Below are 55,064 nucleotides of genomic sequence, written 5' to 3' on the forward strand. Positions count from 1 at the left end.
GCTTTGGCTGTCGATCCTGCTTGCTGGCGCGGCCTGCGTTCTCACTTCGCCCGCCGATGCCGGCGTCACGGTGCTGCTCAAGACCAGAACCTATGCGGTCTCCGGGGAAACCGGCGCAGACCTGATCGGCGCGATGGGCCGCACCGGCCCGATGCAGGGTTTCATGACCCGCTCGGTCGCGCAGACGACTTATGCGGTGGATTGGAATCTCGTTACGCAAACGGCGGGCCGTGCCTGCCGCATCGTCCAGGCCGAGCCGACCTTGCGCCTTACCTATACTTATCCTGAGGCCGGCGACTTGACGCCGGCGCTGGCGAAGCGATGGAAGGTCTTCTTGGCGGGAACGCGCCGGCACGAACGCGGGCATGGCAGGATCGCCATCGATATGGTCGCCGATGCCGCCGGGAAGGTCGCAGGCATGAGCCTGTCCGACGATCCGTTCTGCCGCCGCCTGCGCGCCGCCGCGCATCGCCGCATCGACGCGATCAAGGCCGAATACGAGTTGAAACAGCAGGCTTACGACAGGAAGGAACACGGGCCTGGCGGCCACGTCGAAAAGCTGGTCGAAGCCCTGATCGCGGAGCCCTGAACTGCTTCAGCCGCCGAGGGCGGCCATCTCCGGATCGGCCGAGACGGTGGCGCTGCTGGCCTCGTTCTCCGGCTTGGGCGCTTGCGGTCGCAGCGAGAACTCCACCAGGATCGGCAGATGGTCGGAGCCGGCCGGCGCCATCTTGTGCGCCGAATGGATGACGACGTCGCCCTTCGAGAACACCTGGTCGATCGGCAGGCCGGCGAAACGCAGCGCGTCCGGCAGCCGCCGCCACATCCAGGTCGGCCCGACCGAAGGCATGATGGTCAGTCCGCCGTGCTCGGCGATGCGATGGACGGCGCCGCTCCACGGCGCGGCATTGCAGTCGCCGGCCATGATGGCGGTGGCGCCCAGCTTTCCCAGCGGCCCGGAGATCGACCTGATCTGCCACGTCTGCTGGCGCGGCCATGGCCAGCCCATATGGATCGCGGCGACGTCGATCGGGCGGCCGCCGAGATCGACCGTCGCCGTCGCCAGCGTCCCCGCCGTGTGGCAGGCCGCTTCGGTGCCTTCGGCGAGGGGTCGCCGCGACAGGATGGCCGAACCGAAGACGCTGCCGCAATAGATGCTGAAAGGATAGGCATGGGCAAGCGATTGCAGCTTGTCCTGCCACATGGGGGAGGCTTCCTCGAAGGTGATGATGTCGGGACGCGTGCTGCCGATCAGCGAAAGCACCTTTTCCGGCGTCGGATTGTTGAAGCGCAGGTTCATCTGCAGCAGCCGGTAGGTCGGCTGGTCGCCGCTGTGCGGCTGGAAAGCCGCCTGCACCGAACCAAGGCTCAGCCACGCCGACATGCCCGGCACTGTCCATAGGCAGGCGATGGCGAACAGGAGCGCGGAGGCGGCCAGCAGCCGATAACGCGTCGCCAGCAATACGATTGCCAGCAGAGCCGCGGCGAGGGCGAAATGGACCCGGAAGTGTGCGAAGGCGTCGAGCCAGGGCGACCATGCACCGGCAAGACCGAAGGCCAGCATCAGGGCGAGGCCCAGCATGGCGGCGCAGGCAAGCGAGACTGGCGATCGCAGGATTTGGAGGATCGGGTTCATGGCGTGTCGTTGTGCGGACAAATACGGCCCATTGATGGTAGGAGGGCTTTTACAACGGATAGAGGCAAAGGACCATCGCGGCGATGCGGAACGGACGTCAACTGCGCTTGATCGCGTCTCTCTCCTTTCTGCTCGGTGCCATGGCGGCAGCGCATGCAGGGGGAACGATCTCGGAGAAGATCGTGACCTATCCGATCAGCGGCAGCAGCGGCGTCGACCTCTATATGTCGATCGGCGAGCGCGGGCCGAAGGTCGGGCCGACGCGGGCGATTGCCCACACCACCTTCGATCTCAAATGGTCGCGCAAATACGAGCCGCGCGGCAATGCCTGCGTACTTGCCGCCGCCAGACCCTGGCTCACCATCACCTACACCGTGCCCAAGCCCTCCGGAAAACTGGCGCCGGCCGTCAAAGCCCGCTGGGACAGGTTCGCCGCCGGCGTTCTCGCGCATGAGAAGGTGCATGGTGAAAGCATCAGGGAGATGGTCAGGACCATCGAAGGCTTTTCGGTCGGCTTCACCGCGCAGAACGATCCGACCTGCAGGAAGATCAGGCAGGAACTAACCGCACGTCTGGCGGCGGCCTCCGCGATACAGCGCCAGCAGGGGCGCGACTTCGACCGGGAAGAGTTCCGGGAAGGTGGCAACATGCACCGCCTGATCCTCGGTCTGGTGAACGGGCAGTAGCGTGCCGTGCTAGCGGTCGATCGCCTTGCGCCCGACCGGACCTGCCTACTGGAAAGCCGTCTCCGAGAAACTGCGTAGCTTGCGCGAGTGCAGGTTCTCCATCGGCATCTCCGCCAGTTTCTCCATAGCCTTGATGCCGATGGTGAGGTGCTGCGCCACCTGCCGCTTGTAGAATTCGCTGGCCATGCCCGGCAGCTTCAACTCGCCATGCAGCGGCTTGTCGGAAACGCACAGCAGCGTGCCGTAGGGCACGCGGAAGCGGAAACCGTTGGCGGCGATGGTGGCCGATTCCATGTCGAGCGCGATGGCGCGCGATTGCGAAAGCCGCTGCACCGGGCCTCGCTGGTCGCGCAGTTCCCAGTTGCGGTTGTCGATGGTGGCGACCGTGCCGGTGCGCATGATGCGCTTGAGGTCGTAGCCCGAAAGCCCAGTCACTTCGGCAACCGCCTCCTGCAGCGCCACCTGGATCTCGGCCAGCGGCGGGATCGGCACCCACACCGGCAGGTCGTCGTCCAGCACGTGGTCCTCGCGCACATAGGCATGGGCCAGCACGTAGTCGCCCAGCGCCTGCGTGTTGCGCAGCCCGGCGCAGTGGCCGAGCATCACCCAGGCATGCGGTCTCAGCACCGCGACATGGTCGGTGATCGTCTTGGCGTTGGACGGTCCGACACCGATATTGACCATGGTGATGCCGCCGTGGTTCGGCTTCTTGAGGTGATACGCCGGCATCTGCGGCAGGCGCGGCGGCGCGGCGCCCGCCGAGGGGTCGCTGTCGCCGGCCAGAGTGACGAGGTTGCCCGGTTCGACGAACGCGGCGTAGCCGCCGCCTCCGTCCGCCATCAGGGCGCGGGCGCGGGCGCAGAACTCGTCGATGTAGAACTGGTAGTTGGTGAACAGCACGAAATTCTGGAAATGCTGCGGGCTGGTCGCCGTGTAATGCGCCATCCTATGCAGCGAATAGTCGATGCGCTGCGCGGTGAACGGCGCCAGCGGCCGCGCTTCGCCCAGAGCCACTTCGAACGTGCCGTTGGCGATCTGGTCGTCCGTGCCATCGAGATCCGGCACGTCGAACAGGTCGCGGATCGGCCGCTTGATGCGCTCGGCCGCGGCGGCGTCGACATAGGTGCCTTCGAGAAAGGCGAAGTGGAGCGGGATCGGGGTTTCCGATTCCGACACCGTCACCATAACGCCGTGATTGCGCATGATGAGCCGCAACTGTTCCGTCAGATAGGCTTCGAACAGGTCGGGGCGCGTGATCGTGGTGGAGAAGTGGCCAGGGGTCGGCATATGGCCGTAGGCCTGCCGTGAATCGACCTGGGTGAACGAGGTCGTGGTGACGCCGACTTCGGGATAGAAGGCGCGGTAGCGCCTGTTGAGGTCGCCGCCAGCCGCAAGCGCCGCGAACGAGTCGCGCAGGAAGCGCGTGTTGCGGTCATAGAGGAACTGAAGCGCCTTGACCGCTTCATGGGCGTCGTCGAAGCTTTGCCGGTGATACGGCTCCGGCATGACGACGGATTCGATGGCCTGGGGATAGATTCGCTTTTCCATGACCCATTATAAGGGCGGATTGCGACACTTGGGAGGGGGCGTCAGCCGCTGGCGCCATCCATTTGTCGTCAGCCGCGCCGCAGGCTCATCAGAAGCACGAAGCCCGCGCCCGTCTTCTGCAGGGCGGGTGCCTCGATGGTGGCGCCGCCGCCGGAATTGATGCTGGGAACCGCAAGCACGGGAGCGGCCAGCAGCAAAAGCATGACGGCGGTACGCGGGAGCAGGCGCAGGATCGTTCTCAGATCGGCGTGGATGCGGGTCATCGTCGTCGCTTCTTTCCGGCGCTCAATTGCGCCCGAGGGCGGAGCAAAAGACGCCGCAGCCGCGGCCGTCGTCCCAGCGGTGGGAAGCGTGGCTGGTCTCCGCCACCAGGATGGCGAAGGTCATGCCGAACAGCATCATCAGCAGGCATACGATGGTGAAACGGCGGGCGAGCATTTCGGCGTCTCCATGTTCATGACGCCAAAATGCCGGAATTCGCCTGAACTGCCCCTGAGGCCGCCGTTCATGCAGGGTTCAAAATGATTGACGGCAGTTTAATCGAATGCCGTGCGTCGTCCGCGAAGGCTCCGCAATTGGGGCGCATCAGGCAGGCGACCGGCGTACACTTCTACTGCCGCGCCGGCCGGGGACGGGGATTGTCTCTCAGAGTTTCGTCCAGGTCTGGCTCTTGCAGAACAGGCCGCCCAGCACGCAACCGCTCATCTTCAGGGAAGTGCCTGAAAGCGTGGCTTTCCCGGAATAGGTCTTGTCCGTCTCGGGATCGGTGATCGAGCCTGCATATTTGTTGCTGCCGGACGGCTTGAGCGAGCCGATCGTCTTTCCGGCGAACTTCCCGGACTTCAGTGTGATCGTGAAACTTCCGCCGCCGGAAATTGCCGCCGTCGAGCCTGACGCGGTCTTCCAGTTGCCCTCGATCGGATCGGCCAACGCGGGGCCGGCCATGAATGCGATGGCCGCGAGGGCCAGGCCTGTCGTGCGAAGCATGTCGTGTCCTCCCTTGGCGGCGTCGCGGCAGGTGCGACGTTTACGCAAACGTAAGCTAGCGCACAGTCGACCGATGGGAAAGCCGGTGCCGCAGAAGAAATCGCGTTGGTCCCTGCGGACCTTGGAGCGGTTCTGGAAGGGCACAAGACCGCAAGCGGTGAAGGGGCCGCCTGTTTCCTTGGTTACCGGATCGTTGAGCTTCGACACCGGCATTTTCTTCGAATTTTAGGCGAAACGCTGCAATCGCGGGATTTCTATCCTTAACGCTTGGTGCCGTTTACCTCCTGTTTCAGCTTTGTTTTCTCCAAATTAAGCAAGCCATTTAACGCGCAATTCAAGCGTCGCCGGCATTCTCGAAAGCATCGCAAGAGCAGCCCGCCAGGGGACAATGACGGGGCTCTCGGGAGACAACAGGGACCTGAACAGGGGATTGCAAAATGGCACGTTTCGAGATGCTTGAAGCTGGTGTCGGCGCCATGGGCGCCACCGCGCAGGCCGACATTCTCTTCGAACTGGGCATGATGTACGCGACCGGTCGCGACTGCGAGATCGATGTCATCGCCGCCCACAAATGGTTCAACATCGCCGCGATCAAAGGCTCGCTGCGGGCGGCAGAACTTCGCTCGGAACTTTCGGTGACGATGTCGAAGGTCGAGATCGCCAAGGCGCTGCGCGAAGCACGCGAGTGGATGACGGTTCATTAAAGAGCGCGTGCCGCAGGGCGAAGGCGCTTTCCGGATACTCCCGGAGGGGGAAAAGGGCTGGAATCAACCGGCCGGGGTTGCGCGTCTCAGGCGCAATCAGGGCAGACAAGGCTCTGCCCAAAGACCAGACGCGGCAGCCGTGCAACGGCCAGCCGCGCGGCGACAGGGAAGGCGGGAACCTGCTTGAAGCCGGGGGGCATCGGGCAGGTTCCTCCGCGAAAGCCGCGACCGGCCGAAATGAGCCGGCGCGGCTTTCGTCTTTCTGCCGGTTGCTGTAGCTTGCAGGACCAATGGCGTGCTATCGATGCGCCAAGACAATGCGGCAAGGCGATGGAATCTTGCCGCGTGGGTGGAACAGCGCCGCAGACGGCGGCGCAAGCATTGGGGAGGCTTGTTCATGAAAATTGCGAAATACCTGGCGGGTGCCGCGCTTCTCGGCATGATGGCCTGGGGCCAGGCGGCTCGGGCCGACGACATCACGTTCGCCGTCGCGGGGCCGATGACGGGCCAGCTCGCGACCATCGGCGACCAGTTCAAGCAAGGCGCGCAGGCCGCCGCGGACGCCATCAACGCCAAGGGCGGCGTCATGGGCAAGCAGGTCAAGCTCGACATCGAGGACGATCAGTGCGATCCGAAGCAGGCCGTGTCGATCGCCAACCGCATCCTCGGTAACGGCGTCATGTTCATCGACGGCCACGCCTGTTCCGGTTCGAGCATTCCGGCCTCCGCCGTCTATGCCGAAGGCGGCGCGCTGATGATGAGCCCGGCCTCGTCCAACCCCGTCATGACCGACGACGCCGCGGCCAAGGGCTGGACCACGATCATGCGTCTTTACACGCGCGACGATCAGCAGGGCGCCTTCATCGGCCCGTGGATTGCCAAGAAATATGCCGGCAAGAACGTCGTCATTCTCGATGACAAGAGCGCCTACGGCCAGGGCGTCGCCGACGCCGTCCGCAAGACGATGAACGAGAACGGCCTCAAGGAAGTCCTCAACGAAAGCATCAATGCAGGCGAAAAGGACTATTCGGCGCTTGTCACCAAGCTGAAGGAAATGAAGGCCGACGTGGTCTATTTCGGCGGCTACCACCCCGAGGCCGGCCTGATCCTGCGCCAGGCCGCCGAGCAGGGCTTCAAGTTCCAGCTCATCATGCCCGACTCCATCGCCTCGCCGGAATTCTGGCAGGTCGCCGGGCCGGCGGGCGAGGGGACGATGTTCGTGTTCCCGTCCGACCCGCAGGCCAAGCCGGAGGCCAAGGAGGCGGTGGAGAAGATCAAGGCCGGCGGATTCCAGCCGGAAGGCTTCACGCTGTTCTCCTATGCGGTGATCCAGGCCTTCGCGCAGGGCATCGAGCGCGCGAATAGCGAAGACCCGGCAAAGGTGGCCGAGGCGCTGAAGAACGGCGAGCCGATCCACACGGTGGTTGGCGACGTCGTCTTCGACGAGAAGGGCGATATGAAGAACGCCAGCTACGACATCAACCAGTGGCACGACGGCAAATACGCACCGATCCAGCCCTGATCGTTATGCGATAGATCGGGAAATGAAACAGGCCGGGGTGAACCCGGCCTTTTTAATCGTAGCAACCCGGTTTGTCGGTTTGGCTTGTCTCGTCAGCGGTGGGACTACGCCACCGACTTGGCGACCATGTCCGGATGACGGCCGATGACGCGAACGTAAGCGACGGCAAAATCCGGCGCGGTGGCGCGCGCCTGTTCCCAGTCCCGCAACGTGCCGACCGGAACCCGGAAGCGACGGGCGAATTCGGACTGGGACAAACCGAGGCCGGTTCGCGTCTTGCGGATCAGGCGAGCGCGCTGGGCCCGGTCAAGGGCCTCAATCGTTACATCGAAATCTTCAACGTCGGTCGGGTCAGACGTCAGCGCGATATGTTCGTTCTTCACCTTTATTGCTCCTTCTGACCGAGATGAAGCGAGGCAATTGACCTCGCCAGACGAAAACGCCGGTGAACAGCTTTTCTTCTACGATCCCGACCACCTTGAACCGCTCTTCGCCATCGATTTCGCGGATCGACGGGATAACGAGATGGTTGCCGTCTTCGAAAATCCGATCACCGAAGGCCAGCGGCACTTTATGCTTGCGAAGGTTGGCCGCGTCCTTGGCAGGATCGAACCTGTCTTTCATCAGGCGGTGATATACGGGATTTCCGTACAATTCGCAAGATCATGCCGCGTTTGCGGCCTCGCGCCCATCGTGCTGAAAGCTCTGATTCCCGTCCTCAGGCCTGTTCGGAAAACCGCACCAGCACCGCGCCATCGGTGACCTGGGCGCCTTCGTCTGCGATGTCGGCGATCAGGCCGTCATGCGGTGCCGCGATGACGTGCTCCATCTTCATGGCTTCCAGAACGAGAAGTGGCTGGCCTTTCGTTACGGCCTCGCCCTTGGCGGCCCTCACCAGCTTGACCAGGCCCGGCATCGGCGCCCGCAGCGAACCCGTGCCGGTGCTGGCGTCTTCGGCCTGCGCAAGCGGGTCGGGCACAGCGAAGGTGTGGCTCACGGCTCCGCTGAAGACGGTGACATGGCCCGGCCAACGCGCGAGCCGGGGATGATCTGGCGGGGAGACCGTCTCGCCTCCGGGCAGCGTGACCACGGCATGGCCATCTTTGAAGCCGATGCTTGCCGTGGTCTCCTGGTCGCCTGAGCGAAGCGATATCCGCTTTTGCGCGGCGTGGAAATGCGCATATCCCGCGAGCGCTGACCACGGATCGTCCGCCGACGGCCTGTCGTCGACACCAGCCGCGGACAGCACCGCCGTCGCGACAATTCCTGCATCCGGCGCCAGCGCATCGGTCAGGCTTTCCTGCTTTCTTCCGATCAGGTCGGTATCGACATCGCCGGCGGCGAATTCGGGATCGGCTGCAAGCGCATCGAGGAAGGCGGTGTTGACCGTCGAGCCAGCGACCTCGGTCCCGGCCAGCAGCGCGCGCAGCCCCGCCAGCGCCGACGCCCGGTCGTGCCCATGTACCACCAGCTTGGCGATCATCGGATCGTACCAGGGCGAAATCGCGTCGCCCTGGCGCACGCCAGTCTCGATACGCATGTCCGTTTCCGGCGGCGCGGTCTCGGGAAAGCGCACGTGATGGAGCGTGCCGATCGCCGGCAGGAAGCCTTTTGCCGGATCTTCGGCGTAAAGGCGGGCCTCGAAGGCATGGCCGTCTAGCTTGATGTCGTCCTGTATAGCCGGCAATTTCTCGCCGGCCGCAACCCGCAACTGCCATTCCACGAGATCGACACCGGTGATCATCTCCGTCACCGGATGCTCGACCTGCAGTCGCGTGTTCATTTCCATGAACCAGAAGCGGTCAGGGCGCAGCCCCGCCGAGGCGTCGACGATGAACTCGATCGTGCCGGCGCCGGAATAGGCGATGGTCTGCGCAGCGGTCACGGCCGCGTCGGTCATGGCTTGGCGCATCTCGGTCGTCATGCCGGGAGCGGGCGCTTCCTCGATCACCTTCTGATGGCGGCGCTGCGCCGAGCAGTCCCGCTCGAACAGGTGCACGGCGTTGCCGAAATTGTCGCCGAACACCTGGACCTCGATGTGGCGGGGCTTCTCGACATATTTCTCCACCAGCACGCGATCGTCGCCGAAGGCGGCCTTGGCTTCGCGCCGCGCGGCCGACAGCGCTTCGGCGAAATCGTCGGGATGATCGACGCGGCGCATGCCCTTGCCGCCGCCGCCGGCGCGCGCCTTGATAAGCACCGGATAGCCGATCTCGCGCGCCTTGGAGGCGAGCACGACGATCTCTTGGGCCTCGCCGTGGTATCCCGGCACGACCGGTACACCGGCTTTTTCCATGAGGCGCTTAGCTGCGTCCTTCAGGCCCATGGCGCGAATGGAGGCGGCGGACGGGCCGATGAAGGTCAGCCCGGCGGCTACGACCCGGTCGACGAAATCCGGATTTTCCGACAGGAAGCCATAACCAGGGTGGATGGCCTCGGCACCGCGCATCCGCGCGGCCTCGATGATGTTCTCCGCAACCAGATAGCTCTCGCCCACTGGCGACGGACCGATGCGCACCGCCTCGTCCGCCATCTCGACATGCAGGGCACGCGCGTCGGCGTCGGAATAGACCGCCACCGTGCGCACGCCCATCCTTCGCGCGGTACGGATGATACGACAGGCGATCTCGCCGCGATTGGCGATGAGGATTTTCGAGAACATGGAAGCCTTTTATCTCCCCTCGGTCGGGGGAGAAAGGCCTCACTGCATCTGCGGTTTCTTCAACAGGGCGTCGCGGTCGGCGGATTTCACCCGCAGCCATGCCTCGCGGCCGTCGCGCACCACGCGCAGCGGCAGTTCGACGCCGGCCGGCCCGCTCGACCACAATGTGCGGTAGAAATCAGCAAGCCCGCGCACTTCCTGGTCGCGAATGTCGGAGATCACGTCACCCGGTTGCAGGCCCGCTTTTTCGGCCGGGCCGTTGTCGGCGACGCTCATGACGACCACCTTGCCGTTGTGTTCGGCCGAGAACGCACCGAGCCAGGGGCGCGGCTGCTTTTTCACCGCGCCGCGCTTGATCAGGTCGTCGAAGATCGGTTCGATGAGGTCGATCGGCACCACCATGTTGATATCGGCGACGTCGCCGCCGCTCGCCATCTGGAGCCTGAGCGACCCGATGCCGAGCAGTGTGCCCTGCGCGTCGACCAGTGCGGCACCGCCCCAGGACGGATGCGCCGGACTGGTAAAAATGGCATCGTCCAGCAGGTACTCCCAGTAGCCGGCGAATTCCTGCCGCGCGGCGATCTTGCCCTCGACCGCGTGACCGCCGCCGTCGATCAGCATGATCGGATCGCCGACCCGCGCCGCTTGGGAATCGCCGAAGGGCAGGGCCGGCAGCCCCAGGTCGCCCAGTGCTTGAACGAGGCCGAAGCCCGTCTCCTGGTCGTAGGCCAGCGGATGCGCGGCGACCACACGCCCGTCGTGCCGGGTCAGCCAGACTTCCTCGGCTTCGGTGATGAGATAGCCGATGGTCAGTACCAGCCCGCTCTCACGGATGACGACGCCGGATCCTTCCCGCTCCGTTCCCAGAGCGGAGGCGGTGAAGGCGTCGTCCGGCACGATGGCCCGCAGCGAAACGAGTGAATGACGGATGGGGGCGATGGGCATTCTGTCGTGCTCCCGATGACAGATCCGGCGGGAGGCGCCGGAAAAATGGATTCGCTTCTATAGGTATGCCGGATGGGACAGGGTGCAAGGTTTGGGGAAACCGGTCATTCCGCGAACAGTTCCGCATGCGTGCCGGCACGAACGAAAATGACCTGTCCCGACCTGCCTTCGTCGTCGATCTTGTAGGCGAGAAGAAAGTCGCCCCCGACATGGCACTCGCGATGGCCGGCCCAGTCGCCTTTCAGCGGGTGATCGCTCCATTCCGGTCCAAGCGGCCCGTCATTGGCGATCAACAGCAGCATGACCTGCTTCAAACGGTTCATGTCGTGCCGTCCGGCGCGCGAAAGCCGCTCCCAATCCTTGAGAAATTGCCTGGTGTAGTCCGAGCGGCGCGGTTGCGCCGCGCGCTTACTTTCCCGCGGCCTTTTCAAGGTCGGCCATCACATTGTCGGCGGACCCAAATCGCGCCTTGCCTTTTGCTGCAATCTCGTCCGCTTCCGCCATTGCCGTCCGGGTGGCCGCGTTCGGCACCTTGAGTTCCAGCGGAAAAGCCTGGTCGGCGACGACGCGCTTGAGAAAGAGCCGGACGGCGTCGGACATGGACAGCCCCATCGCTTCAAGCGCGATGGCAGCCTGTTCCTTGGTGTCCTCGTCGACACGGACATGGAGCATGGAGGTACGTGCGTTCATGACGCATGATATGTATCGCAAACGAGAGACAGTCAAGAAAGGTCTCCTGGATATCGGTTGTTCTCTTTCACGAAATCAACGAAGGCCCTGAGCGGTGCGGGGACCAGCCGGCGGCCGGGATAGTAGAGGAACGGACCGGAGAAGCGCGGCCACCAGTCTTCCAGCACCGGCTCCAGGTCGCCGCGCTCGAAAAAGGGGAGCAGCCAGTCCTCGAACAGTGTCACGATACCGATCCCGCCCACGGCGGCGTCCACGGAAAGCTCGGCCGCGCCGCCCAGTCCCACGATCAGCGGGCCGGTCGGATCGACCGTCACCGTCTCGCCGTCGCGCTCGAACTCCCATGTCGCCAGCGCCCCGGAAGGAAAGCGGCCGCGCAGGCAGGCGTGCGAGAGCAGGTCGCGCGGGTGCAGCGGGCGGCCGTGGCGGTCGAGATAGGCTGGCGCGGCAGCGACCGCGAAGCGTTGCGTGCGCGGGCCGATCGGCACGGCGATCATGTCCTGCTCCAGCCGTTCGTCGTAGCGGATACCGGCGTCGCAGCCGGCGGCGAGAAGATCGACGAAGCTTTCCTCCGCCACCACCTCCAGCCGGATGTCGGGATAGGCTTCGAGAAAGGGCGGCACGATCGAGGGCAGCACCAGCCGGGCGACGCTGATCGGCACGTTGAGCTTCAGCGTGCCCGCAGGCCGGTCACGGAAGGTGTTGACGACGTCGAGCGCGGATTCGACCTCGGACAGCGCCGGCGTCAGCCTTTCCAGCAGGCGCCGGCCGGCCTCGGTCGGCATGACGGAGCGGGTCGTGCGGTTGAGCAGCCGCACTCCGAGCTGCGATTCCAGCCGGCGTACCGCATCGCTCAGCGCCGACGCGCTGCGGCCGCTCCGGCGTGCGGCGTCGCGAAAGCCGCCGGCTCGCGCCACCGCGACGAAAGCATTCAGGTCGGCAAGATCCGCATTCATTGTCCTGATTTCCGCACAACCTGTTCAGATTGTGCATTCTTATCGAACGCCAGCGCAAGCGCTATTTGTCGGCCATCCGCTGAAGGAGGCATTCATGACCAACATTGAAAAGTCCGGCACCTACAGACTTGGCGATCGAACCGTGAGGAGGCTCGGCTACGGCGCCATGCAGCTTGCGGGACCGGGCGTGTTCGGCCCGCCGAAGAACCACGACGAGGCGCTCGCCGTCTTGCGCGAGGCGGTGGAAAGCGGCGTCGATCATATCGACACCAGCGATTTCTACGGCCCGCACGTCACCAACCGGATCATCCGCGAAGCGCTGCATCCCTATCCCGGCAATCTCGCCATCGTCACCAAGATCGGCGCCCGCCGCAACGATCAGGCGGAATGGCTGCCCGCCTATGCGCCGGCGGAACTGCGCAGCGCGGTCGAAGACAACCTTCGCAATCTCGGCCTCGACGCGATGGAGGTCGTCAACCTGCGCATCATGTTCGACACGCATGGTCCCGCTGAAGGCTCGATCGAAGAGCCGCTTTCCGTGGTTGCCGACCTGCAGCGGGAAGGTCTCGTGCGCCATATCGGCTTGAGCAACGTCACGCCGGCGCAGATCGCCGAGGCGCGGGCGATGGTCGACATCGTCTGCGTCCAGAACCAGTACAATATCGCTCATCGCAACGACGACGCCCTGATCGATGAACTCGCCCGCGACGGCATCGCCTACGTGCCGTTCTTCCCGCTCGGCGGCTTCAGCCCGTTGCAATCGGAGACGCTGAACGGCGTCGCGGCGAGGCTCGGCGCGACGCCCATGCAGGTTGCGCTCGCGTGGCTGCTGCGGCGCTCGCCCAATATCCTGCTCATTCCCGGAACGTCGTCGCGCGCGCATCTGCGCGAGAATCTCGCCGCGGCGGAACTGGAATTGCCGGCGGATGCCGTCGCCGAGCTCGACGCGATTGGCACCAAAGGCGGTTGACCGGATCGATGGGGTGCTCGGCCCGGCGCTCAGTGCAGCGTCGGGCCTTGGTCCGACGAAAGCGCCTGTGCCTGATGCCGGTGACCCCATATCTCGTAGCCGACGACCGTGACCATCGGGGCGAGCATGAGGACGACGAGGCATATCGCCATGTCCACCTCCGCCATTGCCGCGGCGACGGCTGTCAGCACCACCGCCAGCGTTCCCATGAGCAGCCATTTGTGAAGCGGGTCGAAACCGCGCACCAGATAGGCGTAGAGCGCGTAGATCGCGAGGAGGAAAACTCCGACGGGAACGGCGACGGCAAGCACCGCCGCCAATTCGCCGATATGCGCTTTGTGCTCGATGAAATAGGCCGCGACGTGCAGTCCGGCGCCGATGGCGACGATGGCGGCCACAACCACCATCTGGCCGTAACCCCACACGAAGCACCGTTCGCGATGGGCGTGCAGCACCTGCGCCGAGGGCAGCATGTAATAGACCCACCAGATGCCGAAGGTGAGGCCCATGCCGGCGACGCCCACAAGGCCGGCGTCCACCGTCCAGCCCTGTTCGTCGACGACTGCGGACAGCGACGCCACCGTGCCGACGACGCCTTCGCCGAGCGCGATGATGGCGAACAGGCTGTTGCGCTCCACGATGTGGTGCGCATGCCAGGGGGTGCCGCCGTCCTTGTTTTCAGCAAGCACCGGCCCGGCCAGCTCGATCAGGCCCAGGACGACGACCAGCACGATGGTGGTTCCCAGCGGCCAGTCGAACAGGATCTGCATGATCCAGCCGACCTGCGCGATCGAGATGGCGATGGCATAGGTCAGGCAGGCGCGCCGGCGCTGCTTGTCCTGCCTTGCCGCGCGCAGCCATTGGAACACCATGGCCACGCGCATGACCACATATCCCAGCACCATGATCGAATTATCGACATGCCCGCCATGGTCGAGCGAGGCGAACATGCGCGGCAGCCCGATCGCCAGCACCAGCACGCCGATCATCTGCATCATGGTCGCGAGGCGGAAGACCCAGTCGTCGGTGTCGTAGGCCGATGCGAACCATGAGAAGTTGATCCACGCCCAGCAGATCGCGAAGCTGGCGAAGGCGAAGCCGATCAGCGCGGCGCCGACATGGCCTTCCGCCAGAAGGTGCGCGAACTGCGAGGCCGCCACCCCGAAGGCGGTGACGAAGGTGAGGTCGAACAGAAGCTCCAGCGGCGTCGCCGTGCGATGCGCCTCATGCGGATCGCGCCCGCGCATCGGCCTGATGTGATGGTGGAGCGGCTCGGCGCCGGGCGGTGTCTCGTTCATTGCGTCCTCCGTCGATCAACCGCAGATAGCATCAACCGTCGATTCGCGTCGATAGGGCGTCGGCGGGCCGCGCCCGACGATCCGTAGCCGTCTCATCGAATTGTAATATTCCTGTCATCTGCGGTCTCTACTGCCGTGCAAGCGGGTCGGCGAGGGGCGCCGGCCTTTCTTTCAATGCCGGATCGGCCGGCCACCAGCAGAAATCCGTTCGATGCTTTCTCCAGACAAGCCGTTGCAGGCCAGCGCCATCGCCGTTGAGGCGCTGGAGCAGCGCTACGGCGAAACGCCGGTGCTGCGAGGCATAGACCTGTCGCTGGAGCGCGGCAGGACGCTGGCGCTGCTCGGACCGTCCGGCTGCGGCAAGACCACGCTGCTGCGGCTGTTGGCGGGCTTGCTGGCGCCCACCTGTGGCGCCGTCAGCATCGACGGCCGCAAAGTGGCGGATGCCGCGACCGGCGCGTTCGTTCCGCCGGAACGGCGGGCGCTTGGCATGGTCTTCCAGGATTACGCGCTCTGGCCGCACATGAGCGTGGCGGCCAATGTCGGCTTTCCGCTCGAGATGCGCCGGGTCTCGAAGCCGGAGCGAAACCGCATGGTCATGGAGGCACTGGCCCGGGTGGGATTGGACGGCATGGCCGAGCGCAGGCCGGCTGACCTTTCAGGCGGGCAACAGCAGCGCGTCGCCATCGCCCGCGCCATCGTCGCCGCGCCCCGCATCGTCCTGTTCGACGAGCCGCTGTCCAATCTCGACCGCGAGTTGCGCGAGCTGTTGGTCGGCGAGATCGCGCAACTCGTCTCCGGTCTCGGCCTGACGGCGATCTACGTCACGCATGACCACGGCGAGGCCTTCACCCTCGCCGACGAGGTGGCGGTGATGCGCAAGGGCGAAATCGCGCAGCTCGCATCGCCGGAGACGCTTGTGGATAGGCCCGCTTCCTCGGAAGTGGCGGAATTCCTCAAGCTCGGTGCGGTTGCCGACGCGGTGTTCGCGGATGGCGCATGGCGGCTGGAGAAGACCGGCATTTCGATACCGGCACCGCCCGATGCGCCTTGTCCTGCCGGGAAAGCGAAAATCCTGCTTTCCCGCAAGGCCCTGCGGCCGTCCGGCGACAGCGAGGCGGTGATGGAAGGCGTCATCGTGCAATCGCTGTTCCGCGGCGAGGGCTATGCGCTGACCGTAGCGCTGGGGCAGCCGGGAGATGGCATCACCGTCCAGGTTGCAAGCGATACGCGCGCCCATGCGGGCGAACGAATTGGGCTCGCCCTGGAGCCCAGCCATCTCCGCTGGTTTCCGGCGGAGCCGATCAATCACGTCCAATCAGAGGGATAGGGATATGTCCATTGCCTTGAAATCGGTCCTCGCCGCGACGCTGCTCGCAGCGGGAAGTCTTTTCGCCTCCTCGGCGCTCGCCGACGTCACCGTCTACACCGCCGGGCCACAGAAACTCATCGACAAACTGTCGGCCGGCTTCACCGAAAAGACCGGTGTCAAGGTCAACGTGTTTCAGGCCACCACCGGCAAGGTCATGGCCCGCATCGAGGCCGAGGCGTCCAACCCGGTCGTCGACGTCGTCATTTCGGCTTCGTGGGACACGGCCAGCGATTTCGCCAAGCGCGGCTGGCTGGTTCCCTATACCAGCCCAAACGCCGCCAAGGTGCCGGATTTCCTCAAGACCGATACGGCCGTCGCACAGGGCGTTTCCGGCCTCGGCATCGTCTGGAACACCAAAAGCGGCACGCCGAAGCCGGCCGATTGGGCTGATCTGGCCAAGCCCGAATTCAAGGACCTTGTCAACATCCCCGATCCCGCGAAGTCCGGCTCGTCCTTCGAACTGACGGCGGCGCTAGCCGCGCAGGACGACTGGAAGCTGTTCAAGGAACTGAAGGCCAACGGCGCGGTCATCGCCGGCGCCAACGCCGACGCGCTGAACCCGGTGCTTCAGGGCGCCAAGGCCGCCGTGTTCGGCGCGGTCGACTACATTGCGCTGAACGCGAAGAAAAAGGGCGAGACGATCGACGTGATTTTCCCCGAGTCCGGCACGGTCGTCGCGCCGCGTCCGATCATGATCATGAAATGGTCGAAGAACCAGGACGACGCCAAAAAATTCGTGGACTACATGCTGTCCGATGAAGGGCAGAAGATGGTGGCCGACCAGATGCTGATGCCGGCCCGCACCGACGTTCCCGCCAACCGCCCGCTGATCGGCGATCTCAAGCTGCTGAAATACGACACCGCAGAAGTGTACGGCAAGCGCAAGGAGATCCTCGGCCAGATGGCCGATATCTTCAAGTAAGCGAAATGACGGCGTCCGGCTTGGGCGGCGCGCGGCCGGCGGTGTGGACCGCCGGCGCCGGGCTCGTGCTGCTCGTCGCCGTTCCCTTTCTCTTCATCGTCCTGCAAGCGCTCTTTCCGGGGCTCGGTTCGGGTTCGTTCGCAACACCCTTCGCGCCATTGGTCGAGACGCTGGCCAGCCGCGATCTCGTCGGCATGACCGTCAACACCGTGCTGCTCGGTCTGGCGGTCGTCGCGCTCGCGGCGGTTCTTGCCGTTCCCCTCGGTGTCGCACGGGCGCTGTTCCGCATTCCCTTCGCGCCTGTCTGGGACGTGCTCTTCCTCGTCCCCTTCATGATCCCGCCCTATATCGCGACGCTGGGCTGGATCATGACGCTGCAGCCGAACGGCTATCTCCAGCAGCTTGCCGGTTTCAACCTGTCGTCCTTCCTGTTTTCGCTCGGCGGCATGACGCTGGTGATGGCGCTCAATACTTTCCCGGTGGTCTATTTCTCCGTCTCGCGCACCGTCGAGGCGGTGGGCGCGCGCTATTCCGACGTGGCGCGGGTGTTCGGCGCCTCGCCAGTGCGTGCTTTCTGGCGCGTCACCCTGCCGCTGGCGACGCCCGGCTTGGCGGCGAGCCTGCTGCTCGTCTTCGCGATGGCGATCGAGGAATACGGCACGCCTGCCGCGCTCGGACGGCGTGCCGGCTTCGAGGTGCTGGTGAGCGGCATCGACCTCAGGATTTCCGACTGGCCGATCGACCTGCCGGGCGCGGCCGTCATCTCGCTCCTGCTCGTGCTTCTGTCCTTCCTCGCCTTCCTCGTGCAGCGGCGGGTGCTGGCCGGGCGTTCCTTCGAGACCACCGGCGGCCGCCCGTCAGCCAGGGACAAGCGCCCGCTCGGCCGCCTTACCGTGCCGGTGCTGGCGCTGTTCGCGGCAGTCGCGAGTCTGGCCACCGGCGTTCCCTTGTTCGCCGTGCTGGCAACGGCGATGCAGAAGACCATTTCGGGCGGCCTGGTTGCCGGCAATCTCGGCTTGCAGAATTTCGCCGCGATCCTCAATGATTCCGCCGGCGGCCTCAGGGCGCTCGGCACCAGCCTGTCGCTCGGAGTGGCGACCGCGCTGATCGCGGGCCTGCTCGGCGCGCTGGTTTCCTATGTCGTCGTCAAGACCGGAACGCGCGGCCGGCGCACCATCGACGTGCTCGCCATGCTGCCGAACGCACTGCCGGGCATCGTCGTGGCGGTGGGGCTGATCCTGGCCTGGAACCAGCCTTTCCTGCCGGTGACGCCCTACAACACCACGCTCATCCTGCTGCTCGCCTATTGCTGCATCCTGCTGCCGCATCCGGTGCGCTACACCAACGCAGCGCTTCTCCAGATCGGCGACAGCCTGGAAGCCGCTGCGCGGGTCTGCGGCGCGTCCGGCATCACGGCGTTGCGCCGCATCCTCCTGCCGCTGATCGCGCCGAGCGTGATCTCCTCCATGCTGCTTGTATTTGCCGTTGCCTCGCGCGAGCTGGTCGCCTCCATCCTCGTCGCGCCGGTCGGCGTGCAGACGGTGGCGACCTTCATCTGGCGGCAGTTCGACCAGGGCTCGATCGGCCTCGGCATGGCGATGGCCTTCATCGCCATCGTACTGACCACGCTCCTGCCGCTACTGGTGCTGGGCGCGATGCGGCGCAGTCCGATGGGGTAGGGGTGGATAGCGCTGTTGGCCCTTGCTACTGCTTGAAGCAGTTGTCGCGGTGCCATTTTAGGAACTGGGGGTGAGGGCGCTGCGCTGCGCGTTCAGGCACGATCGCGAGCCCGCTGCGATTGACCATCGCCCGCACTCCTTCCTGGTCGTTGACCTGCCGCGACACCAGTATGGTCAGATCATCGGCAAGGCTGATCATGCCTCGGTCGAACATCCAGTGCGCAGTGCCAGACAGTGCGATCCCGTTACGCAAGCTGTCTGGTCCGTTGGCCTCGACTGGACGAATATGGGCGGCTTCAACTTCGGCGCGTCCACCGCCATTGATCAGCTTGAGTCCGGTGATCGCGCAGCGCTGGTCGTAGGCATTGAGCACGAGGCTTCGGAACACGCGGTCGCGCATGACGCGCGAGACGAGGCGCTCGACCCGGACACGTTCCTGCTCATAGACGAAAGGCGCCTGCTCGTCCTCAAATCCGTTGGAAGCGGCATCGCCGATGCGCGGGAGCAAGGCTTCGTGCTCGTCCAATCCGGCTTCGACAATCCGGCGGAAGTCGGCTGGCGAAAGCGGCCGAACCGCTGATTGCGCGCGCCCTGAAATTCGACCTTCGTCGTTCAAAAGGCCGCTTTCGATAGGGCCAGCAAGGCCCGTAAACGGAACGGGATCAGCAAATTCGAGATAAGTTCCGGCCTCGACGATAGCCCGATACATGCCAGCCGTGCCCGGATCTGGAATGACTTGCTGGATTTTTGCCACCGCAAAGTAGCCGCGTGTTTGCGGCACCTTGCTTGGTTCGAGATAGACGATCCAGTCTCCAATGCAGGCCTGAACCCGCCCGAGATATTGCGGCGGAAATTGATAGCTTTCAGCCGGAATGTCGCTGTAGATCGAATCTGAGCGATGGATGAAAACCCCGAAAGTCATTCGACTTCCCTCACATCCGGAACACCCCGAACCTTGTCTCCGCTATCCCCGCATTCAGCGCCGCGCTCAGCGACAGCGCCAGCACCTCGCGGCTTTTGGCTGGATCGATGATGCCGTCGTCCCACAGCCGCGCCGAGGAATAGAGCGGATGGCCCTCGTGTTCGTATTTCTCCAGCGTCGGGCGTTTGAATTCGGCCTCTTCCTCCGCGCTCCAGCGGCCGCCCTTGCGCTCGATGCCGTCGCGCTTGACCAGCGCCAGAACCATCGCCGCCTGCTCGCCGCCCATCACCGAGATACGTGCGTTCGGCCACATCCACAGGAAGCGGGGCGAATAGGCGCGGCCGCACATGCCGTAATTGCCGGCGCCGAACGAGCCGCCGATGATCATCGTCACCTTCGGCACCTGCGCGGTCGCCACCGCCGTCACCAGCTTGGCGCCGTCCTTGGCGATGCCGCCCGCCTCGTATTTCCTGCCGACCATGAAGCCGGTGATGTTCTGCAGGAAGACCAGCGGGATTTTGCGCTGGCAGCACAGTTCGATGAAGTGCGCGCCCTTCAACGCCGACTCTGAAAACAGCACGCCGTTGTTGGCGATGATGCCGACCGGCATGCCGTAGAGATGGGCGAAGCCGGTGACCAGCGTGGTGCCGTAATTAGCCTTGAATTCGTCCAGTTCCGAACCGTCGACGATGCGGGCGATCACCTCGCGCACGTCGTAGGGCTGGCGCAGGTCCGTCGGTACGATGCCGTAGATCTCGTCCGCCGCGTAAAGCGGTTGACTCGGTTTCTGCAGGGCAGGGCTTACCGCCTTGTTCCGATTCAGGTTCTTGACGATGCGCCGAACGATCGCCAATGCGTGCGCATCGTCCACCGCCAGATGGTCCGCCACGCCGCTTTCGCGGGTGTGGAGGTCGGCGCCACCCAGTTCCTCCGCCGTCACGACCTCACCGGTCGCCGCCTTCACCAGCGGCGGACCGCCGAGGAAGATGGTGGCCTGCTTCCTCACCATGATGGATTCGTCGGCCATCGCCGGCACATAGGCGCCGCCAGCCGTGCAGGAGCCCATCACGCAGGCGATCTGCGGAATGCCCGCCGCGCTCATGTTCGCCTGGTTGTAGAAGATGCGCCCGAAATGCTCGCGGTCCGGGAACACTTCGTCCTGGTTCGGCAAATTGGCGCCGCCTGAATCGACCAGGTAGATGCAGGGCAGGTTGTTCTGGGCCGCGATTTCCTGCGCGCGCAGATGCTTCTTCACGGTCAGCGGATAATAGGTGCCGCCCTTCACCGTGGCGTCGTTGACGACGACCATCACCTCCTGGCCCTCGATCCGACCGATCCCGGCGATCATGCCTGCCGAGGCGATGTCGCCGCCATACATGTCCCAGGCCGCGAACTGGCCGATCTCCAGGAAGGGCGAGCCGGTGTCGAGCAGTTGCGCCAGCCGCTCGCGGGGAAGCAGCTTGCCGCGCGAGACATGCCGCTGGCGCGCTTCCTCCGAACCGCCCCGCTGGATGGTCTCGGCCTTCTCGGAAATGTCGGCGACGAGATCGCGCATCCTTTGCGCATTGGCGCGGAAGGTTTCGGAGGCGGCGGAGACGGAGGAGGCGAGGGCGGGCATGAAATCTCCGAAATCAGCGGATCAGTTCGACCTTACAGGGCAGGTCGAGTTCGGCCCAGATGCGGTCTGCGGTGACGGCGGTACCCTTCAATCTGATGGCCGTGGCGAGACAGGCACGGTCGCCCAGCGAAAGGACGCCTTTCTTCGCCTGCTTGAACAGATTGCCTGACAGAATTGCCAGATCGGCATCGAAATCGACGATTTCGATATGGCCCTGTCGAATATAGGTTGTCGCAATTTCAGGTGGCACGGCCTTTTCAATGCACTTCGTTATGATCTCGGCGAGATTGACGCTGCTCAGCCTAGCGCCCGGAGCCAGTCCGGCCGCGACATCGCTCCCGCGCTCGTCAAGCACGATCGCCATGATCGCGGATGAATCGAGAATGAGAGGTGTCATTCGAGTGGCGGCAGACCGTGCGCTTTGCGCCAGGTGTTTGCTTCTTCAAGTTCACGCCGTGCTTCTTCTCGCCGGTCGGCGATCAATTCGTCCACGACGCTTTCGTCGGGGTGCTCCGCCTTCCACTTGCGCGCGAAAGCCCGCACCTGCTTCAGCGCCACCTCGGGCGAGACGAGGTGAAACTCGCCGTCCACGACCTCGGCCGTCACCATATCTCCCGGCCTGACCATCATCGCTGCGCGCATTTCGGCGGGGATGACGATACGTCCAGCGGAGTCGATCTTCAGCCGCATGTGGCCGACCGAAGAAAGTTCGCTGGTGTCGTCGTCGAAGGATTGAGGCTCTTCTGCGAGGCCTTTCCTGGAGGGCATGGGACCATCTTCTGTCACAATCTCCACAATATGGCATGTCTGGTTAAAAATGGCAAAATTTTCACAACCTGCCAAATTGTCACCCCTCCGCCATCATCTCCCGTCCGATCAGCCAGCGCCGTATCTCGCTCGTGCCCGCGCCGATCTCGTAGAGCTTGGCGTCGCGCAACAGGCGGCCCGTGGGATAGTCGTTGATGTAGCCGTTGCCGCCGAGCAGCTGGATGGCATCCAGCGCCATCTGCGTCGCCTTCTCGGCGGCGAACAGGATGCAGCCGGCCGCGTCCTTGCGGGTGGTCTCGCCGCGGTCGCAGGCGGCGGCGACGGCATAGACGTAGGCGCGCGCGGCATTCGCGGTCACGTACATGTCGGCGAGCTTGCCCTGCACCAGTTGGAAATCGCCGATCGCCTGACCGAACTGGCGACGTTGCTGCACATAGGGGACGGCGACGTCGAGGCAGGCGGCCATGATGCCGAGCGGCCCGCCGGCCAGCACCGTGCGCTCGTAGTCGAGGCCCGACATCAGCACCTCGACGCCCTTGTTCTCCTCGCCGAGCACGTTCTCGAACGGCACCTCGACGTTCTCGAAGACGAGTTCGCCGGTGTTGGAGCCGCGCATGCCGAGCTTGTCGAGCTTCTGCGCGACGGAAAAGCCTTTCATCTCCCGCTCGATGAGAAAGGCGGAGATACCGCGCGAGCCCATGGTCGGCTCGGTCTTGGCATAGACCACCAGCGTGCCGGCATCCGGCCCGTTGGTGATCCACATCTTGGTGCCGTTGATCACGTAGCGGTCGTTGCGCTTTTCGGCGCGCAACTTCATCGACACCACGTCCGAACCGGAACCGCTTTCCGACATGGCGAGCGAGCCGACCGTCTCGCCCGAGCACAGCGTCGGCAGGTATTTCTGCTTCTGAACGGCGGTGCCCCAGCGGTTGATCTGGTTGACGCAGAGGTTGGAATGCGCGCCGTAGGAGAGCCCGACCGAGGCGGAGGCCCGCGAGATTTCCTCCATGGCGATCACATGCGCCAGATAGCTCATGCCCGAGCCGCCACAGTCCGGATCGGCGGTGATGCCGAGCAGACCGAGAGCCCCCATCTCCTGCCAAAGCGGCATGGGGAAGTCGTTGTCGCGGTCGATCGCGGCCGCCAGCGGCGCTATCCTGTCCTGCGCGAAGCGCCGCACGGTCTCGCGCAACGCCTCGATCTCCTCGTCATGCCCGAACTTCATCGTACGGTCATACATGGCCGTTCTCCCGGACTGTGCCTGCGCCGACAAGGCGCATGGTCATTGTAAGGTATTTGGCGGTCACGTCGGTAACGGACAGGCGCTCGTCCGGCCGGAACCAGACGATGACACCGGTGACCATCTGGATGATCGCCATGGCCGTCAGGCCCACGTCGTCCACGGCGAAGGCGCCGCTCTCGGCACCGTCGCGCAGGATGGCGCGCAACTCCTTCTCGTAGGTGGCCCGCAGCCTGAGGACCTGTGTCAGCTTTTCGGGCGAGAGGCTGCGCAGTTCCATGTTGGAGACGTGGGTCGAATGCCGCCGCGCGATGTGGAAGCCGATATGGTTCTCGACGAAGGCGGCGAGCCGCAGGGCAGGATCGCCTTCCGGTGGCCGCGCCTCGGCCCACGCCTGAAGCAGGCCCTCCATATGGCGCAGCATTAAAGAATGGAGAAGGTCTTCCTTGGTCGGGAAGTAGCGGTAGAGCGCCGCCGCCTGGACCCCGACCGCACCGGCGAGCCGGCGCATCGAGACGGCCTCGTAGCCGTGATGCGCGATGAGCCGGGCGCCGGCCTCGCGGATCGCCGCCTCGGTCTTCTCCCCATCGGACCCGGCCTTGCGCGCCATTTCTCCTCCGTAATGGGGCAATAATAAAACGGACGTTCAATTAATTCAAATGAAGAATGCTGTGGCGGTCGTTTCCGGCGGTTCTAGGGCGGTGCGGCAGACACTTCGATTTCATCGGGGACAACCGCTGGCACAAAATTTGACCGTGTGGACAAACATCGGGCGCCGTTTCATAGTCTGGCGTTCCAAAGAATGATCGCCGGTCGCAACCGGCGCCAGCAGAGGGGTCAAGCCATGAGCAATGAAAACAGGATTACCGGTCCGCGCCGGCCATTTTCGCGCCGCGAGGTTCTCGGGCTCGGCGCAGCCGGCCTGACGGCGGTCATGCTGCCGCGCTTTGCCTTCGCGCAGGACAAGAAGGTGAAAGTCGCCGCCGTCTTCGCCACGCCGATCGAGGAGCCGTGGGATCACCAGATCCATGTGGCGCTGCAGAAGGCGGAGAAGGAACTCGGCATCGAATACAAATGGTCGGAAAAGGTCCAGACCGCCGATTTCGGCCGCGTCATGCGCGAATATGCTCAAGGAGGCTATGACCTCGTCATGGGCGACGCCTTTGCCGCCGAGCGCGAATCCCGCCGCACCGCCAAGCAGTTCCCCAAGACCGCCTTCCTGTTCGGATCGGGCGCTGGCCCGGCCGAGCCGAATTTCGGCGTCTTCGACAACTGGATCCATGAGCCGGCCTATCTGTCGGGCATGATCGCGGGCAAGATGTCGAAGTCCGGCGTGGTCGGCGCGGTCGCGGCGATGGGTATCCCGGAGGTCAACCGCCTGGTCAACGCCTTCTTCGCCGGTGCCAAGGAAGCCAACAAGGACGTGAAGAAGAAGGTCACCTTCATCGGCTCCTTCTTCGATCCGCCCAAGGCCAAGGAGGCGGCGATCGCGCAGATCGACGCCGGTGTCGACGTCATCTACGCAGAGCGCTTCGGCGTCATCGAGGCGGCGGCCGAGAAGAAGGTCTATGCCATCTCCAACATGTCCGATCAGTCGAGCCTGGCGCCCGACACGGTCATCACCGGCCCGGTGTGGGACATGTATCCGACGGTCGAACAGGCGGTGAAGCTGGTGAAGGCCGGCGTCTATACGGCGCAGGACTACGGCGATTTTTCGCGCATGGCCAAGGGCGGCTCCTCGCTGGCGCCCTTTCACAAGTTCGAGGATATCCTGCCGGCCGACGTCAAGGAGATGGTCGAGAAGAAGAAGGCCGAGATTCTGGAAGGCAATTTCCGCGTCGACGTTGACGAGAACACGCCGGTTTCGGATTAGTTCCTTTTCCCTTCTTCCCGTCTACGGGGAGAAGGTGGCCCGAAGGGCCGGATGAGGGGCGGCGCCGGACCAATCTAGCGTCCGCGCCGCCCCTCACCTGCCTGCCGGCATCCTCTCCCCGTGAACGGGGAGAGGAGAGCAGTTCGCCACGCCGTCCCATCACTCACTGAAGCCGTTCAGAATTGTCCTTGACCTCCCTTCCCCCCCTCATCGAGATGCGCGGCATCTCCAAGAACTTCGGGCCGGTGAAGGCGAACGAGGATGTGAACCTCGAGGTCACGCCGGGTGAAATCCTTGGGCTGCTCGGCGAGAACGGCGCCGGCAAGACGACGCTGATGAACATCCTGTTCGGCGCGTACCAGCCGGATGCCGGTCAAATCCGCGTCAACGGTTCTCCGGTGACGATCACCAACTCGGCAGACGCGCTGGCCGCCGGCATCGGCATGGTGCATCAGCATTTCCATCTCGCCTCGCGGCTGACGGTGCTGGAGAACCTTCTGGTCGGTATGCCGGGCAGGAACGGTCGCCTCGACCGCGCCGGCACGCTGGCGCGGCTTGCCGCGATCGCGGATGAGCACGGCCTGAAGCTCGACCCGGACAGCCCGGTCTCGGGGCTGTCGGTCGGCGAGCAGCAGCGTCTCGAGATCGTCAAGGCGCTGTTCCGAGGCGCACGCCTGTTGATCCTAGACGAACCGACCGCCGTGCTCGCGCCAAGCGAGGTCGAGGGCCTGTTCGCCGCCTTGCGCTCGATGGCGGGGCAGGGGCTCGGCATCATCTTCATCTCGCACAAGCTGAACGAGGTGCGGGCGCTGACGCATCGCTGCGTGGTGCTGCGTCACGGCAAGGTGGCGGGCCGCATCGATGCGCCCGCCGACACGACCGCCTCGGAAATGGCGCGGCTGATGTGCGGCCACGAGATCGTGCCGCCGGTGAAGGGGCTTTCCCGCCCCGGCGAGCCTGTTCTGGCGCTCGCCGGCATATCGACAGCCGGACACGCCGGCATGAAGCTGCACGACGTATCGCTGACGGTGCGGTCGGGCGAGATCGTCGGTGTCGCCGGCGTGTCCGGCAACGGCCAGCGGGCGCTGGCCGACGTCGTGTCCGGGATGGTGCGGCCGTCGTCCGGCGAAATGTCCATCGCCGGAAGGAAGGTCACTGCCTTCACGCCGGTCGAGGTGCAGGCGCTCGGCCTCGGCCGCATCCCCGAAGACCGCATGACCACCGGTCTTGTCACCAACCTGCCGCTCGCCGATTCCATGGTGCTGCCGCGCATCGGCACCGCGGCGTTTTCGAGCAAAGGGCTGCTGCGGCCCGGTGCCATCCGTGCCTTCGCCGAGGAGCAGATCCGCGCCTACGACATTCGCTGCCCCGGCCCGTTCGTGCGTGCGGGCGCGCTGTCGGGCGGCAATCTGCAGAAGGCGCTGCTGGCGCGCGAACTGGCGTTCGACCCACGGGTGCTGATCGCCGCGCAGCCGACCCGTGGCCTCGACATCGGCGCGGCCCGTTTCGTGCACGAGAAGTTCCTCGACCTGCGCTCGAAAGGCTGCGGCATCGTCGTCGTCAGTGAGGACCTCGAGGAACTTCTGGTCCTCTCCGACCGCATTGCCGTGATGTACGAGGGACGCATCGCCGGGGTGGTGGACGCCGCCGACGCCACGGTGGCGCGGCTCGGACTGCTGATGACCGGAGCCGGGAAAGCCGGAGCGAGGGAACCATGACGTTGCGGCTCGAAGCGCGCCAGCGCACCCCCGCCTGGATGAATCTGGCGCTGCCGCTTGCGGCCGTGGTCGCGGCGCTCGTCCTGTGTTCGGGCCTGATCGCACTGGCCGGCGCAGGGGTGTTCGAAGCCTATGGCGTGATGTTTTCCTCCGCCTTCGGCGACAGCTATGCGATCACCGAGACGCTGGTGCGCGCGGCGCCCATGATCTTCACCGGACTTGCCGTGGCCGTCGCCTTCCGGGCCAAATTCTGGAACATCGGCGCCGAAGGGCAGTTGCTGGCCGGCGCGATCGCAAGCTGCGCCGTCGGCGCCATCCCGATGCCCGGCCCGCTGGCCATGCTGCTGATGGCTCTATCCGGCGCGGCGGCCGGAGCAGCGGTCGCGCTCGTTCCGGCCATCCTGCGGGTCCGGCTGAAGGTGGACGACGTGGTGTCTTCGCTGCTCCTCAACTCAATCATCTTCTACGCGCTGATGGCCTTGATCGAGGGCTCCTGGAAGGACCCGTTGAGCGGCTATCCGATCTCGCCGCCGATCGAGGATTCGGCCAATTTCCCCGTCCTGATGGAGGGAACGCGCCTGCATCTCGGCGTGCTCGTCGCGCTGCTCGCAGCGCCCGTCGTCTGGTTCGTCATTTCCCGCACGACGCTCGGTTTCAGGATCCGCGTCACCGGCGAGAACCCGGAGGCGGCGCGCTATGGCGGCATCAATGTCCAGCGCGTGCTGCTTTCCGCCGCCATCCTCTCCGGGGGACTTGCCGGACTGGCCGGCGTCGGCGAGGTCGGCGGCGTGCATTTCCAGGTCATGAGCGACATTTCGCCGGGCTACGGCTATTCCGGCATCGTCATCGCCATGCTGGCCAGGCTCAACCCGCTCGGCGTCGTTCCCGCCGCCATCTTCCTGGCCGCCGTCATGACCGGCGCGGAAGCGATGTCGCGCGCCACCGGCGTTCCCGCCTTCCTGAGCGACGTCATCCAGGGCACGGCGCTGCTGTCCATGCTGGTGGCGCTGCTGTTCACCGCCTACCGCATCCGCCGCACGGGAGGCGTGTCATGAGCGCGGTGCTGGACCAGATCTTCCAGGTCGGCTTTTTGGCCGCCATCATCCGCATTGCCACGCCGCTCGCCTTCGCGACGCTGGGCGAGATGTTCTCGGAGCGAGCAGGGGTGCTGAACCTGGGCATCGAGGGCATCATGCTGCTTTCGGCGATGACGGGCTTCACCGCCGCCTATTTCACCGGCAGCCTGTGGCTGGGCGTGCTCGCCGCCGCCGCGACCGGCGCGCTGATGGGGGCGCTGCACGGCCTGTTCACCGTGGTGCTTGGCCTGTCGCAGCATGTCTGCGGCATCGGCATCACCCTGTTCTGCTCGGGGCTCGCCTATTTCTTCTACCGGCTGATTTTCGGCCAGCAGTCGGTGCCGCCCAGCATAGACGGCTTCAAGCCCGTCGCCATTCCGCTGCTGTCGCATATTCCGATCCTCGGGCCGGCGGTGTTCAGCCAGTTCAGTCTCGTTTACCTGGCGATCGTCGCGATCCCGCTCTCCGCCTTCGTGCTTTACCGCACGCCGTGGGGCCTTTCGGTGCGCATGGTCGGCGAAAACCCGCGCGCGGCCGATTCGGCGGGCGTCAGCGTCATCGGCACGCGCATGACGGCCGTCATCCTCGGCGGCGCGCTGATGGGACTGGCCGGCGCGTTCCTGACGATGGCGCAGTTCAACGCCTTCACCTTCGGCGTCGTGTCCGGCCGCGGCTGGGTGGCGATCGCGCTGGTGGTGTTCGGCCGCTGGGACCCGTGGCGTTCGGCAGGCGCGGCGCTGCTGTTCGCCTTCGTCGACGCCCTGCAACTCAGGATGCAGGCGAGCGGGCTAGGCCACATTCCCTACGAGGCGTTCCTGATGCTGCCTTTCGTGCTCACCATCGTCGCCATGGCGTTGATGTCGCGCAACGCGGTCGCGCCCTCGGCGCTGTTGAAGCCGTTCCGGCGAGAGGAGCGCTGAAGTCCGGTTCTCAGGTCGAGGGGCGAGCGCGACGGCCACCGCCCACGAGCCCGATCGCGCCGGCGCCGAGCCCCATTGCCAGGATGCCGAAGGCGATCAGGCTGGGCGGATGGGACGGAATGTCTGACCAGATCGGGCGGATCAGGCTCGCCGTGTTGAAAGCCTCGCCGCTGAAGCGGCAGAGCACCAGCGAGGCGCCGCTGCGCACCATGTCGGCATCGATGCGTGAGACGAGCGATTCGACGTCGGCCTGGAAACCCGGCTCGTTTGCGGGCATCGCGCGCATGTAGAGAAGAAGCGCCTGGGCGGCCGACAGATAGGCGTGGCTGCACTCGTTGAAGGGGCTGTCCTCGTCGCGCAGGCTGCCGGGAACCAGCCCCCACAGGCAATAGGTGTACTGGATGGCGCCGTAGTTCATCAGCCGGCGGAACGCTTCGTCCGTGCGGACCTGCCGCGCGGCGAGAGCGAGGATTTCGCTGCGATAAGAGGCGATGACCGCCATCTGTCCGTGGGTCAGCGAAGGGATGGAGATGCCGCTGTCGTCCGCCACCGGGCCTATGGAATGGGCGCTGGCGGCGGTCGCGGCCAGACAGGTTCCGGCAAGGAAAGCCGCGGCGCGGACGACGGATCGCAAGCGCCGCGGCATTTTTGGATCAGCGGGTTGCCGGCCGTGCGGACAGCGTCGTCCGGCGGCTGTCGAGAATATGGCTGCGTTCGACAAGCGCCCCGAAACCAAGTCCGATGACCGTCCACAACACGGCATGGATGCCGAGCGAGGCGGTGCGGAAGCGCCACAACAGGTCGGCCGAGAAGTTCTCCGGCACCTCGTTGACGGTCGGCAGCGCATATTCCGCGATCACGATCACGGCGACGAAGGCGAGACCGGCGATGATCGAGGCGGTCCAGGCGCCGTGTTTGGCCCACAGCCGGTTCGCCAGGCTGATGGAAGCGATGGCCGCGATCAGGGACACGACGATCATCACGAAGAACAGCTCGGTGCGTGCGCCGATGGTTTCAGGATTGCCGACTGCCGGCGGTGTGGCCGGATACTTCGTGAACGGCACGAGCACGATCGCGATGAACGCACCCAGCGCCAGCAAGCCGGCTGTGGCGCGCGGGCCGAGATTGCCGAGGCGGCCGTAGGCGTAGGCGAAGACGAGCGAGAACAGGCCGCCGACGGCGGCGCCGTAGACGACGATACCCGTCAGCAGGCCGATACCGGCCTGGGTCGTGCGGGAAACGATTTCCGGCTCTTCCATTGCAGGCTGACCGCTGGCCGCCTGTTCGGCCGCGGCTGTCTGTTCCTCGAAGGCGATGGCGCGGTCCACCTGCGGTTCACCGAAAACGCGGGCGAAGCCGAATGCGAGCAAGCCGGCGACGACCCCGACGAGCATGCCGCGGAGCAAAAGATTTCCAACCATGTCCGATACCCCTTCTAGTGGCAGGGGAAGCCGAGCAGATGGCGGCCGTCATGAACGAATTCATGCACATACATGCCGCGAATCAGCGAGGTTGCGCCTTCCTCGGCGCCGACGAAATAAATGGCGATCACCAGAAGCAAGCCGCCGAAGATGGCCCAGGGAAGGATTTCCTTGACCGGTATGGGGCGGACATCTGGCACTGCGACGGCAATATTGGACATTCGTCTCTCCTTGGGATCCTGCGTCCCGTTGCATTGACGTATAGGGGGAAGATCTGACTTTCGGCGTGTCGAAAAGCGACAACCGATCACAGTGGCGCGACCGCGCCGGATTCTCACCGGCTTCCACGCCCGTATACGTTGCACGACAGTATCTTCGGCCTTCCACAGTGTCAACGAAGGCGCGTGTGCTTCCGCCCCTGTTCAAAGAGCGCGTCATGAGGTTCGATGGCGGGCGATAGCCGGGGAATCGCATGGCCCAGAAACTCATCCTTCTTTGCTGCTGCCCGACGAGCGCCATGCGGCGTGCGGTCTTTCCGTCGGACGACGCGGCCGACGATGTCTTCCTGGAGCGCGCCGGCTCCGCTGCCGGCCGCGCAGGCCGTTTCGACCGTGTGCTGACGAGCCCGGCCCTGCGCGCGAGCCAGACGGCCCGGCTTTTCGCTCCCGAACCGGCCCCGGAGCCGGCTCTCGCTGATCAGGACATGGGCGAATGGGCAGGAAGGAGCCTTGCCGAGATCGGACAAGCCGATCCGGCCGGTCTCGCCGGCTGGTTGTCTGACCATGAAGCGCGGCCGCCGGGTGGGGAAGCCTTCGCCGGGGTCTACGGCCGGGCAGGGCGCTTTCTGGACGATCTGCTCGGACGCGGCGGCGTTACGCTCGCCGTCACGCATCCGGCCGTGATCCGTGCTGCGATCCTCAACGTTCTGGCGGCACCTTCCGCCTGCTTTGCGCATATCGACGTGGCGCCGCTGGGCGCGACGGAGTTCCGCGGCGACGGACGGCGCTGGACACTGCGCGCCACCGGTCTCGATCTGCCTGCCCTCGCCCTTGTGAAAGCGTGAAGTTTCAGCCGCGCGCGTCTGCCAGCGCGCGGGGCAGTTCTTCAGCGAATATGTCGAGCTCGTGATCGAGCCCGACGCTGACCCTGATGCAGCGGTCCAGGCCCGGCGCCATCGGTTTGCGGATGAAGACGTCGCGATCGAGCAGCGCCTTGAGCACCTTCCCGGCGAAGGCGCCGTCCTTGCCGCAGTCGATCGTCACGAAATTCGTGGCCGAGGGAAGCGGCGTCAGGCCGTTTTTCTCCGCAGCTTCGGCAATGCGTGCGCGCCCGCGCGCCACGCGCGCCACCACCGTATCGAGATAGGCCTGGTCCGCCAGCGCCGTGAGGCCGGCCGTCTGGGCCATGCGGCTTACCCCGTAATGATTGCGGATCTTCTCGAAGTCGCGAACGACCCCGCTTTCGCCGAAGGCGTAGCCGCAGCGGATGCCGGCCAGTCCGTAAGCCTTGGAAAAGGTGCGCATGCGCACCAGGTTCGGCCGCTCGATATCGATCGCCGGCAGCGCCGAGGCCGGGCCGAGTTCGCAATAGGCCTCGTCGAGCACCAGCATCGAGGTTTCCGGCAGCGCTTCGATGAAACGCCCGATCTCGGCGGCGCCCCACCAGCTTCCCATCGGATTGTCCGGATTGGACAGATAGACCAGCGGCGCCTTCTCGCGCCGCGCGGCCTCCAGCAGGCCGTCGAGGTTTTCATGGTCGTTCTCGTAAGGCACGGCGACCAGTCGCCCGCCGGAGGCGGCGACGTGGAAATTGAAGGTGGGATAGGCGCCCAGCGACGTCACCACCGCATCGCCCGGCGCGATGAACATGCGCACGACGAGGCCGAGCAGTCCGTCTATGCCTTCGCCGACGACGACATTGTCGATGCCGACGCCGAGATGCGCCGCCAGCGCCGCCTTGAGGTCGTGATTGTCGGGATCGCAATACATCCACTGGTCCCGCGCCGACTCCGCCATGTGGGCGATGACGCGCGGCGACGGGCCGAAACTCGATTCATTGGCACCGATGCGGGCGCGGAAAGGGCGCCCGCGCTCCCGCTCCTGCGCCTCCGGGCCGACGAACGGCACCGTTTCCGGCAGGGTGGCGACGACCGGAGTGAGAGGAGGGCGTTTGCGCATCGGAAAAGCTCGCTGAAAAGACCTCTTGCTACAGCGCGCCCGGAACAGGCGCAAGCGCCGGCAACTGACTGTGCGAAAGGATGCGAGGTACGAGACAGATGCGAGGTACGAGACAATTGTCTAGGGCACCGTACCCCCACCCCTAACCCCTCCCCTCAAGGGGGAGGGGGACTCCGGCACCGTTGTTTGCCCAAAATCCCGACATTTACGCGTTGTGGCGTTGCCGCAGAGTCCCCCTCCCCCTTGAGGGGAGGGGTTAGGGGTGGGGGTACGGTGCACCGCAGGCGCTGGGGGACACGGCAACATCGGTCACTTGCCCCCGCGTCCGATCGGAGGAGGGCATCCGGCCTCGCCTTGTCCCGCGGAAGGCGACATGGGAGGACCAGCGGGCGAAGATCGATCCGGCTCGTCTTACTTTCCGGCCTTGCGCCCGCTTTTCGGCTGGGTGCAGCGCCCTTCGAGGACGGTGACGCAGCCATCGAGATCGTAGGTCGCGAGGTGGGCGTAGCGCATCGTCATCTGCAGCGTCTGGTGGCCGAGCCACATCTGGACGCGCCTGATGTCGATGCCGCCCTGCACCAGCCGCGACGCGCAGGTGTGGCGCAGGATATGAGGGACGACCTGGCTGTCATCGCCGAGCCCGACTTCCGTCTTGGCGTCGTTCCAGATCGCCCTGTACTGCGCCTGGCTCAGCGCGGTGAAAGGTCCCTTGGGCCGGCGTCCTTCGAATTTGACCTCCGTCGAGGCCAGTGCCCGGGCGGTCAGCGGCACGGTGCGGCTGCGGCCGGATTTGGTGATCCAGAAGGAAACGCGGCCTTCGTGAATGTCGTTCCAGATCAGCCCGAGCGCCTCGCCGAGGCGGCATCCGGTATCGACCAGGAACACGGACAGGCGCCAGGCGTCCTCGCTGCGCTTGCGGATGGCGGCGAACAGCCGATCCTCCTCGCTTCCGTCAAGAAAACGGATGCGGCCCGCTCGCTCCTTTTGCCGGCGGAATTCCGGCAGGCTGTGGATATCGCCCATTTTAAACGCCTTGCGCAGCAATTTACTGAGCGCGGCCATCTTGCGGTTGATGGTCGCATTGCTGTTGCCGCGTTGGCGCAAGGTGCCGATCAGGCTGTCCAGGGTGTTCTGGTCGAAAGCGCTGAAGCGCTGCCCGAGCAGAATTTCGTCGATCTCGCCGATGAACGAACTGACATTGTATTTATGCCGCCCGTCATCCCATAAAATGTCGCGATAGGCCGAATAGAGCTCGCCGATACCGAAGGACTTCACCTCCCGTATGTGAACGCCATAATTGACCTTGACGTTCGCAGACGAGAAGGCGGGAAAGAAATCGGAGACTTCATCGCTCCGACGCGCGTCACTGTTCATTATTTACCCATCCCCCAATGGATCAGGTATTCCTAATCAACGGGAGATGCCTTTTCAAGGTTACAGGTTGCGCTTACCCGTCTTGCCCCTCCGCCATCTTTTTCAAAAGGCGGCACGCGAACCTTTTCTGCCGATGTCTTATCCCCCCGGAAAACCGTTTTTCGTCCCAAGCCCAACCCGAAAGACAAAGCCCGGGCGGTCGACTGCCCGGGCTTTGCTCGTTCACACGAAACTTCTCTTTGACTTAGAAGTTGCGCTGGAAGCGGATGACGCCGCCCCAACCACTCTTCTTCGGAGCCACAGTGACGCCGTCGCCACCGATAAGCGAGCTGCCGCTGGGACCTGCATGATTACCCCAGCGGGTGTAGTTGAGTTCTGGCTTGATGACGAAGCCCGGAACCAGCTCGTAGGCAACGCCGAGAGATGCAGCCGCATCCTTGTCGGCATCATAAGAGGCTTCTGCGTACAGCGTGGCTTTTTCGTTCAGCTTGTATTGACCGCCGCCCCAGATGGCCCAGGCACCGCTCCAAGGTTTGTATTCGTACGAATACGCATCCTTGTCCGTCGTGCCGCGATGCTTGTCGCTGCCGATGCCGCCCATCACGAACAGCGAGAACTGGTCGTTGACGTTGATGTCGGCGCGGAGCTTGCCGGCGAATTCGTCTTGAACGCTGTTGTAGGCAACAACGCCGCTGATGCCGCCCCAGCCCTGAGTGAACTTGGCGCCGAGAACGACATGCGGAACGTAGCTGTCGATGGTGTCCGAGTAGCCCTGCTCCAGACCGACGATCGCCGAGAAGCCGTTGCCGGCGTCGAACGTGTAGCTGATCTGGTTGGTGTTGGCGTAGTCACCGTACTCGATGAACGAGTTGTTGACCGCGGCGCCGGCGTAGCCGGTCCAATCGGCATAAATCGAATCCTGATAGGCGATCGTCAGGCCCCCGAGCTTGATGGAAGCCGAGTCCAGACCGGCACTGTTGGTCGTGGTCGAGTAACCGGGGGTTCCTCCGGCAATGTAGGCGAGATCTCCATCGACCCGGCTGGTGCTGTTGAGCGCCTTGATGCCGATGTGGGTCGACAGGGTGCCGTATTCGGTCTCCTGCCCGGTGTCGACGTTCAGGACGATCTTGGCCGTCTTGGCCCAGGTGCCCTGCCACTTATCGGTGCGCTTGTCCATGTTCCAGACGCCGTCATAGCCGTTGTACCGGCTGCCGACGGAAGCGTCGTAGCGCACATAGCCACCGATCTTCAGGCAGGTCTCGGTGCCGGGGATGTAGAAATAGCCCGCGCCGTAGACGTCGCAGATGCGGACGTATTCGGCCGGCTCCGGCTCGGCGACGACGACGGCGTCGGCGGCGCGCGCACCGGAGACTGCGACCAGAGCCGCAGCGGAGCCGAGAAGAAGGCTCTTGATGTTCATTTTCTGACCTCCAGTCAGAATCGCGGCCGGAGGCGTGGAAATTTCGGATTTTGAGACGGATTACTATTTTATTACAATGAGATGGAGGAGGGTGACTTTGGGTCGGGTTGTCTGATGAAGTCTTCAAGTCGAGCCGGAAGTGATGGATCAGGGATCTGGGTCGGCACTATAAACTCTACCATAGCCGCTTGCTGGCAAAGGCATGACCTGAACCGGATTTTAGATATCGCTCGAAAGATTCTGCCTTGGCTCGATCGGAAAACGCGACATAAGTCTCCAGACGCCAAGGCTTGAATTTGGATGTATGGGAGGATTTGCCGTCATTATGTTCCTGGAGACGCCGCTTGAGATCGGTCGTCACACCCACATAACGCTGTCCGCTCGATGCGAGACTTTCAATAAGGTAGACGTAAAACACGAAAGGCCCTCCTTCGCTGAAGCTTCGGAGGGCATCCTGCTTCGCATGAAGGGTTTCGCCAATCCTGCGAAGCTCGAAGAGCGAAGCAGGATGGCGGAGAGGATGGGATTCGAACCCACGAGACCCTTTTGAGGTCTACTCCCTTAGCAGGGGAGCGCCTTCGACCACTCGGCCACCTCTCCGTTGCGGCGGTGGATAAAGAAAAGGCGACGCACAATCAATAAGGGTCGTTCGGCGAGCTGCAAAAAGATGATGCGGGCGAGAAAGGCCGGTTTTCGGCCACCACCACTCTGTTCGTGCTGATTCTGGTGCGTTTCAGGCTCGCGCGCGCCTTTGCAAGGGGCAAAGTGCCCTCCAGGGTTAACGAGAACTTTCCGCCGCCGCCGAAATCGTGTCATTTGTGCAACAACGGTTTTGCATAGAGCCCCGGCGAGCCTTTTCCCGGCATGATCGCTGTTGAACCGCGCCGACCGATGGGTAATGTCGGTTTCGAAGAAGCGGCGCGGTGCGCATCTTTTTCAGCAGTGGGGATGGGGCAGGGAAAGCTGTCCTTCAGCAAAGATTACCCAGACCCGTTTTTAAACTTTTGACTGGAGGTCAGAAAATGAACATCAAGAGCCTTCTTCTCGGCTCCGCTGCGGCTCTGGTCGCAGTCTCCGGTGCGCGCGCCGCCGACGCCGTCGTCGTCGCCGAGCCGGAGCCGGCTGAATACGTCCGCATCTGCGACGTCTATGGCGCCGGCTACTTCTACATCCCCGGCACCGAGACCTGCCTGCGCATCAGCGGTTACGTCCGTTACGACGCTTCCGCTGGCAGCCGCTATAGCGTCGACGGTCTGTGGAATCTCGACAAGGAAGACGGGGACGATCAGGGCGCATGGAAGAAGACCGCCAAGATCGTGCTGAACGCCGATACCGGGCAGGAGACCGAATACGGCACCCTGGCGACTCACATCGGCATCGTGGCGATCAACAGCACGACTACCGACACCGATGGAAGCAAGCTTGTTCCCGGATATTCCGAGACCGATAACTCTGCGTCCCTCGACTCCGCCTACATCAAGCTTGGCGGCCTGATGATCGGTTATGCCGACTCGCTCTTCGCGAGCTGGACCGGCTTCGCCGGCGCTGCGGTCAACGACTCGATCATCCAGTATGGTGACTACGCCAACACCAACCAGATCAACTACACGTTCGACGCCGGCAACGGCTTCTCGGCGATCGTCGGTCTGGAGCAGGGCTACGAGGACACCATCGACAGCTACGTCCCGCATGTCCTGGTCGGCGCCAAGTTCACCCAGGGTTGGGGCAGCATCAGCGGTATCGTCGCCTACAACAGCGTCTATGAAGAGGTCTCCGGCAAGATTCGCGCCGACTTCAACCTCAACGACCAGTTCTCGCTGTTCGTGATGGGCGGCTACGGCAGCGGCGCCGATGATCATGGGAGTGATGTTGTCCCCTCGTATGGTCGCTATGAGTACAAGCCTTGGGGCGGCGACTGGGCCGTCTGGGGCGGCGGCCAGTTCAAGGCGAACGAAAAGGCCACCATCTACGCTCAGGCCGAGACTGACGACGCCAAGGACATCGGCGTTGCGGTCGGCGTGGCTTACGAGCTGGTTCCCGGCTTCGTCGTCAAGCCGGAACTCAACTACAACAAGATCGGCGACAGCAAGTACAACGACGACGATCTTCGCGGCAAAGACGGCTGGGGCGGCATCATCCGCTTCCAGCGCAACTTCTAAGCGACGTTTCGCTTGAAACAAAAAGACCCGGGCGCGAAAGCGCCCGGGTTTTTCTTTGGGCGCGAGCGAAACGGCCGAACCTCTCCCGGAGCAGGGGTCGAAGCTGATTTCCGAGCCGTCTCCTTTGAGGAAAGCGCAAGGAGCGGACGGCTTTACGCCTTGGCCGTCACACGCGAGAGACTGCCCCGCCGAGCGGGCATCCCATGATCCTGCGGGTGAACCCGATCAGGCGGCCGTCCCGCCTTCCGCTTGGTTCCCGCTCCCGGCTTCGTCGAAGAACGCTGCTATCGTCTGCGGCAGGGCGCCGGTTTCGAGGAAAGGCGCGTGGCCCTGTCCCCGGACGGTGACGACGCGCAAGGCTGCATGACGTCGCGCCATTTCGTCCACCGTGCCGGCCGAGAGCAGGCGCGAATTCTCGCCGCGGACCACCATCATCGGCACGCGCGCAAGCGCATCGAATTGCGGCCATAGCGCGGGCAGAGGTTTCGTCAGGTCGAGGCCGGCAAGGGTCTGGACCAGTTTCGCATCGAAATCGGGGATGAATCGCCCGGTCCCATCGTCGCGGTAGAGCGCCAGCGCCATCGATTGCCAGTCTCGATCGTCAAGCGCCGGAAAGTCCGTCCGGTGCACAGCGCGCAGCGATTCCACGACCGCCCTGAACGGCTTCGGCACGGGCGCGGGGTCCAGATAGGCGCGGATATGCTCCAGTCCGGCCGGCTCGATCGCGGGGCCGATATCGTTGAAGACAATAGCCTTGAGAAGTGCCGGCTGCACGGCGCCGATGAGATGGACGATCAACCCGCCGCGTGAGGTGCCGATGAAGCAGCCTTCGGAAATGCCGAGCCCGGCGAGGCCCGCCAATATGTCCTCCGCTTCGACCGCGACGGTGTAGTTGGCGCTGTCGTCGTCACGTTGCGATTCGCCACGGCCGCGATAGTCGAAGCAGACCACCTGTCGCGGCGTCGCCGCCCGCTGCGAGAGGAAAAGCGCAAGGTCGTGGAAATCGCGGGCGTTGCGCGTCAGGCCCGCAAGGCAGACGACCGGCCAGCGGCCGGCCACGGGCTCTCCATAGACGCGCGCATGCAGGCGCAAGCCGTCACGGGATGGATAGAAGAAATCGGAAAAGCCGTTGCCGCTGCTCATTCGCATCGTTGTCTCAGGCTTCGCCGTGATCGGCTGTCGATGCCCTGCGTCAATCCGATCGTCGTTTCGTCATCCCGGCCGCTGCCGAGCGGCGGAGCCCGCGAGGCGAGAGCCGGGATCCATCCCGGAACATCGGCAAGGTCACGGACTGGATCCCGGATATTCCTTTCTCGCTTCGCTCGAAAGCGAATTCCGGGATGACGGGTCCCAGCCGCGTCGTCGCACCTCATCCGCGCCCGTTGCGAAGGTCACCGACGATGTCGAACCGGCCCGAGATCCGCATCCGGTAGACTTCATAGTTCTCCATCACCCGCTGCACGTAGCTCCTCGTTTCCGTGTAGGGAATCCGTTCGATCCAATCCACGACCGTGTCGATGTCCTTGCCGCGGGGATCGCCGTATTTCTTCACCCATTGGGCGGCCCGGCGCGGCCCGGCGTTGTAGCCGGCGAACGTCAATATATAAGAGCCGTCGAAGCGGTCGAGTTGCTGGCTCAGGAAGGCGGCGCCGAGCGTGGCGTTGTAGCCGGCGTCGCTGGTCAGCCGCGCCTGCGAGAAATCGAGGCCGGCCTTGCTGGCCAGTTGCTTCGCCGTATCGGGCATCAGCTGAAGCAGGCCGAGCGCGCCGACCCGTGAGACCGCGCCTGCGTTGAACTCGCTTTCCTGGCGCGCGATCGCATAGGCGAGCGCCTTGCCGGACCCGGAAATATCGGCGGTTTCGGGAATGGCGCCCAGCGGATGCGACAGTCCGCCGACATCGACGCCGTTGCCGGCCGCGATCTTGGCGGCCTTGAGCGCGAGGAAATGATTGCCCTGCCGTTCCGCCATCGCGGCCAGCAGCGCGACTTCGCCCGGACTGGTCAATTGCCCGGCGAGATCGATATAGAGCGCGTCGGCGTAGCGCTCGTATCCGGCTTCCTGCAGCCGCGAGATCGCGCCGACGGCCTCGCGCGCGCTGAAATTCCGGCGGTCCGCGTCACTCGGCACCGGGTCCGCGAGATCGAGAACGCTGCGGCCGATCCGCTCGCCGGCAAGCTGGCCGTAGAAGGTGGTGCCGTAGGCGGCCGCCCTGGCGAAAAAGTCCTGTGCATCGCCCGGTCCGCCCGCCTCGGCGGCGCGGCCGAGCCAATAATAGGCGCGCGACAGCGAGATCGGTCCCTCTGCGATGGTGGCGATGCGCTGAAAATGCGTTTCGGCCTTTCCCGGGTCCTTGAGCCCGCGCAACGCGTACCAGCCGGCGTGGAATTCGGCGTCCGCCGCGTTTGCGGGGCTTTCGGCGGCATGGGTCGCGACGAGGTCGTAGGCTGCCCGCATATCGCCGACGTCGACGAGTTCGCGTGAGAGCACGCGCCGCTCCACCCACCAGGCGTCGCCGTCGACCAGGACTTCGCGATCCGTCGGCGCTTTCTCGATGACGGCGGCGGCCTCCTGGTATTTGCCCTGCTTGCGCAGGTATTCTGCCCTGGCGAACAGATAGCCGGCGGAGCGCTGCGCGGCCGGCACGGCATCGAGCAGCTTTGCCGCGCCGGGCTCGCCCCGGATCACCGCCGTCCATGCCTTCGCGAGGTCGCCCGCACCGGCCAGCGCGGCGACGAGATTGGCGGAGTTGACCCGATCCGAATAGAACATGCGCTCCATGCGGAAACGATGGTCGGGGGCCGGGATGATGCCGCCGAATTCGGCAATGATCGCCGCCTCGTCGCTGGTCTGAAGCTTCTCGCGACGCCAGAAGGGGACGAGAACCGACCGCGCGGCCTCGATATTGCCGAGCGTCACATAGGTGCGGGCAAGCAGGATCGTGCCTTCCACGGTCAGCGGCTGGCTTCCCTTGAAGGCCATCACCACGGCATCGGGCGAGGGGTTCTCCCGCGCGAGCGCGCGCTCGCTGTTGCGGCGCAACGTCTTGAGGCCCGGCCAGCCGGGCAGTGCCTCGGCGGTCGCCGCGATCTCGGCGCTCGGAACACGGTCGCCGCCGTAGAGCGCGATCGCCCATGCCAGTATATCGTGGTCCAGCGTGCCGGCCGCGAGGCCGTCGCGTTGCCGGCGCGCCGCGTCGATATCCCCGCCGGAGAGGGCATCAAGGCCGCTCTTCAGCCCTGCGACGCCGGTGGCGTCCGTCCGCTCCGGCATGACGATCGCCGCCGTCGGCCGCGCGTCGAGGCCCGCCGCGATCGCCACCCCCGACAGGGAGGCGAGCAGCAGGCAGGCGGCAAGGCGGCGATGCGACCGTTTCGCGGTCATTGATCCGAAAGCTCCGTTCCCGGCTTCGTCAAGCCCGTTTGGGCGGAAAACCCGGATTCTGATCGTAGCTATGGTCGATGAAGGCAGCGTGAACAAAAGGTTAGCGCCGGACTCTCGCTCAAAGCATGGCTCTTCTTGCTCCGAAACGGTGTCGAGACTATGGTGCGCAGCCCCGCCTTGGGCTAGAACCCGGCATCCGGGACAGGCCCGGATCAAGCCGAATTTCATGGAGTAGGATCGAAAAATGCTGAGAGGCTCGCTCACCGCGCTCGTGACGCCGTTCCAGAAGGACGGGCGCTTTGACGAGAAAGCCTTTCGCGCCTTCGTCGAATGGCAATTGGCGGAAGGCACCAAGGGTCTCGTGCCGGTCGGCACGACCGGCGAGTCGCCGACGCTCAGCCACGACGAGCACCGCCATGTCGTCAAGATCTGTGTCGAGGTGGCCAAGGGCCGTGTGCCGGTGGTGGCGGGCGCGGGCTCCAACAACACGGAAGAGGCGATTGGGCTGGCGCAATATGCCGAGAAGGCCGGCGCCGATGCGGCCCTCGTCGTCACTCCTTATTATAACAAGCCGACGCAGCGCGGCCTCTACGAGCATTTCGCCGCCGTCGCCAAGGCGACCAGCCTGCCGATCATCATCTACAACATTCCGCCTCGCTCGGTGATCGACATGAGCCCGGAGACGATGGGCCGCCTCGCGCACGACTTCAAGAACATCGTCGGCGTCAAGGACGCCACCGGCAAGGTGGAGCGGGTCTCGGAACAGCGCATGACTTGCGGCAAGGAGTTCGTCCAGCTTTCGGGCGAGGACGCGTCCGCTCTGGGCTTCAACGCACACGGCGGCGTGGGCTGCATTTCCGTTACTTCGAACGTCGCGCCGCGGCTCTGCGCGGAGTTCCAGGAGGCTACGCTCGCCAACGATCATAAGCGTGCGCTGGAGCTTCAGGACAGGCTGCTGCCGCTGCATAAGGCGATCTTCATCGAGCCCGGCGTCTCCGGCGCGAAATACGCGCTGTCCAGGCTGGGCAAGATCGAGAACGTCACGCGCTCGCCGCTGGTGACGGTCGAGGAGACGACGGCCAAAAAGATCGACGCCGCGATGAAGCATGCCGGCTTGATAAATTGATCGGCAGGCCCTACCTCGGGGCGCCATGAACCAGATCAGGAAAGCCGATCCCAACAACAGGACCGTCGCGGAGAACCGCAAGGCGCGGTTCTCCTACGAAGTGCTCGACACGGTCGAGACCGGGCTGGTGCTCACCGGCACGGAGGTCAAGTCGTTGCGCCAGGGGCAGGCCAACATCCAGGAGTCCTACGCCTCGGTCGAGGGCGGGGAACTGTGGCTGATCAATTCCTACCTGCCGGAATATCTGCAGGGAAACCGCTTCAATCACGAGCCGCGGCGCCGCCGCAAGCTGCTCGTGTCGAAGCGCGAGCGGGCGAAACTGGCGCAGAACGTCGAGCGCGAGGGCATGACGCTGGTGCCGCTGAAGATCTATTTCAACGACAAGGGCCGCGCCAAGCTCCTTCTGGCGATCGCCCGGGGCAAGAAGCTGCACGACAAGCGCGAGACCGAGAAGCAGCGCGACTGGGCGCGCGAGAAGGGGCGGCTGCTCAAACAGGGCAGTTGACGATCTGGCCGTCAGTCACCGTTTCGCAGGAATTTCGCCACTTCGCTGAAGACGTTCGTGAACATCTCTTCCGTCAGCACGCCGGTGTTCGTGTTGTAGCGCGAGCAGTGATAGCTGGAGAACAGCGTCAACCCATCGAAATGATGCCGGCCTGCGTGCTTGAACGGATGCGCGGACAGTCGCTTGCCCAGCGCCCTGACCGTCGATTGATGCGCGATCGCGCCGAGCGTCACGATGGCGCGCAGGTTTGGAAACCGATCGATGGTCGAAATCAGGAACTGCCGGCAGGTGTTGATCTCGGCGGAGGTCGGCTTGTTTTCCGGCGGCACGCAGCGCACCGCGTTGGTGATCGCCGTGCCGACCAGTCGCAGGCTGTCGTCCGGGCGTGCCTCGAACCGGCCGCGCGCGAGGCCGAAGCGGATCAGCGTGGAATAGAGCAGGTCGCCCGCATAGTCGCCGGTGAACGGGCGTCCGGTGCGGTTGGCGCCGCGCAATCCGGGCGCCAGCCCCACGATCAGAAGACGCACGCTTTCCGCGCCTTCGGGCGGGAGAAAGGTCGGCACCGGGGCATTGTGCCACGCCGGCTCCTTTGCGCGCCATTCCTCGCGAAAGGCGACGAGGCGGGGGCAGAGCGGGCAGTCGCGGTCAGGCTCGGCGGAGACAGCCGTCATGGCCGCCTCAATAGTCGTCGTCCTCGTCCGGTTCGGAGGGTTCGGTCCGGCGCATCGGCCTCTCGGAAGGATCGCGGCCGACCTCGGCCTTCAGCGAGGCGAGGTCGATGAAATGATCCGCCTGTCGGCGCAGATCGTCCGAGATCATCGGCGGCTGCGAGGTCATGGTCGAGACGATCGAGACCTTGCGGCCGCGTCGCTGCAGCGCCTCGACCAGCGTGCGGAAGTCACCGTCGCCCGAGAAAAGCACATAGTGGTCGACGGTATCGGCGAGCTCCAGCGCGTCGACGGTCAGCTCGATATCCATGTTGCCCTTGATCTTGCGGCGGCCGGTCGAGTCGGTGAACTCCTTCGCCGGCTTCGTCACTACCTTGAAGCCGTTATAATCCAGCCAGTCGATGAGCGGGCGGATGGATGAGTACTCCTGGTCTTCGACGAGCGCCGTGTAATAATAGGCGCGCAGCAGGTATCCGCGCTTCTGGAAGCTGACGAGCAGCTTGCGGTAGTCGATGTCGAAGCCCAGCGAGCGGGAAGTCGCGTAGAGATTGGCGCCGTCGATGAAAAGAGCGATCTTCTCGCGTGGGTCAAACATGGAAAATATCCTTCGTGGCAATAGCAATGCGGTAAATACGTCCGGCCGGAAGCGTGGTTCCCCAAGAAGAACGCCAGCCGGTTTCTTGCAGATAACGCCCGATTCGCGGCAATCCAAGGGCGTCGTCCCTTGCCGCAAGAAATTGTGATCGTTCGCCGCCGACTGGGGTGGAGAAGGCGCATCGCGCTTGTATTTCGCTGCTGTTCGGAGTATGGAGCGCGCCAGTTTTCCATGAAATCCAGAGCATGAAAGGGGCATTGAATGGCCCGCGTAACCGTTGAAGACTGCATCGACAAGGTCGACAACCGCTTCGAACTCGTGCTGCTGGCCGGCCACCGAGCCCGTCAGATCAGCCAGGGCGGTCAGATCACCGTGCCGCGCGACAACGACAAGAACCCGGTCGTGGCGCTGCGCGAGATCGCCGACGAGACCCTCTCGCCGGGCGACTTGAAGGAAGATCTCATCCACTCGCTGCAGAAGCACGTCGAGGTGGACGAGCCGGAAGCCCCTGAGAGCGAAGCCATCGCCGATCAGGGCGCAGCGCCCGTCGCTGCCGATTCCGACGAGCCGGAAGACAACATCACCTTCGACCGCATGACGGAAGAAGACCTGCTGGCCGGCATCGAGGGCCTGGTTCCGCCCGAGAAGAGCGACGATTACTGATTCCGGTAGGTTGCGGTACTTCCGTGCCGCAGCGTTCATGGTTATTTATCACATGCGTCGCAATACATTGCGGCGCATGTTCTATTTCTGCTGCGTGAGAAACCGCCCATGATGCGTCAGTACGAGCTTGTCGAGCGCGTCCAGCGCTACAAGCCTGACGTGAACGAGGCGCTGCTCAACAAGGCTTACGTCTATGCCATGCAGAAGCATGGCCACCAGAAACGCGCCTCGGGCGACCCCTATTTCTCGCATCCGCTCGAAGTCGCCGCGATCCTCACCGACATGCACATGGACGAGGCCACGATCGCCACGGCCCTGCTGCACGACACGATCGAGGATACAAGCGCTACCCGCCAGGAGATCGACGATCTCTTCGGACCGGAAATGGGCAAGCTGGTCGAGGGACTGACCAAGCTGAAGAAGCTCGACCTCGTCTCCAAGAAGGCTGAGCAGGCGGAAAACCTGCGCAAGCTGCTTCTCGCGATCTCCGAGGACGTCCGCGTTCTCCTGGTCAAGCTCGCCGACAGGCTGCACAACATGCGCACCCTCGACCACATGCGCCAGGACAAGCGCCTGCGCATCGCCGAGGAGACGATGGAGATCTATGCGCCGCTGGCGGGCCGCATGGGCATGCAGGGCATGCGCGAAGAGCTGGAAGATCTCGCCTTCCGCTACATCAATCCCGAAGCCTACCAGATGGTCACGGCGCGGCTGGCCGAGATATTCGAGCGCAACAAGGGCGTGCTGGCCGAGATCGAAAAGGCGCTCGCCAGTCTTTTCGAGAAATACAAGATCCATGCCGAGGTGAAGAGCCGGCAGAAGAAGGCCTGGTCCGTCTTCCGCAAGATGGAAGCCAAGGCGCTGTCCTTCGAGCAGCTTTCCGACATTTTCGGCTTTCGCGTCGTCGTCGACACGATCGAAGACTGCTATCTCGCGCTCGGCGCCATCCATACCACCTGGTCGATGGTGCCGGGACGATTCAAGGACTACATCTCCACGCCCAAGCAGAACGACTATCGTTCGATCCATACCACGATCGTCGGTCCGTCGCGCCAGCGCGTCGAATTGCAGATCCGCACGCACGAGATGAACACGGTGGCCGAATACGGCGTCGCCGCCCATTCCATCTACAAGGACTTCGGCTCCGCCGAGGGTTCCGGAAAGCCTGCCGCGAACGCCATTTCGAAGGATACCAACGCCTATGCCTGGCTGAGGCGCACCATCGAACAACTGGCCGAAGGCGACAGTCCTGAGGATTTCCTGGAGAACACGAAGCTGGAACTGTTCCAGGACCAGGTGTTCTGCTTCACCCCGAAAGGCATGCTCATCGCGCTGCCGCGCGGCGCCACGCCCATCGATTTCGCCTATGCGGTCCATACCGACGTCGGCGACACCACGGTCGGCGCCAAGGTCAACGGCCGTGTCATGCCGCTGATGACCGAACTCAAGAACGGCGACGAGGTGGAGATCATCCGCTCGAAGGCACAGGTGCCGCCGGCGGCCTGGGAATCCATCGTGGTCACCGGCAAGGCGCGCGCGGCGATCCGCCGCGCCACCAAGAACGCCATTCGCAAGCAGTATTCCGGTCTCGGCCTGCGCATCCTGGAACGCGCCTTCGAGCGCAACGGCAAGACCTTCGCCAAGGAGAACCTCAAGCCGGTGCTCCACCGGCTGGCGCGCAAGGACGTGGAGGATGTGCTGACCTCGGTCGGTCGCGGCGAGCTTTCCTCCAACGACGTGCTGAAGGCGGTGTTCCCCGATTACAAGGACGAGCGCGTCACCGCCGCGCCGAAGCAGGAACGCGAGGAGGGCTGGTCGCGCATCCGCAACGCCGCCGGCATGCTCTTCCATATTCCCGGCCGCTCCCGCCGCGACAAGACCCAGCGCCTGGAGGATTCGGCGGTGCCGATCCGCGGCGTGCGCGGCGACCTGCCCGTGCGCTTCGCGCCCGAGGGCGCGGTGCCGGGAGACCGCATCGTCGGCATCATGCAGCCAGGCTCCGGCATCACCGTCTATCCCATCCAGTCGCCGTCGCTGACCGCTTTCGACGACCAGCCCGAACGCTGGATCGACGTGCGCTGGGATATCGACGAGAACAACAAGGAACGGTTCCCCGCCCGGATTTCAGTGACCGCCATCAACGCGCCGGGGTCGCTCGCGGACATCGCGCAGGTGGTGGCGTCGAACGACGCCAATATCCATATGCTGTCCATGGTGCGCACCGCGCCCGACTTCACCGAAATGCTCATCGATCTCGAGGTTTGGGATTTGAAGCATCTCAACCGGCTGCTGTCGCAGCTCAAGGAAAATGCGAGCGTCAGCGACGCCAAGCGTGTAAACGGATGACCGGCAACGACGGCAAGGGGCGGGATACGGGTATGAATACGCAGGAAGTTCTGGACGTCTTCCGCTCGGCGGGCGCCGTGCTGGAAGGCCATTTCATCCTGACGTCCGGCCTGCGCAGCCCGATCTTCCTGCAAAAGGCGCGCGTCTTCATGCACGCCGACAAGACCGAGAAGCTCTGCCGCGCGCTGGCCGAAAAGATCCGCGGCGCCGTCGACAGGCGGATCGACTATGTCGTCGGCCCTGCCATCGGCGGCCTGATCCCCGCCTATGAGACCTCACGCCATCTCGGCGTGCCGGCGATCTGGGTCGAACGCGAGCAGGGCGTCTTCCGCCTTCGCCGTTTCGAGATCGAGAAGGGCGCGCGCGTCGTCATCGTCGAGGACATCGTGACGACCGGCCTGTCCATCCGCGAGACGATCGAATGCCTGCGCGACCTGGGTGCGGAGGTGGTGGCCGCCGCCTGCATCATCGACCGCTCGGCCGGCAAGACCGATGTCGGGGTTCCCCTGATTGCACTCGCCGAATATGAGGTTCCGGCGTATCCTGCGGACAGACTGCCGCCGGAGCTTGCCGCCATACCGCCGGTGAAACCCGGCAGCCGCAATATTTGAAACGATGTCAGCGTAAGGAATTTCGGTCGGCGGGATGCTGTTCAGGCGCAGAAAGACGGAACCGTTTAGCGAGCGCGTGCGCGTGTGGCTTTGGCCGCGCCGTTCGTTTTCGCGCTCGCTGCAATATTTCTCCAAGCGCATCCTGCGCATCAACGCCACGCCCCACGCGGTCGCCGCCGGAGTGGGCGCGGGCGTGTTCGCATCCTTCTTTCCGCTCGGCTCGCATTTCGTCATCGCCGCGATCGTATCCTGGTTGATCGCCGGCAACCTGGTTGCCGGATTGCTGGCATCCGCCGTGGGCGGCAACCCGCTCAGCGTTCCCTTCCTGTGGGGAGCGTCGTGGGAGACGGGCAAGCTCATCCTGCATCGGCATCTGCCTGCGCACGGCACGCCCGCGAATCTCGGCTCCATGATGGAGCACGTTTCCTTCGGCAGGCTGTGGCGGCCTGTCCTTGAGCCGATCGTCGTCGGGGCGGTGCCGCTCGGCATCGTGTTCGGCCTGTTGTTCTACGTGCTGACCCGCTGGGGCATGAGTGCGTTTCGCGAGCAGCGCCGCAGGCGCATCGAGGAACGCAGCGCCAGCCGGCGCGCCGCCGCCCCTCCACAGGGGCACGGTATCGGCACCGCCGCCCGATGATCATCGGCATCGGCTCCGATCTGATCGACATCCGGCGCGTCGAGAAGACGCTCGGGCGCCACGGCGAGCGCTTCATCCGCCGCGTCTATACCGATATCGAGCAGGCGAAATCGGAAGGGCGGGCCGCGCGCGCAGCTTCCTACGCCAAGCGCTTCGCGGCCAAGGAGGCCTGCGCCAAGGCGCTGGGGACCGGCATGGCGCAGGGCGTCTTCTGGCGCGACATGGGTGTCGTCAACCTGCCCGGCGGCAAGCCGACGATGGCCTTGACGGGGGGCGCGGCCGCGCGCCTGGAATCGCTGATGCCGACCGGTTGCAAGGCCGCCATCCATCTCACGATCACGGACGATTATCCGCTTGCTCAAGCCTTTGTGATCATAGAAGCCCTGCCGGCCGCACAAGTGCCGCTTTGATCGGCCCATGCACCGGGCAACGGCGTTGCCCCGCGCGCGTCGAGCCCTTATAGAACCAGACCATCAACGAGGACGACATGAGCGTGGCCGACAAAACCGAAAAGAAGTCCGGGGGGCTTGGCGAAACCGTCAGCGTCATCGTCCAGGCGCTCATCCTCGCGCTGGTCATCCGCACCTTTCTTTTCCAGCCCTTTTCCATTCCGTCCGGCTCGATGCGCCCGACCCTGCTGGAAGGCGACTACCTGTTCGTGACCAAATGGGCCTACGGCTATTCGCGCTACTCGCTGCCCTTCGGGCTCGACCTGTTCTCCGGCCGCATCTGGAGTTCCGAGCCCAAGCGCGGCGACGTGGTGGTGTTCAAGTTCCCGCCGAACCCGTCCATCGACTACATCAAGCGCGTCGTCGGTCTGCCTGGCGATCATATCCAGATGAAGGACGGCCAGCTCTTCATCAACGGCGTCGCCGTGCCGCGCGAGAAGGTCGGCCAGATCGACAATCCCGACGTGACGGAGGTCGACCGCCCGGTCGACGTCTACCGCGAGACGCTGCCGAACGGCGTGTCCTACGACACGCTGGATTTGTCGCCGAACTCCATCGGCGACAACACGCGCGAATTCGTCGTGCCGCCCGGCCATTATTTCATGATGGGCGACAACCGCGACAACTCCAGCGACAGCCGCTTCACGGTCGGTTACGTGCCGGACGAGAACCTCGTCGGCCGCGCCAACATGATCTTCTTCTCCATCGCGAACGAGGCAAGTCCGCTGGAAGTATGGGAGTGGCCCAGTTCGCTGCGCCTGTCGCGCCTGTTCCACTTCATCAATTGACCGGGGCGATGGGTCTGAAGCGCCCCACCGGAGATGAACTGGCGCGCGCTATCGCCGAACGGACAGGCCATGTCTTCTCCGATCTTCGTCTCCTGGAAACCGCGCTGACCCATTCCAGCGCGGTCAGGGCCGTGGCCAACAACGAACGTCTGGAATTCCTCGGCGACCGGGTGCTTGGCCTCATCGTCGCCGACATGCTGTTTCGGCAGTTCCCCGACGCTTCCGAAGGGGAGATCGCGCCGCGTTTCAACGCCCTGGTCGATGCACGGACCTGCGCGCAGGTCGGCGTCGAGCTGGAACTGGACCGCTTCGTGCGCGCGGACGCGGCGTTGAAAGCGCGCATGCGCGGGTCCGGCGGCAATTATCTGGCCGACGCGGTCGAGGCGCTGATCGCGGCGATCTATCTCGACGGCGGACTGGAGGCGGCGCGCGGCTTCGTGCTGCGGCTCTGGCAGCCGCGCATCCATACCGTCGTCGCCAAGCCGCCGAACCCGAAATCCGAGCTGCAGGAATGGGCCGCGCGCATCGGCGATGCCCGTCCCGAATACATCATCGACAGGCGCGAGGGCCCCGACCACGAGCCGGTCTTCACCGTATCCGTGCGTCTTGCCGGCTTCGAGCCGGCCTCCGGCACGGGCGGTTCGCGCCGGTCCGCGGAGGAGGCTGCCGCGTCCGCCATGCTGAGGCGCGAAGGCGTGTGGGAAGCGCAGGAGGGCGCGCCATGACAGCCGAGGATGATGCTTCCGAAACCCCGGTTGCCGTCGCCACCGATTCCGATCCCACGCATTCCGGCTTCGTCGCCCTGATCGGCGCGCCCAACGCCGGCAAGTCCACGCTTGTGAACCGGCTCGTCGGCGCCAAGGTGTCAATCGTCACGCACAAGGTGCAGACGACGCGCGCGCTGGTGCGCGGGGTCGTCACGCATGGCGCGGCGCAGATCGTGTTCGTGGATACGCCCGGCATCTTCAAGCCGCGCCGCAGACTGGATGACGCCATGGTGACGACCGCCTGGGGCGGCGCCAAGGATGCCGATGTCGTGGCGCTCCTGATCGACGCCGAGCGTGGCATCAAAGGGGATGCCGGCGCCATTCTCGATCGCCTGGCCGACGTGCGCCAGCCGAAGCTGTTGCTTCTCAACAAGGTGGACCGGGTCAAGCCGGAGACGCTGCTGGAGCTGACGAAAGTCGCCAACGAGCGCGTTTCCTTCGAGCGCACCTTCATGATCTCCGCGCTGACCGGCTCCGGCTGCAGCGATTTCCTCGACTATCTCGCAAAAACGCTGCCCGTCGGCCCATGGTATTATCCCGAGGACCAGATTTCCGATCTGCCGATGCGCCAGCTCGCCGCCGAGGTGACGCGCGAAAAGCTCTATCTCAGGCTGCATCAGGAACTGCCTTACTCCTCCCATGTCGAGACCGAGAAATGGGAGGAGAAGAAGGACGGCTCGGTCCGCATCGAGCAGGTGATCTATGTCGAGCGCGACAGCCAGAAGAAGATCGTGCTGGGTGAGAAGGGCCGTACGATCAAGGCGATTGGTGAAGCCGCCCGCAAGGAGATCGGCGAGATGATCGAGCAGAAGGTGCATCTCTTCCTGTTCGTGAAGGTGCGCGAGAACTGGGTCAACGATCCCGAGCGCTATCGCGAGATGGGACTGGATTTTCCGGGCTGAGCACGGGGCATGGCTTGATCCCGGACCTCGACGACATCCGCCGGCAGCACGGCTTTCTCTCCATGGCGGACACGGCGGCGCTGATCGGCCGCGGCGTCGTGATGTTCGATCCCTATTCGACGCTGATATCCGAAGACGTCGATCTCGGGGCCGGCGTCGTAATATGGCCGGGCGTGACCCTGGAGCGGCTGGACGCCGGCACGCTGGCGGTGGGCACCGGAACGGTTCTTCATTCCGGCACGCGCATCGTCGCCCGCGGCGGGACGGTCGTCATTGGCCGGCGCGCCGAGATCGGCGAGGAGGGCGGCTTCACCCTCAAGGCGGACAGGCCGGATGTCGTCATCGAGATCGGCGACGAGGCGCGGCTGCTGGGCGGCGGCTCGGCTGTACTGAACAACGTCATCGGTCGGGGCGCGCAGGTTCTCGGACCGATCCGCATGCAGGAATGCCGGCTTGAAGACGGCGGCAGCCACGTCGAGCCTGACCCCGACCGGCGTGGCGGTGTGCTCAAGGGCGCGGGTGTGGCGCGCGGGCTTTCCGTGCCACGGGGTGGCGTCATTCAAGCGTTCGGGACGTTCGAGGCGGGTGCGCTGCGCCGACAGGTGGAGTTCCATCCGAAGCGCTGAAGGCGGCAGATACGAATTCCCTGATCGCCGGGAAGCGCCGCACGGATCGCCCAGCTCCTTGATTTCGCCGTCGAAGCCGTCAAAGCTCCCTTCATGGAGTGGCGCGACGAGGGAATCATCCTTGGCACCCGCAGGCATGGCGAAAGCAGCGTCATCCTGGAGGCCATGACGCGCGGTCACGGCCGGCACATGGGGCTGGTGCGCGGCGGCCGTTCCCGCAAGCAACAGCCGGTGCTGCAGCCGGGCAATCGGGTCGATCTGGTCTGGCGCGCGCGCCTCGACGAGCACCTCGGCATCTTCCAGGCAGAGGCGCTGGAGATGAATGCGGCGCGGCTGATGGACAGCGCGCTCGCCGTACATGCGCTTCAGCTTCTGGCCGCGCACCTGCGCCTTTTGCCTGAGCGCGATCCGCATGGCGGCCTGTTCGAGACGCTGTGCGTGATGATCCCGCATCTGGAGGATGCCGGCGCCGCCGGCGAACTGGTCGCCCGGTTCGAACTGCTGGTGCTCGACGAGCTCGGTTTCGGCCTCGACCTGTCGCGTTGCGCCGCGACCGGCCAAAGCCACGACCTTATCTACGTCTCGCCGAAATCCGGCAACGCCGTTTCGCGCGAGGCTGGCGAACCCTGGCGCGACCGGATGCTGGCGCTGCCGGCTTTTCTCAGGCGTGGCTCCGGCCTGCGCGGCGATGCCGTTGCGGTGGAGGACGCCTTCCGCCTCACGGGCTTCTTCTTTTCGCGTCATGTCTACGAGCCGCGCGGCATCGAGGAGCCGGACGCGCGCGGGGCCTTCCTTGCGGCATTGCGCAAACATCGTATATCGGTCGCTTCGGCCCCGGGGGAAACGGCCGCGTAGGGGAAACGCGCGCCGTCATGATGTCGCGTGCAATAGCGGGAACCGTCGCCTGACGATCGCCCGCGGTTGAGGGAACCTCCATGTTCGACAGCCTGTTCGGCCTTGCCGTCATCATCGTGCTGCTTGTCTATCTGTCGCGCCAGCAGAAGCGCCTCACTCTCATCGAGCGCGAGGTCGCGGCCTTGCGCGGCATGGTCCTGTCGGGCAAGCCGCACGCCAAGGCGGCTGTTGAGGTCGAGACCGCGGAAGGCGGTGCGCCTGTCGAAAAGCAGGCCGAAGCAACGGCCGATGCCGTGAATGCCCGCGACGAAACCGAACCGCCGTCCAGGGCAGAGATCGAAGAAATCCCGGCCGTTCCGGCAATGGCGCAGGCGGCGGCTTCCCCAATGGCTGAAATAGAGGCGGCCGAAACCGGAGCGGACGAGCCCGGGCGCGCAGGGGCTGAAACGCCGGCAAGAAAACCCGACATCGAAACCGCCCTCGGGACGCGCTGGGCGGTCTGGGTCGGCGGGGTCGCGCTGGCGCTCGGCGGTCTCTTCCTTGTCCGCTACACGATCGAATCCGGCCTGTTCGGTCCGCATGTGCGGCTGGTCATGGCCGCGGCCTTCGGCCTTCTCCTCGTCGGCGGCGGCGAATTCGTCCGCCGTACCGGCTTCAAGGTGCCCGTAGAGGGCATCGCCGGGGCTTATATCCCTGCGATTTTGACGGCGGCGGGCGCCTTCACGCTGTTCGGCACGGTCTATGCGGCCCACGCCGTCTACGGCTTCATCGGACCGGCGGCGGCGTTCGTGCTTCTTGGCGCGATTGCCGTGGCAACGGTAGCGGCGGCACTCGTCCACGGTCTGGCGCTGGCCGGCATCGGCCTGCTCGGCGCGCTGGCGACGCCGCTGCTGATCGAATCGCAGTCGCACAACGAATGGGCCTTGTTCGGCTATCTCGCCATCGTGCTGGCCGCCACCGGCGTCATCGCCCGCATCCGCTGTTGGTCCTTCCTGATGGCGGCGGCCTTCTTCGGAACCGGCCTGTGGGCGCTGTTCTATCTCGGCGTCGCCCTCGTGCCGGATTACCGGATCGTGCTTTTCATCGGGCTGGCCATGCTCGCCGTCCTCGTCTTCGCTTGGCTCCGGCGCGGCGGGGAAGGGGAAGACCCGGCCGGCATGGATTGGCCGTCCGCCGTTCCCGCCGTCTTCGTCGGCCTGCTCGCCTGCGCCCTTGCACTGGACCCCTATCTTGCCACGGGCAACGGGACGGCGCGCGCCGCAATCCTCGTGCTGGCGATGCTGGCCGCCGCTATCTACCGTATCCGCGCTCTGCCGCTGCTTCACGCGGCCGGCCTTGCGACGGTACTGATCTTCCTCAATGCGCTGCCGGCCGGCACGGACTGGCTTGATTTCCCGCCGGCGGGCATTCCTCTCGACGGCCTGCTGATGGCCCCGTCGCGCCCTCCGCTGGCCTGGGTCGGCGTGCTGCTCGGCCTCGTCTTCGCCTGCGCCGGGTTCTGGTCCGCGCGCCGCCTCCTCACTTGGCCGCGCAAATCCGCGTCGTGGGCGGGCTGGGGCGTGGCCGTTCCGCTGTTCGTGCTGGCAACGCTCTGGGTCGCCTTCGGTAACATCGACGTCGATCTTGCCCATGCGGCCGTCGCGCTGCTGCTGGCCGTTGTCTTCGCCGCGGCAGGCGAATGGATTTCCCGCGGCGAGACGCCTGCGCCGAAAGGCGGGCCAGCTGTTTCCGCCGTTCTCATCGGTTCCGGGCTGGCGCTCATCCTGGCGCTGCACATGGCCTTCGGCTCCGGCATGACGACGGTATTGGCCGGCGCGGCCGCAATCCTGCCCGCGCTGGCGACGCGGCGGCGCTCCTGGCCGGTGCTCGGCTGGCTGTCGGTCGGCTTCATGATCGCGGTGATCGCCCGCGTCGTCTACGATCCGACGATCGTCGGCGCCGCGTTCCTGTCGCGCACGCCGGTGTTCAACTGGCTGCTGCCGGGCTACGGCATCCCGGCGCTCGCCTTCGCCTTTTCCGCTTGGCAACTGGCCTGCACCACCGGGGGCAGGCCGCGCCTGGCGATGGAAGCGGGCGCGGCGTTGTTCGCCCTGCTGACGGTCGCCATGCTGGTGCGCCATGCCATGCACGGCGGCGTCATCGACGCGGGGACGCTCACCCTTTCCGAACAGGCGATCTACACGCTTCTGGCGCTCGGCTTCGCCGCAATCCTGATCGCCATCGACAGCCGCTCGCCGAGCGCGGTCATGCGCTACGGCTCGCTCGGGATCGGCGTGGTGTCGGCGCTGGTCATCGTCGGCAATCATTTCCTGTGGCTCAATCCGCTGTTCACGGATGAATCGACAGGATCGATCCCCGTCTTCAACCTGCTGTTCCTGGCCTATCTGCTGCCGGCGGTCGCTGCGGGCGGGCTGGCTTTCTATGCGCGCGGCAAGAGGCCACGCTGGTATTCCTCCATGCTGGCACTCATGGCCGCGCTGCTCGCCTTCGCCTATGCGACGCTCTCGGTCCGCCGGCTTTTCAAGGGCGAGTTCATCGGCCTGTGGAGCGGTCTCGGCCAGTTCGAGACATACAGCTACTCCGCGCTCTGGCTGGCGCTCGGCGTCGTCATTCTCGTGCTTGGTGTGATGCTGGCCTCCCAGGTTCTGCGCATCGCCTCCGCCGCCCTGATCGCCGCCGCCGTGCTCAAGGTCTTCCTGTTCGACATGTCCGAGCTCGAAGGTGTGTTGCGGGCGCTGTCCTTCATCGGCCTCGGCGCGGTGCTGATCGGCATCGGCCTGTTCTACCAGCGCCTGTTGGGCAGGGCACGACCGCGCGAGGCCGTGCAGTCGTCGTGACGTGACGGCTGTCGGGAATATTGATGCCTTCCCGGTCGTTCGCACCA

At 64.8% G+C, this 55,064-nt stretch carries 57 protein-coding genes, 1 tRNA gene and 1 riboswitch (1 of these 59 running past the window's edge); of the genes, 27 read left to right on the forward strand and 31 right to left on the reverse strand.

Annotation, left to right across the window (positions count from 1 at the left end; genetic code table 11):
• Positions 1 to 589 carry the 3' portion of a DUF922 domain-containing protein gene (locus ABMA46_RS09310; RefSeq protein ID WP_348999061.1) on the forward strand. 5 nt of this gene lie to the left of the window's left edge, so only the last 589 of its 594 coding nucleotides appear in the window; the start codon falls outside the window, past its left edge; its stop codon occupies positions 587 to 589.
• Positions 590 to 595: 6 nt separating this feature from the next.
• On the opposite strand, the gene ABMA46_RS09315 is transcribed toward ABMA46_RS09310, so the two are convergent.
• Positions 596 to 1,636: an endonuclease/exonuclease/phosphatase family protein gene (locus ABMA46_RS09315; RefSeq protein ID WP_348999062.1), complete on the reverse strand. Its 1,041-nt coding sequence runs from the start codon at positions 1,634 to 1,636 to the stop codon at positions 596 to 598.
• A gap of 182 nt (positions 1,637 to 1,818) precedes the next feature.
• Here ABMA46_RS09315 and ABMA46_RS09320 point away from each other — a divergent pair, with 182 nt between their 5' ends.
• Positions 1,819 to 2,322, forward strand: a complete 504-nt coding sequence (locus ABMA46_RS09320) for a DUF922 domain-containing Zn-dependent protease (RefSeq protein ID WP_425475718.1) — start codon at positions 1,819 to 1,821, stop codon at positions 2,320 to 2,322.
• Positions 2,323 to 2,367: 45 nt separating this feature from the next.
• Here the strand turns inward: ABMA46_RS09320 and ABMA46_RS09325 are convergent, their stop codons facing one another.
• From ABMA46_RS09325 to ABMA46_RS09340, 4 genes are all read right to left on the reverse strand, one after another.
• The gene (locus ABMA46_RS09325) at positions 2,368 to 3,828 is read right to left on the reverse strand and encodes an AMP nucleosidase (RefSeq protein ID WP_484532547.1); all 1,461 of its coding nucleotides are present in this window, start codon (positions 3,826 to 3,828) and stop codon (positions 2,368 to 2,370) included.
• 110 nt (positions 3,829 to 3,938) lie between these two features.
• Positions 3,939 to 4,133, reverse strand: a complete 195-nt coding sequence (locus tag ABMA46_RS09330) for a hypothetical protein (RefSeq protein WP_348999064.1) — start codon at positions 4,131 to 4,133, stop codon at positions 3,939 to 3,941.
• A 22-nt stretch (positions 4,134 to 4,155) separates the two neighbouring features.
• Entirely contained in the window at positions 4,156 to 4,308 is a 153-nt protein-coding gene (locus ABMA46_RS09335) for a hypothetical protein (protein ID WP_348999065.1), read from the reverse strand.
• A 207-nt stretch (positions 4,309 to 4,515) separates the two neighbouring features.
• Positions 4,516 to 4,857, reverse strand: coding sequence for a DUF2147 domain-containing protein (locus tag ABMA46_RS09340; RefSeq protein ID WP_348999066.1), 342 nt, complete (start codon positions 4,855 to 4,857; stop codon positions 4,516 to 4,518).
• Between the two features lie 437 nt (positions 4,858 to 5,294).
• Here ABMA46_RS09340 and ABMA46_RS09345 point away from each other — a divergent pair, with 437 nt between their 5' ends.
• Entirely contained in the window at positions 5,295 to 5,561 is a 267-nt protein-coding gene (locus ABMA46_RS09345; protein WP_348999067.1) for an SEL1-like repeat protein, read from the forward strand.
• A gap of 439 nt (positions 5,562 to 6,000) precedes the next feature.
• Complete coding sequence (locus ABMA46_RS09350) at positions 6,001 to 7,083, forward strand: branched-chain amino acid ABC transporter substrate-binding protein (protein ID WP_348999280.1); 1,083 nt, start codon at positions 6,001 to 6,003, stop codon at positions 7,081 to 7,083.
• Between the two features lie 104 nt (positions 7,084 to 7,187).
• Here the strand turns inward: ABMA46_RS09350 and ABMA46_RS09355 are convergent, their stop codons facing one another.
• The 7 genes from ABMA46_RS09355 to ABMA46_RS09385 form a co-directional block, all read right to left on the reverse strand.
• The gene (locus tag ABMA46_RS09355) at positions 7,188 to 7,466 is read right to left on the reverse strand and encodes a helix-turn-helix domain-containing protein (protein WP_348999068.1); all 279 of its coding nucleotides are present in this window, start codon (positions 7,464 to 7,466) and stop codon (positions 7,188 to 7,190) included.
• Complete coding sequence (locus tag ABMA46_RS09360) at positions 7,435 to 7,707, reverse strand: BrnT family toxin (protein ID WP_348999069.1); 273 nt, start codon at positions 7,705 to 7,707, stop codon at positions 7,435 to 7,437. Before ABMA46_RS09360 ends, ABMA46_RS09355 begins: the two co-directional genes overlap by 32 nt.
• 94 nt (positions 7,708 to 7,801) lie before the next feature.
• Positions 7,802 to 9,745, reverse strand: a complete 1,944-nt coding sequence (locus tag ABMA46_RS09365; RefSeq protein ID WP_348999070.1) for an acetyl/propionyl/methylcrotonyl-CoA carboxylase subunit alpha — start codon at positions 9,743 to 9,745, stop codon at positions 7,802 to 7,804.
• Between the two features lie 39 nt (positions 9,746 to 9,784).
• Entirely contained in the window at positions 9,785 to 10,690 is a 906-nt protein-coding gene (locus tag ABMA46_RS09370; RefSeq protein ID WP_348999071.1) for a S1C family serine protease, read from the reverse strand.
• A 104-nt stretch (positions 10,691 to 10,794) separates the two neighbouring features.
• Positions 10,795 to 11,121 (reverse strand): type II toxin-antitoxin system YafQ family toxin, encoded by a 327-nt coding sequence (locus ABMA46_RS09375; protein WP_348999072.1) that lies wholly within the window; start codon positions 11,119 to 11,121, stop codon positions 10,795 to 10,797.
• Complete coding sequence (locus tag ABMA46_RS09380; RefSeq protein WP_348999073.1) at positions 11,099 to 11,380, reverse strand: type II toxin-antitoxin system RelB/DinJ family antitoxin; 282 nt, start codon at positions 11,378 to 11,380, stop codon at positions 11,099 to 11,101. The genes ABMA46_RS09375 and ABMA46_RS09380 overlap by 23 nt, the downstream gene beginning before the upstream one ends.
• A gap of 32 nt (positions 11,381 to 11,412) precedes the next feature.
• Positions 11,413 to 12,333 carry a LysR family transcriptional regulator gene (locus ABMA46_RS09385; protein WP_348999074.1) on the reverse strand — a complete coding sequence of 307 codons (921 nt, stop codon included), beginning with the start codon at positions 12,331 to 12,333 and terminating at the stop codon, positions 11,413 to 11,415.
• 94 nt (positions 12,334 to 12,427) lie between these two features.
• Between ABMA46_RS09385 and ABMA46_RS09390 the strand changes: the two genes are divergently transcribed.
• Positions 12,428 to 13,303, forward strand: coding sequence for an aldo/keto reductase family oxidoreductase (locus ABMA46_RS09390; RefSeq protein WP_348999075.1), 876 nt, complete (start codon positions 12,428 to 12,430; stop codon positions 13,301 to 13,303).
• Between the two features lie 29 nt (positions 13,304 to 13,332).
• Here ABMA46_RS09390 and ABMA46_RS09395 read toward each other — a convergent pair whose 3' ends face one another.
• Positions 13,333 to 14,601: a low temperature requirement protein A gene (locus ABMA46_RS09395; protein WP_348999076.1), complete on the reverse strand. Its 1,269-nt coding sequence runs from the start codon at positions 14,599 to 14,601 to the stop codon at positions 13,333 to 13,335.
• Between the two features lie 211 nt (positions 14,602 to 14,812).
• Between ABMA46_RS09395 and ABMA46_RS09400 the strand changes: the two genes are divergently transcribed.
• The 3 genes from ABMA46_RS09400 to ABMA46_RS09410 are packed head-to-tail and all read left to right on the forward strand — an operon-like array spanning position 14,813 to position 18,574.
• Complete coding sequence (locus tag ABMA46_RS09400) at positions 14,813 to 15,931, forward strand: ABC transporter ATP-binding protein (RefSeq protein ID WP_348999077.1); 1,119 nt, start codon at positions 14,813 to 14,815, stop codon at positions 15,929 to 15,931.
• A 4-nt stretch (positions 15,932 to 15,935) separates the two neighbouring features.
• Positions 15,936 to 16,895, forward strand: coding sequence for an ABC transporter substrate-binding protein (locus tag ABMA46_RS09405; RefSeq protein WP_348999078.1), 960 nt, complete (start codon positions 15,936 to 15,938; stop codon positions 16,893 to 16,895).
• A gap of 5 nt (positions 16,896 to 16,900) precedes the next feature.
• Entirely contained in the window at positions 16,901 to 18,574 is a 1,674-nt protein-coding gene (locus ABMA46_RS09410) for an ABC transporter permease (protein WP_348999079.1), read from the forward strand.
• A gap of 25 nt (positions 18,575 to 18,599) precedes the next feature.
• Here the strand turns inward: ABMA46_RS09410 and ABMA46_RS09415 are convergent, their stop codons facing one another.
• From ABMA46_RS09415 to ABMA46_RS09440, 6 genes are read right to left on the reverse strand one after another with little or no spacing between them, the layout of a single operon-like run.
• Positions 18,600 to 19,496, reverse strand: coding sequence for an HNH endonuclease (locus ABMA46_RS09415; protein WP_348999080.1), 897 nt, complete (start codon positions 19,494 to 19,496; stop codon positions 18,600 to 18,602).
• Between the two features lie 10 nt (positions 19,497 to 19,506).
• Complete coding sequence (locus tag ABMA46_RS09420; RefSeq protein ID WP_348999081.1) at positions 19,507 to 21,114, reverse strand: carboxyl transferase domain-containing protein; 1,608 nt, start codon at positions 21,112 to 21,114, stop codon at positions 19,507 to 19,509.
• A gap of 13 nt (positions 21,115 to 21,127) precedes the next feature.
• On the reverse strand, positions 21,128 to 21,511 hold the full coding sequence (locus ABMA46_RS09425; protein WP_348999082.1) for a type II toxin-antitoxin system VapC family toxin: 384 nt from the start codon (positions 21,509 to 21,511) through the stop codon (positions 21,128 to 21,130).
• Positions 21,508 to 21,957, reverse strand: coding sequence for an AbrB/MazE/SpoVT family DNA-binding domain-containing protein (locus ABMA46_RS09430; RefSeq protein WP_348999083.1), 450 nt, complete (start codon positions 21,955 to 21,957; stop codon positions 21,508 to 21,510). The genes ABMA46_RS09425 and ABMA46_RS09430 overlap by 4 nt, the downstream gene beginning before the upstream one ends.
• Positions 21,958 to 21,961: 4 nt before the next feature.
• Positions 21,962 to 23,122: an isovaleryl-CoA dehydrogenase gene (locus ABMA46_RS09435; protein WP_348999084.1), complete on the reverse strand. Its 1,161-nt coding sequence runs from the start codon at positions 23,120 to 23,122 to the stop codon at positions 21,962 to 21,964.
• The gene (locus tag ABMA46_RS09440; RefSeq protein WP_348999085.1) at positions 23,115 to 23,732 is read right to left on the reverse strand and encodes a TetR/AcrR family transcriptional regulator; all 618 of its coding nucleotides are present in this window, start codon (positions 23,730 to 23,732) and stop codon (positions 23,115 to 23,117) included. The genes ABMA46_RS09435 and ABMA46_RS09440 overlap by 8 nt, the downstream gene beginning before the upstream one ends.
• A gap of 234 nt (positions 23,733 to 23,966) precedes the next feature.
• Between ABMA46_RS09440 and ABMA46_RS09445 the strand changes: the two genes are divergently transcribed.
• The 4 genes from ABMA46_RS09445 (at position 23,967) to ABMA46_RS09460 (ending at position 28,709) form a co-directional block, all read left to right on the forward strand.
• Positions 23,967 to 24,995: a BMP family protein gene (locus tag ABMA46_RS09445; RefSeq protein ID WP_348999086.1), complete on the forward strand. Its 1,029-nt coding sequence runs from the start codon at positions 23,967 to 23,969 to the stop codon at positions 24,993 to 24,995.
• A gap of 215 nt (positions 24,996 to 25,210) precedes the next feature.
• Positions 25,211 to 26,713: an ABC transporter ATP-binding protein gene (locus tag ABMA46_RS09450; protein ID WP_348999281.1), complete on the forward strand. Its 1,503-nt coding sequence runs from the start codon at positions 25,211 to 25,213 to the stop codon at positions 26,711 to 26,713.
• Positions 26,710 to 27,768: an ABC transporter permease gene (locus ABMA46_RS09455; RefSeq protein ID WP_348999087.1), complete on the forward strand. Its 1,059-nt coding sequence runs from the start codon at positions 26,710 to 26,712 to the stop codon at positions 27,766 to 27,768. Before ABMA46_RS09450 ends, ABMA46_RS09455 begins: the two co-directional genes overlap by 4 nt.
• Positions 27,765 to 28,709, forward strand: a complete 945-nt coding sequence (locus ABMA46_RS09460; RefSeq protein WP_348999088.1) for an ABC transporter permease — start codon at positions 27,765 to 27,767, stop codon at positions 28,707 to 28,709. Before ABMA46_RS09455 ends, ABMA46_RS09460 begins: the two co-directional genes overlap by 4 nt.
• 10 nt (positions 28,710 to 28,719) lie before the next feature.
• On the opposite strand, the gene ABMA46_RS09465 is transcribed toward ABMA46_RS09460, so the two are convergent.
• From ABMA46_RS09465 to ABMA46_RS09475, 3 genes are read right to left on the reverse strand one after another with little or no spacing between them, the layout of a single operon-like run.
• Positions 28,720 to 29,355, reverse strand: a complete 636-nt coding sequence (locus ABMA46_RS09465) for a hypothetical protein (protein WP_348999089.1) — start codon at positions 29,353 to 29,355, stop codon at positions 28,720 to 28,722.
• A gap of 7 nt (positions 29,356 to 29,362) precedes the next feature.
• The gene (locus tag ABMA46_RS09470; protein WP_348999090.1) at positions 29,363 to 30,130 is read right to left on the reverse strand and encodes a CbtA family protein; all 768 of its coding nucleotides are present in this window, start codon (positions 30,128 to 30,130) and stop codon (positions 29,363 to 29,365) included.
• Between the two features lie 14 nt (positions 30,131 to 30,144).
• Entirely contained in the window at positions 30,145 to 30,351 is a 207-nt protein-coding gene (locus ABMA46_RS09475; protein ID WP_348999091.1) for a CbtB domain-containing protein, read from the reverse strand.
• Positions 30,352 to 30,387: 36 nt separating this feature from the next.
• Positions 30,388 to 30,490, reverse strand: a riboswitch (adenosylcobalamin (AdoCbl) riboswitch).
• A 112-nt stretch (positions 30,491 to 30,602) separates the two neighbouring features.
• Between ABMA46_RS09475 and ABMA46_RS09480 the strand changes: the two genes are divergently transcribed.
• Entirely contained in the window at positions 30,603 to 31,193 is a 591-nt protein-coding gene (locus tag ABMA46_RS09480; RefSeq protein ID WP_348999092.1) for a histidine phosphatase family protein, read from the forward strand.
• Between the two features lie 4 nt (positions 31,194 to 31,197).
• On the opposite strand, the gene ABMA46_RS09485 is transcribed toward ABMA46_RS09480, so the two are convergent.
• The 5 genes from ABMA46_RS09485 to ABMA46_RS09505 form a co-directional block, all read right to left on the reverse strand.
• Complete coding sequence (locus tag ABMA46_RS09485; RefSeq protein WP_348999093.1) at positions 31,198 to 32,307, reverse strand: pyridoxal phosphate-dependent aminotransferase; 1,110 nt, start codon at positions 32,305 to 32,307, stop codon at positions 31,198 to 31,200.
• Between the two features lie 411 nt (positions 32,308 to 32,718).
• Positions 32,719 to 33,681, reverse strand: coding sequence for a site-specific integrase (locus tag ABMA46_RS09490; RefSeq protein ID WP_348999094.1), 963 nt, complete (start codon positions 33,679 to 33,681; stop codon positions 32,719 to 32,721).
• Between the two features lie 244 nt (positions 33,682 to 33,925).
• Positions 33,926 to 35,101: a porin gene (locus ABMA46_RS09495; protein ID WP_348999095.1), complete on the reverse strand. Its 1,176-nt coding sequence runs from the start codon at positions 35,099 to 35,101 to the stop codon at positions 33,926 to 33,928.
• 175 nt (positions 35,102 to 35,276) lie between these two features.
• Positions 35,277 to 35,519, reverse strand: a complete 243-nt coding sequence (locus tag ABMA46_RS09500) for a GIY-YIG nuclease family protein (protein WP_348999096.1) — start codon at positions 35,517 to 35,519, stop codon at positions 35,277 to 35,279.
• A gap of 91 nt (positions 35,520 to 35,610) precedes the next feature.
• Positions 35,611 to 35,701, reverse strand: a tRNA-Ser gene (locus tag ABMA46_RS09505).
• Between the two features lie 422 nt (positions 35,702 to 36,123).
• Between ABMA46_RS09505 and ABMA46_RS09510 the strand changes: the two genes are divergently transcribed.
• Positions 36,124 to 37,260, forward strand: coding sequence for a porin (locus ABMA46_RS09510; RefSeq protein WP_348999097.1), 1,137 nt, complete (start codon positions 36,124 to 36,126; stop codon positions 37,258 to 37,260).
• Between the two features lie 225 nt (positions 37,261 to 37,485).
• Here the strand turns inward: ABMA46_RS09510 and ABMA46_RS09515 are convergent, their stop codons facing one another.
• Together ABMA46_RS09515 and ABMA46_RS09520 are read right to left on the reverse strand one after the other, a co-directional pair.
• A complete protein-coding gene (locus ABMA46_RS09515; protein WP_425475719.1) occupies positions 37,486 to 38,409 on the reverse strand; it encodes an alpha/beta fold hydrolase in 924 nt (307 codons plus the stop codon).
• A gap of 220 nt (positions 38,410 to 38,629) precedes the next feature.
• The gene (locus tag ABMA46_RS09520) at positions 38,630 to 40,642 is read right to left on the reverse strand and encodes a lytic transglycosylase domain-containing protein (RefSeq protein WP_348999098.1); all 2,013 of its coding nucleotides are present in this window, start codon (positions 40,640 to 40,642) and stop codon (positions 38,630 to 38,632) included.
• A gap of 244 nt (positions 40,643 to 40,886) precedes the next feature.
• On the opposite strand from ABMA46_RS09520, the gene dapA reads away from it, so the two are divergent.
• Together dapA and smpB are read left to right on the forward strand one after the other, a co-directional pair.
• Complete coding sequence (gene dapA, locus ABMA46_RS09525) at positions 40,887 to 41,768, forward strand: 4-hydroxy-tetrahydrodipicolinate synthase (protein WP_348999099.1); 882 nt, start codon at positions 40,887 to 40,889, stop codon at positions 41,766 to 41,768.
• 25 nt (positions 41,769 to 41,793) lie between these two features.
• Positions 41,794 to 42,273 carry an SsrA-binding protein SmpB gene (smpB, locus tag ABMA46_RS09530; protein WP_348999100.1) on the forward strand — a complete coding sequence of 160 codons (480 nt, stop codon included), beginning with the start codon at positions 41,794 to 41,796 and terminating at the stop codon, positions 42,271 to 42,273.
• An 11-nt stretch (positions 42,274 to 42,284) separates the two neighbouring features.
• Here the strand turns inward: smpB and ABMA46_RS09535 are convergent, their stop codons facing one another.
• Together ABMA46_RS09535 and ABMA46_RS09540 are read right to left on the reverse strand one after the other, a co-directional pair.
• Complete coding sequence (locus ABMA46_RS09535; RefSeq protein WP_348999101.1) at positions 42,285 to 42,944, reverse strand: uracil-DNA glycosylase; 660 nt, start codon at positions 42,942 to 42,944, stop codon at positions 42,285 to 42,287.
• 7 nt (positions 42,945 to 42,951) lie between these two features.
• Positions 42,952 to 43,536, reverse strand: coding sequence for a LabA-like NYN domain-containing protein (locus tag ABMA46_RS09540; protein ID WP_348999102.1), 585 nt, complete (start codon positions 43,534 to 43,536; stop codon positions 42,952 to 42,954).
• Positions 43,537 to 43,797: 261 nt separating this feature from the next.
• Between ABMA46_RS09540 and rpoZ the strand changes: the two genes are divergently transcribed.
• The 11 genes from rpoZ (at position 43,798) to ABMA46_RS09595 (ending at position 55,017) form a co-directional block, all read left to right on the forward strand.
• Complete coding sequence (gene rpoZ, locus ABMA46_RS09545; RefSeq protein WP_348999103.1) at positions 43,798 to 44,199, forward strand: DNA-directed RNA polymerase subunit omega; 402 nt, start codon at positions 43,798 to 43,800, stop codon at positions 44,197 to 44,199.
• Positions 44,200 to 44,307: 108 nt separating this feature from the next.
• Positions 44,308 to 46,545: a RelA/SpoT family protein gene (locus ABMA46_RS09550; RefSeq protein WP_348999104.1), complete on the forward strand. Its 2,238-nt coding sequence runs from the start codon at positions 44,308 to 44,310 to the stop codon at positions 46,543 to 46,545.
• A gap of 32 nt (positions 46,546 to 46,577) precedes the next feature.
• Positions 46,578 to 47,156, forward strand: a complete 579-nt coding sequence (gene pyrE / locus ABMA46_RS09555) for an orotate phosphoribosyltransferase (protein ID WP_348999105.1) — start codon at positions 46,578 to 46,580, stop codon at positions 47,154 to 47,156.
• An 82-nt stretch (positions 47,157 to 47,238) separates the two neighbouring features.
• A complete protein-coding gene (locus ABMA46_RS09560; protein ID WP_425475720.1) occupies positions 47,239 to 47,793 on the forward strand; it encodes a DUF2062 domain-containing protein in 555 nt (184 codons plus the stop codon).
• The gene (gene acpS, locus ABMA46_RS09565) at positions 47,790 to 48,203 is read left to right on the forward strand and encodes a holo-ACP synthase (protein WP_348999107.1); all 414 of its coding nucleotides are present in this window, start codon (positions 47,790 to 47,792) and stop codon (positions 48,201 to 48,203) included. The genes ABMA46_RS09560 and acpS overlap by 4 nt, the downstream gene beginning before the upstream one ends.
• Before the next feature lie 77 nt (positions 48,204 to 48,280).
• On the forward strand, positions 48,281 to 49,030 hold the full coding sequence (gene lepB / locus ABMA46_RS09570) for a signal peptidase I (RefSeq protein WP_348999108.1): 750 nt from the start codon (positions 48,281 to 48,283) through the stop codon (positions 49,028 to 49,030).
• Between the two features lie 8 nt (positions 49,031 to 49,038).
• Complete coding sequence (gene rnc / locus ABMA46_RS09575; RefSeq protein ID WP_348999283.1) at positions 49,039 to 49,755, forward strand: ribonuclease III; 717 nt, start codon at positions 49,039 to 49,041, stop codon at positions 49,753 to 49,755.
• Positions 49,752 to 50,699 (forward strand): GTPase Era, encoded by a 948-nt coding sequence (gene era, locus ABMA46_RS09580; RefSeq protein ID WP_348999109.1) that lies wholly within the window; start codon positions 49,752 to 49,754, stop codon positions 50,697 to 50,699. The genes rnc and era overlap by 4 nt, the downstream gene beginning before the upstream one ends.
• Before the next feature lie 14 nt (positions 50,700 to 50,713).
• Positions 50,714 to 51,325, forward strand: coding sequence for a hypothetical protein (locus tag ABMA46_RS09585; protein WP_348999110.1), 612 nt, complete (start codon positions 50,714 to 50,716; stop codon positions 51,323 to 51,325).
• Between the two features lie 93 nt (positions 51,326 to 51,418).
• The gene (gene recO, locus ABMA46_RS09590) at positions 51,419 to 52,180 is read left to right on the forward strand and encodes a DNA repair protein RecO (RefSeq protein WP_348999111.1); all 762 of its coding nucleotides are present in this window, start codon (positions 51,419 to 51,421) and stop codon (positions 52,178 to 52,180) included.
• Between the two features lie 80 nt (positions 52,181 to 52,260).
• Entirely contained in the window at positions 52,261 to 55,017 is a 2,757-nt protein-coding gene (locus ABMA46_RS09595; protein WP_348999112.1) for a DUF2339 domain-containing protein, read from the forward strand.
• The last annotated feature ends 47 nt before the right edge of the window (positions 55,018 to 55,064 follow it).

Source organism: Mesorhizobium hunchu, from assembly GCF_040081975.1.
Lineage (GTDB): Bacteria > Pseudomonadota > Alphaproteobacteria > Rhizobiales > Rhizobiaceae > Mesorhizobium > Mesorhizobium hunchu.

Coding starts and splice junctions, on each gene's coding strand:
- ABMA46_RS09315 (WP_348999062.1), bottom strand. CDS start 1,636: ATGAACCCGATCCTCCAAATCCTGCGATCGCCAGTCTCGCTTGCCTGC.
- ABMA46_RS09325 (WP_484532547.1), bottom strand. CDS start 3,828: ATGCCGGAGCCGTATCACCGGCAAAGCTTCGACGACGCCCATGAAGCG.
- ABMA46_RS09330 (WP_348999064.1), bottom strand. CDS start 4,133: ATGACCCGCATCCACGCCGATCTGAGAACGATCCTGCGCCTGCTCCCG.
- ABMA46_RS09335 (WP_348999065.1), bottom strand. CDS start 4,308: ATGCTCGCCCGCCGTTTCACCATCGTATGCCTGCTGATGATGCTGTTC.
- ABMA46_RS09340 (WP_348999066.1), bottom strand. CDS start 4,857: ATGCTTCGCACGACAGGCCTGGCCCTCGCGGCCATCGCATTCATGGCC.
- ABMA46_RS09345 (WP_348999067.1), top strand. CDS start 5,295: ATGGCACGTTTCGAGATGCTTGAAGCTGGTGTCGGCGCCATGGGCGCC.
- ABMA46_RS09350 (WP_348999280.1), top strand. CDS start 6,001: ATGATGGCCTGGGGCCAGGCGGCTCGGGCCGACGACATCACGTTCGCC.
- ABMA46_RS09360 (WP_348999069.1), bottom strand. CDS start 7,707: ATGAAAGACAGGTTCGATCCTGCCAAGGACGCGGCCAACCTTCGCAAG.
- ABMA46_RS09365 (WP_348999070.1), bottom strand. CDS start 9,745: ATGTTCTCGAAAATCCTCATCGCCAATCGCGGCGAGATCGCCTGTCGT.
- ABMA46_RS09370 (WP_348999071.1), bottom strand. CDS start 10,690: ATGCCCATCGCCCCCATCCGTCATTCACTCGTTTCGCTGCGGGCCATC.
- ABMA46_RS09380 (WP_348999073.1), bottom strand. CDS start 11,380: ATGAACGCACGTACCTCCATGCTCCATGTCCGTGTCGACGAGGACACC.
- ABMA46_RS09385 (WP_348999074.1), bottom strand. CDS start 12,333: ATGAATGCGGATCTTGCCGACCTGAATGCTTTCGTCGCGGTGGCGCGA.
- ABMA46_RS09390 (WP_348999075.1), top strand. CDS start 12,428: ATGACCAACATTGAAAAGTCCGGCACCTACAGACTTGGCGATCGAACC.
- ABMA46_RS09395 (WP_348999076.1), bottom strand. CDS start 14,601: ATGAACGAGACACCGCCCGGCGCCGAGCCGCTCCACCATCACATCAGG.
- ABMA46_RS09400 (WP_348999077.1), top strand. CDS start 14,813: ATGCTTTCTCCAGACAAGCCGTTGCAGGCCAGCGCCATCGCCGTTGAG.
- ABMA46_RS09405 (WP_348999078.1), top strand. CDS start 15,936: ATGTCCATTGCCTTGAAATCGGTCCTCGCCGCGACGCTGCTCGCAGCG.
- ABMA46_RS09410 (WP_348999079.1), top strand. CDS start 16,901: ATGACGGCGTCCGGCTTGGGCGGCGCGCGGCCGGCGGTGTGGACCGCC.
- ABMA46_RS09415 (WP_348999080.1), bottom strand. CDS start 19,496: ATGACTTTCGGGGTTTTCATCCATCGCTCAGATTCGATCTACAGCGAC.
- ABMA46_RS09420 (WP_348999081.1), bottom strand. CDS start 21,114: ATGCCCGCCCTCGCCTCCTCCGTCTCCGCCGCCTCCGAAACCTTCCGC.
- ABMA46_RS09425 (WP_348999082.1), bottom strand. CDS start 21,511: ATGACACCTCTCATTCTCGATTCATCCGCGATCATGGCGATCGTGCTT.
- ABMA46_RS09435 (WP_348999084.1), bottom strand. CDS start 23,122: ATGTATGACCGTACGATGAAGTTCGGGCATGACGAGGAGATCGAGGCG.
- ABMA46_RS09440 (WP_348999085.1), bottom strand. CDS start 23,732: ATGGCGCGCAAGGCCGGGTCCGATGGGGAGAAGACCGAGGCGGCGATC.
- ABMA46_RS09445 (WP_348999086.1), top strand. CDS start 23,967: ATGAGCAATGAAAACAGGATTACCGGTCCGCGCCGGCCATTTTCGCGC.
- ABMA46_RS09450 (WP_348999281.1), top strand. CDS start 25,211: ATGCGCGGCATCTCCAAGAACTTCGGGCCGGTGAAGGCGAACGAGGAT.
- ABMA46_RS09455 (WP_348999087.1), top strand. CDS start 26,710: ATGACGTTGCGGCTCGAAGCGCGCCAGCGCACCCCCGCCTGGATGAAT.
- ABMA46_RS09460 (WP_348999088.1), top strand. CDS start 27,765: ATGAGCGCGGTGCTGGACCAGATCTTCCAGGTCGGCTTTTTGGCCGCC.
- ABMA46_RS09465 (WP_348999089.1), bottom strand. CDS start 29,355: ATGCCGCGGCGCTTGCGATCCGTCGTCCGCGCCGCGGCTTTCCTTGCC.
- ABMA46_RS09470 (WP_348999090.1), bottom strand. CDS start 30,130: ATGGTTGGAAATCTTTTGCTCCGCGGCATGCTCGTCGGGGTCGTCGCC.
- ABMA46_RS09475 (WP_348999091.1), bottom strand. CDS start 30,351: ATGTCCAATATTGCCGTCGCAGTGCCAGATGTCCGCCCCATACCGGTC.
- ABMA46_RS09480 (WP_348999092.1), top strand. CDS start 30,603: ATGGCCCAGAAACTCATCCTTCTTTGCTGCTGCCCGACGAGCGCCATG.
- ABMA46_RS09485 (WP_348999093.1), bottom strand. CDS start 32,307: ATGCGCAAACGCCCTCCTCTCACTCCGGTCGTCGCCACCCTGCCGGAA.
- ABMA46_RS09490 (WP_348999094.1), bottom strand. CDS start 33,681: ATGAACAGTGACGCGCGTCGGAGCGATGAAGTCTCCGATTTCTTTCCC.
- ABMA46_RS09495 (WP_348999095.1), bottom strand. CDS start 35,101: ATGAACATCAAGAGCCTTCTTCTCGGCTCCGCTGCGGCTCTGGTCGCA.
- ABMA46_RS09510 (WP_348999097.1), top strand. CDS start 36,124: ATGAACATCAAGAGCCTTCTTCTCGGCTCCGCTGCGGCTCTGGTCGCA.
- ABMA46_RS09515 (WP_425475719.1), bottom strand. CDS start 38,409: ATGCGAATGAGCAGCGGCAACGGCTTTTCCGATTTCTTCTATCCATCC.
- ABMA46_RS09520 (WP_348999098.1), bottom strand. CDS start 40,642: ATGACCGCGAAACGGTCGCATCGCCGCCTTGCCGCCTGCCTGCTGCTC.
- dapA (WP_348999099.1), top strand. CDS start 40,887: ATGCTGAGAGGCTCGCTCACCGCGCTCGTGACGCCGTTCCAGAAGGAC.
- smpB (WP_348999100.1), top strand. CDS start 41,794: ATGAACCAGATCAGGAAAGCCGATCCCAACAACAGGACCGTCGCGGAG.
- ABMA46_RS09535 (WP_348999101.1), bottom strand. CDS start 42,944: ATGACGGCTGTCTCCGCCGAGCCTGACCGCGACTGCCCGCTCTGCCCC.
- ABMA46_RS09540 (WP_348999102.1), bottom strand. CDS start 43,536: ATGTTTGACCCACGCGAGAAGATCGCTCTTTTCATCGACGGCGCCAAT.
- rpoZ (WP_348999103.1), top strand. CDS start 43,798: ATGGCCCGCGTAACCGTTGAAGACTGCATCGACAAGGTCGACAACCGC.
- ABMA46_RS09550 (WP_348999104.1), top strand. CDS start 44,308: ATGATGCGTCAGTACGAGCTTGTCGAGCGCGTCCAGCGCTACAAGCCT.
- pyrE (WP_348999105.1), top strand. CDS start 46,578: ATGAATACGCAGGAAGTTCTGGACGTCTTCCGCTCGGCGGGCGCCGTG.
- acpS (WP_348999107.1), top strand. CDS start 47,790: ATGATCATCGGCATCGGCTCCGATCTGATCGACATCCGGCGCGTCGAG.
- lepB (WP_348999108.1), top strand. CDS start 48,281: ATGAGCGTGGCCGACAAAACCGAAAAGAAGTCCGGGGGGCTTGGCGAA.
- rnc (WP_348999283.1), top strand. CDS start 49,039: ATGGGTCTGAAGCGCCCCACCGGAGATGAACTGGCGCGCGCTATCGCC.
- era (WP_348999109.1), top strand. CDS start 49,752: ATGACAGCCGAGGATGATGCTTCCGAAACCCCGGTTGCCGTCGCCACC.
- recO (WP_348999111.1), top strand. CDS start 51,419: ATGGAGTGGCGCGACGAGGGAATCATCCTTGGCACCCGCAGGCATGGC.
- ABMA46_RS09595 (WP_348999112.1), top strand. CDS start 52,261: ATGTTCGACAGCCTGTTCGGCCTTGCCGTCATCATCGTGCTGCTTGTC.